Below are 57,671 nucleotides of genomic sequence, written 5' to 3' on the forward strand. Positions count from 1 at the left end.
CTGTCCGAGAATCGCGCTCATTTGGTCGGCTTGCACGCGCAAGCGCTGGTGGATGCGTTGGTGCCTTTGGCCGCCCGCGAATACTCCATCGCCTCGATTGCCGCCGACGGTGTTCTCGAACTGATCGTGCGTCAGGAACGGCATCCCGATGGCAACCTGGGCGTCGGTTCCGGTTGGCTGACCGAACATGTGCCGGTAGGAGCCACCATCAGCCTGCGCGTGCGGCGCAACAGTGGTTTCCATCTGCCGGCCGAGCCCGTGCCGATGATCCTGTTGGGCAACGGCACCGGGCTGGCAGGTCTGCGCAGCCTGCTCAAGGCGCGGATTGCCGATGGGCAGCAACGGCATTGGTTGCTGTTCGGTGAGCGCAATCGCGAGCACGACTACCTGTGCCGCGATGAGCTTGAAGAATGGTTGATTTCAGGGGATCTGGAGCGACTGGACCTGGCGTTCTCGCGGGATCAGGCCGAAAAAATTTACGTGCAGGATCGTTTGCGGGAGTCGGCCGATGAGTTGAAAAAATGGCTGGCCGACGGCGCCGTGATTTACATCTGCGGCAGCTTGCAGGGGATGGCTTCAGGGGTGGATCACGTGCTCAACCAAGTGCTCGGCATTGAAGCGGTCGACCGGCTGATCGAACAGGGCCGCTATCGCCGCGACGTCTACTGAATACACACATCCCCCTGTAGGAGCGAGCTTGCTCGCGATGGTGTGTCAGTCGACACAACGGTGCCTGACCCACCTTCGCGAGCAAGCTCGCTCCTACACCGGCGACAACTTCTGCTCAAACACCCCAACCCCATCCAGGTCCCGCAACACCACACTCATCTCCCCCGTCTGCCCGTCAATGTTCACCTCGCCAAAAAACTGAAACCCGGCAAACGGCGAGGTGTTCTGCGCTGGGGGTGCTTTCTCGAACACCACCTCAGGCCCAAAGGTTTTATCCAACGGATCAGGCCCAAAGCTCCCCGCATTCAGTGGCCCGGCGACAAACTCCCAGAACGGTTCGAAGTCCTGAAACGCAGCCCGGTCCGGATGGTAATGATGCGCCGCGCAGTAATGCACATCTGCTGTCAGGAACACGAAATTGCGCACCTGCTGCGCCCGCAGGAATCCCAGCAATTCAGCGATTTCCAGCTCACGCCCTTGCGCCGGCCCCGGATCGCCGTTGGCCACGGCTTCCCATCGCGCCACCCCGGGGCTGACTTCGCCATCCGGGACGCCGAGGCCGATGGGCATGTCGGCGGCGATGACTTTCCACTGAGCGCTGGAGGCTTGCAACGAAGCCTTCAGCCAGTCCAGTTGTTCACGACCGAGAAAGGGTTTTACATCGCCGAGATTGTCATCATTGGCGCCGCGATAACTGCGCATGTCGAGGACAAATACATCGAGCAGCGGCCCATAACCGATCTGGCGATAAATCCGCCCGCCCCCGTCGCCGCTTTGCAAACGCATCGGTGCATATTCGAGCCAGGCCTGACGCGCGCACCCCACCAGGCTGTGGATATCTTTGCTCTGGTAGCGCCCATCCAGCTGCTTGCCCGGCGACCAGTTGTTCACCACTTCGTGGTCGTCCCATTGCCAGATCTGCGGCACTTCGGCGTTGAAGCGACGGATGTTTTCGTCCATCAGGTTGTAGCGATAATTGCCGCGAAACTCGTCAACGGTTTCGGCGACTTTGCTCTTGGCTTCGGTGGTGATGTTGCGCCACACGCGACCGTTTTCGGTGGTCAGTTGCGCGGGCACCGGGCTATCGGCGTAGATGGTGTCGCCGCTGTGGATAAAGAAGTCCGGCAGGCGCAGGCGCATGGCTTCGTAGATGCGCATGCCACCGATGTCCGGGTTGATGCCGAAGCCCTGGCCGACGGTGTCGCCACTCCAGACAAAACGGATGTCACGGCGGGTGTGCGGCACACTGCGTAAGTGGCCAAACCAGGGCTCGCTGGCGGTACCGCTCTGGGCGTCTTCGAACCGTACGCGGTAGAAAATCGCCTGATCGGCGGGCAGGCCGGTGAGTTCAACCCGGGCGGTGAAATCCGTAGTGGCGTCGGCCAATGACGAGACAAAACGACGAGGGTTGCTGAACAGACTGCGGGTGTCCCACTCCACCACCATCCGCGCCGGACGGTCGCAGCGGCTCCAGACCATCGCCCGGTCACCCAGCACGTCGCCGGACTGCACGCCATCGGTGAGTTGCGGCCGATCCTTGACCGAAGCAATCACCGCCGGCGCCAGACCAGGCAACAACAGCCCGGCACCGACGACTTGCAAGACACGACGGCGACCGAGGTCGAATTCGCTCATGGTGCTCTCCCTGAAAAGGAAAACTAAAGCATGCCCGCATGACCCCGGCGTGACACACAAATCCACTCATGCCGCATGTCCCTGTGTAGGAGCGAGCTTGCTCGCGAAGGTGGGTCAGGCACCCTTGTGTCAACTGACACACCTTCGCGAGCAAGCTCGCTCCTACACAGGGGCAGGTGTCAGGCGCTGACGGGCTCCATGGCCAACTCAACGACCTCAGGTCGCTTGAGCACGGCATACGCCACCGCCGTCAACAAACTCCCCGCCACAATCGCCAGCAGGTACAGCAACGCATGGTTGATCGCATTCGGGATCGCCAACACAAACAATCCGCCGTGCGGTGCCATCAGCTTGCAGCCGAAATACATCGACAACGCGCCAGTCAACGCGCCACCGGCAATGCTCGCCGGAATCACCCGCAACGGGTCCTTGGCGGCGAACGGAATCGCACCTTCAGAGATGAAGCACAAGCCCAGCACCAACGCCGCTTTACCGGCCTCGCGTTCGGTCTGGGCGAACTTGCGCCGGGCGATGAACGTGGCGATGCCCAGGCCAATCGGTGGCACCATACCGGCGGCCATCGTCGCGGCCATCGGTGCATAACTCTGTGAAGCCAATAGTCCTACGGAGAACGCATACGCCGCTTTGTTGATCGGCCCGCCAAGGTCGACACACATCATGCCGCCCAGCAACACACCGAGCAGAATCGCGTTGGTAGTGCCCATGCTGTCGAGGAAGTGTGTGAGCCCTTCGAGCATCCCGGCCACGGGTTTGCCAACCACGTAGATCATCACCAGACCGGTGAACAGACTCGCCAGCAACGGGATGATCAAAATCGGCTTCAGCGCCTCGAGGCTTTGCGGCAATCGCGCATAACGATTGATCGCCTGGGCGGCATAACCGGCGATGAAACCGGCAACGATCCCGCCGATGAAACCGGCGCCCAAGGTGCTCGCCAGCAGTCCACCGATCATCCCCGGGGCCAGGCCCGGACGGTCGGCGATTGAATAGGCGATGTAGCCCGCCAGCAACGGCACCATCAGTTTGAACGCGGTCTCGCCGCCGATCTGCATCAACGCTGCCGCCAACGTGCCCGGTTCCTTGAACGCGGTGATGCCGAACACGAACGACAACGCGATCATCAAACCGCCCGCCACCACCATCGGCAGCATAAACGATACGCCAGTCAGCAAGTGTTTGTAGACACCGGTCTTCTCTTGCTTGGCCGGGCCTTTGGCGCCGGTCGAAGCACTTTCCTGCTGACCTTCGGCCAGCGCTTTGTTCAGCGTCGCTTCGGCTTGTTTCAAGGCGATGCCAGTGCCGCAACGATAGATTTTCTTGCCGGCAAAACGCTCAGTGGCGACTTCAATGTCACAGGCCAGCAGCACCACGTCCGCATCGGCAATCGCTGCCGCGCTCAATGGGTTGCGCGCACCTACAGAACCCTGGGTCTCCACTTGCAGGTCGTAACCCAAACGCTTGGCCGCTTGCTGCAAGGCTTCGGCGGCCATGAAAGTGTGGGCAACGCCGGTCGGACAGGCCGTAATCGCAACCAGGCGTGGCACGTTTTGAACCGGCGCAACCGGCTCGACGACGGCGTCTGGCGCAACGTAAACCTGAGCCTCTTCAGCCCCACGCCGCAGCACCGCCTCAACATCCTGCAAGGCCTGCGCAGGCGTGCTGCGAAAAACCCGTTTACCGACGAATCGCGACATATCCACAGGCACGCTGGTCACCAGCAACACCCACTCGGCCGCCTCGATCGTGGCCGCCGACAATTGACGTTCCGGGTGCACGGCATCGATGACTTCGACGCTGGTGCTCCAGCCCTGACGCTGGGCCGCCGCATCGAGCAAACGGGCGCACAGCACACTGGTGACCATGCCGTTCGGGCACGCCGTAACAATGGCTAACTTCATGACGTACCCTCTTATTTTTCTGTCAGGCGGCGCACGCGCACACCCTGTTCTAACCGTGCCAACTGAGTGGCGTCGCCCATGCCGAAACCAATCTGCGTGACCGCCATCGCGGCAATCGCCGTGGCGGTGCGCAAGGTCTGTTCGGGCGTGTCGGCACTGAGTAAACCGTGGAGCATGCCGGCCAACAATGAGTCGCCCGCGCCCACCGTGCTAGCAACGCTGACCTTGGGCGGTGTGGCATGCAGGGCCGAGCCAACACTGAACCAGTTCACGCCCTCGGCGCCGTGAGAAATCACCACATGCTCGATGCCTTGAGCGTGCAAGCGGCTAGCGGCATCTGCCTGTGCCGCGACCGAAATCACTTCGCAGCCGAGCGCATCGGCCAGTTCTTCAGTATTGGGTTTTATCAGCCACGGACCGGCCTTGAGCGCTACGCGTAACGCTTCACCACTGGTGTCCAGCGCAACGTTCAACCCGAGGTTTTTCAAACGCAGAATCAACGCCTGCAACCACTCAGGGCTGACGCCTTGAGGCAGGCTGCCGGCCACGACAACCGCGTCATGCCCCGGCGCAATCCGGTCGAGCCGATCAAGCAGTGCCTGCTGCGCCGCCTCACTGACCCTCGGTCCCGGGCCGTTGATATCGGTAATGCGCCCATCGCTTTCCGCCAGTTTGATGTTGCTGCGGGTTTCGCCGGGGACGCGGATAAACGCGTCGACAAAACCACGCTTGGCAAACAAGGTTTCGAACGCTTGAAGATTGTCTTCCCCAAGGAATCCGCTGACCGTCAGCTGATGCCCGAGGTCCGCCAGCACCTGCGCCACGTTCACGCCTTTTCCGGCGGCGTGGGTGTGCATCTCGTCACTGCGGTTGACCTGTCCGGCTTCAAGGCGCGGCAACTGCACGGTCAGGTCAAGCGCCGGGTTGAGGGTCAGGGTTAGGATCTTGGCCATTACAGGGCCTCCACTAATGCGCGCACTTCATTCGCGCTGCCAACGGCCAGCGCCTGTTGGGCCAGGGTTTGGGTCTGAGTCAGGCTGAGTTCGCGAATGCGCGCCTTGACCTCGGCGATGCTGCGGCCTGACACACTGAGTTCATCCACGCCCAGCCCGACCAGCACCGGCACCGCCAGCGGATCGGCAGCCAGTTCGCCGCACACACCGACCCATTTGCCATTGGCATGGGCCGCGCGCACGGTGATGTCGATCAGTTGCAGCACCGCCGGGTGCAAGCCGTCAGCCTGGGCCGATAAGGTGGGATGACCACGGTCGATGGCCAGGGTGTATTGCGTCAAGTCGTTGGTGCCGACGCTGAAGAAGTCGACTTCCTTGGCCAGCACCGGCGCCAGCAAGGCCGCCGACGGGACTTCGATCATGATTCCCAGTTGCAGGTCTGCGACCGGGATTTCCAGGCGCAGACGTTCGGTCATGTCCCGCGCCTGCCGCCATTCGTCGACGCTGCCGACCATGGGGAACATGATCCGCAGCGGACGGTTGTCGGCGGCGCGGAGCAAGGCGCGTAACTGTGCTTCCATGATCTGCGGACGCTGCAGGGTCAAGCGAATACCGCGCACGCCCAGGAACGGGTTTTCCTCTTTGGCGATCGGCCAATACGGCAGCGGTTTGTCGCCGCCGACGTCGAGGGTACGCACCACCAGCGGCCGACCTGCCAGGCCATCGAGCACACGGCGGTACTCAACTTCTTGCATGGCCTCGTCCGGCGCTTGCGAATGGGCCATGAAAATCAATTCGGTGCGCAGCAGGCCAATGCCCTCGGCGCCCTGCTCCACGGCACTGGTCACGCCGGCGCTTTCGCCGATGTTGGCGAACACTTCGACCGCATGGCCGTCGGTGGTCAGCGCCGGTTGATGGCGTTGTTCCGCCGCCGCTTTCAGGCGTTGCTCGCGGGTGTCGCGCTCTTCGATGGCGCGCTGCAAGGTCGCAGCGTCGGCGTCCACGTGAAGGCGACCGCGCTGGCCGTCGAGCAGCAACGGCGTGCCTGGCGCCAGCAACAACACGGCCGCCCCCGCACCGACCAGCGCTGGAATTCCGAGGGCCCGAGCGACGATGGCGCTGTGGGCCGTGGCACCGCCCCGGGCGGTGAGAATGCCGGCGACGCGAGCCGGGTCGAGACGCGCCACGTCGGACGGGCCGACTTCCTCCATCACCAGAATGTACGGTTGATCGGGTTCGCTCAGTGTTTCGACGCCACTGAGTTGCGCCAACACCCGACGGCCGACGTCGCGCAGGTCGGCGGCACGCTCGGCAAGCAAGGCGTCCTGCAGCGATTCCTGTTGCTTGGCCGCCGCCTCGATTACCGCCATCCATGCCGCTTCGGCGCTTTCGCCTTGCTTGAGGCGAGTGTCGACTTCATCGGTCAGTTCCGGGTCGTCGAGCATTTCCAGATGGGTGATGAAAATCTCGCGAATGGCTTTGGCTTTGCTGCGCTCGATCAGGCCTTCGATGTCGCGACGCACCTCCGACACAGCGTGTTTGAGGCGTTCGCGCTCGACAGTGGCGGACTCACCGCGCAGTGGGTAATCGATGGTTTGCAGCACGTGAATATGCGCCGGGCCGATGGCGATTCCGGGCGCGGCGGCGATGGCCTGAACCAGGCTGCCGGACGCAGGCGCGAGCAGCACTTCGGCCACATCGGCGAAGACTTCGCGCTGTTGACTCACGGCCGGTAATGGCTCGACCTCTTCACCCAGGCCTTCTTCGATGGCGGCCAACAAGGCCGGCAAGGCATCGGCGGCGATGCTCGGTTCGGCGATGAATTCCAGCACCTGACCGCGACGGGCGCCGAGGCTGAGCAGTTTGCTCAAACTTTTCACCGACACCGCGCTGTCCTGACCATCGACAATGCGGACGCGAATTTCACCTTCAAAACTTTTCGCCAGTTGCGCGAGGATTTTCGCCGGGCGCGCGTGTAAACCGTGGGCATTGGCCAGAGCGATTCGGGCATTCGGCCAATCGGCCGGCAACTCACCACCGAGCACTTCAAGCACTTTTCGGCTGCTGGTGGCACGCCCCAGTTCATGGCCGCGTCCTTCAATCAACAACGCGCAAAGGCGTTCGAGCAACGCCTGATGCGCCTCACCGAGGCTGGCCAGACAGAATAGCCCGCTCAACGGCTGGCCGAGGTAACGCATCGGCTTGTCCGGGGTGACGAACGCCAGGCCCGGACGCTTCACGGTTTGCTCGCTGTGCAGCCACCACAGACCATCGCCCAGGGGTAGCGCTTCAACCTGTTGCAACACGGCGGAGAAACCGTTGCTCACACAATCGGCCTGACGCAGCAAACGGGCGCCGCGCCAGACCAATTCTTCGAAGTCATCGGCAGAAACGCCGAGGCCGATCATCTGCGCATCCAGCGCCAGCTCCTGCGGCGCACCTTGCAGCAACTTCAACAAGGCTTCGGCGGAGCTGGCACGACGCAGGGCCTGGCCCAGATCGGTCTCGCCGAGGGCACGGGTCAGCAGTTGCAACAAGCGTAGGTGTTCATCGGATTTGGCCGCGATACCAATCGCCAGGTACACGATCTGTCCGTCGCCCCAGTCCACGCCTTCAGGGAATTGCATCAGCCGCACGCCAGTGGAAAACACCTGATCGCGGGTTTCCGGGGTTCCGTGAGGGATGGCAATACCTTGACCGAGAAAGGTCGAGCCCTGGGTTTCACGTGCCTGCAACCCGGCGAGATAACCTTCGGCAACCAGACCGTCGGCGACCAGGTGCTGGGCGAGCAAGTGCAATGCTGCGGACTTATCCACAGCCGACTGGCCCATGGATATTTGCTCTATGGTGAGCTCGAGCATGCTTTCTCCTTTTTGGCGCCGTGGGGCACCAGGTATTGTTTGAATGATTAAAGCTTAGGCCCATCGTCATCACTTTTGGCGGTTTCGCGGCAGAACCGGCCAAAGGCGTCTAAAACATAGAAAATACGCTTGCTGAAACGTTTAATCTAGATTGTTTGGCACGTTACTCGATAATGCCTCATCCTTGAAGCCCAACTTGTCGGATGCTCTGCGGACGATGGTCACCTGCATGAATCAGGTACGATTGGCAAAAATGTCGGGGCAAGCTCGAAAAAACAAGGAAATCCCGAGTTGAAACTCAGTGATATCGCACAGTTGGCCGGTGTGTCCGTAACCACCGCCAGTTATGTCATTAATGGCAAGGCCGAACAGCAACGCATCAGCAGCGCGACCGTCGAGCGCGTGCGTGCCGTCGTCGAACAACATGGCTTTACGCCCAATCCTCAAGCGGCCGGCCTGCGCAGTCGGCACACCCGCACCTTGGGTTTCATTCTGCCGGACCTGGAAAACCCCAGTTACGCGCGGATCGCCAAATTGCTGGAGCAAGGCGCCCGGGCTCGTGGTTATCAATTGCTGATTGCCAGTTCCGACGATGCGCCGGACAGCGAACGGCAATTGCTGCAACTGTTCCGCGCCCGGCGCTGCGACGCGTTGATTGTTGCCAGTTGCTTGCCGGCGGGCGATGAAAGCTATCGCCAGTTGCAGGCCAAGGGCATTCCGATCATCGCCATCGACCGGGTCATGGAGCCTGAGCATTTCTGCTCCGTCATCAGCGACGACCGCGAAGCCAGCCTGCAATTGACCCGCAGTCTACTGGACCCGCAGCCCAAACAGATCGCGCTGATCGGTGCGCGCCCCGAACTGAGCATCAGCCAGGAACGGGCAGCCGGTTTCAAGGAAGCGCTGACAGCGTTCAAAGGCGAAGTGCTGATCGAACACGGCGAGTCGTTCAGCCGTGAGTGCGGTAAACAGTTGATGGAAGAACTCCTGCAACGCCTGGGTCATTTACCGGATGCGCTGGTGACCACGTCCTACGTTCTACTTCAGGGCGTGTTCGATGCCTTGCACGACTTCCCGCTCAAAACCCGCCCGCTGCGCCTCGGCACATTCGGTGACACGCAATTGCTGGACTTCCTGCCGCTGCCTGTCAACGCCATGGCCCAGCAACACCAGTTGATCGCCGACAAAGCGCTGGCCTTGGCGCTCGCCGCCATCGAGCAGTCCGATTACCAACCCGGTGTGCAGGCCATCCCGCGGACCTTCAAGCAGCGTATTCGCCAGGACTGAACCGTGGAGCTGATTGACAGCCACACTCATCTGGATTTTCCGGACTTCGACGAGGATCGTCAGGCGCTGCTCGCCGAGAGCCGCGCCCTCGGCGTGAGGCGGATGGTGGTGTTGGGGGTTTATCAGGCCAATTGGCAGCGGGTCTGGGATCTGGTGCAAAGCGATCCCGACCTGTATGCAGCGTTCGGTTTGCACCCGGTGTATCTGGATCAACATCAGCCCGAAGATTTACCCGAACTCGGCGATTGGCTGGCTCGGCTAGCCGGCCATCGGCAGGTGTGTGCGGTGGGCGAGATCGGCCTGGATTACTTCATCGAAACCCTGGACCGCGAACGTCAGCAGACGCTGTTCGAGGCGCAGTTGCAACTGGCGGCGGACTTCAATCTGCCGGCACTCATTCATGTGCGACGCAGTCATGCGGCCGTGATAGCCACGCTTAAACGGTTTCGGTTGAAACGCGCAGGGATCATCCATGCCTTCGCCGGCAGTAAGGAAGAGGCCCGCGAGTACATCAAGCTCGGCTTCAAACTCGGCCTCGGCGGCGCCGCGACCTGGCCTCAGGCTCTGCGCATGCACCGCGTCCTCGCCGAGCTGCCGCTTGAATCGGTGGTCCTGGAAACCGACGCACCGGACATGGCGCCCGCCATGTTCCCCGGTCAACGCAACAGCCCGGCCCACTTGCCGGCGATCTGCTCGGCGCTGGCGGGGATCATGGCGATCACCGCCGAGCAATTGGCCGCCGCCAGCACCGCCAATGCCTGTGAGCTGTTCAACTGGTAATCAATTGACGTGGGCCTTGGCGGCTTCAAGTGTCAGCGTGATGTGCTGTCGATGCCGGGCAAATCGAATCACGATGAAGTAGACGAAGATCGCCAACAGCGAAAAATTCAGCTGCTCCAGGACGCTGAGCAAACGCATCCACTCCAACACCAACGCCACCAGCAACGCGGTGCAGACCATGATCTGCGTGCTCACCCGCAGCAATGCCAGCGAGTCATTGGACTTGAAGCGCTTGATCTGTTTCGGATCACGCAGTTGCAAGGCTTTCTGGCAGTGGGAACAGGCGAACGCTTCATTGATTGCAATGGCGTTGAGCTGCCAGGGTTTGAGCAGCAGTGTGCGGTGGCAATGGGCGCAGAGGCCCTGGATTCCATTCGTTGCAGCCGACATAACCAAGCCTCCTCCGGGCGGGTCAGAGAGATAGATCCTCAATCATTGAAGACCATAAACCAGAGAACGGGGAAAAACAGGATATTCAAACCCTGTAGGAGCGAGCTTGCTCGCGATGGACGTGAACGATGACGCGTGCTGTCTGGAAAAATGCGTCGCCTTCGAATTCATCGCGAGCAAGCTCGCTCCTACACTTATTTACACGCGGAATGCGCTGATCAGTTGCTTGAGTTCCACCACCTGAGCCGACAACGCACGGCTGGCGCCCTCGGTCTGATGCGCGCCTTCGGCCGTGCGCTCGCCTGCGCGATTGATCTCGACGATGTTCTGGTCGATGTCATGAGCCACGGCGGTTTGCTGCTCCACCGCAGCGGCGATCTGCTGGTTCTGATCGACAATCATGCCGACGGCACCGAGGATGTTTTCCAGCGCCTGCTGGACTTTTTCCGACTGTCCGACAGTGCCGCTGGCCACCTGATGGCTGATACCCATCGCCTTCACCGCTGCACCGACACCGCCATGGAGCTTGGCGATCATCTGCTCGATTTCTTCGGTGGATTGCTGGGTCCGCTTGGCCAGGGTCCGGACCTCGTCCGCCACCACGGCAAAACCACGCCCTTGCTCGCCCGCTCGCGCCGCCTCGATGGCCGCGTTGAGGGCCAATAGGTTGGTCTGTTCGGCGATGCTCTTGATCACCTCCAGCACACGGCTGATGGACTGACTGTCGCTCGCCAACTGATTGATCACCAACACCGACTGATCGATTTCACTGGCAAGCGCAGCGATGCTGCCCTGCTGTGACTGCACCAGCCCGCGACCGTTAATGGTCTCGTCATTAACACTGTGGGCGCTGCTGACCGCCGCGGCGGCACTGCGCGCCACCTCGAGGGAGGTCGCCGACATTTGGTTCATGGCCGTCGCCACCTGCTCGATCTGGGAGCGCTGCCCCGCCACGGCTTGGTTGCTCTGCGCAGAAACGTTTTGCACCTGCCCGGCCTGGCGCTCGACCTCGCTGACGGTCTGCCCCACTCGCTCGATCAGGTCATGGATTTTCTTCACGGTGCCATTGAACACTTCACCCAGCTCGCCCAGTTCATCGCGGCTATCGGCGTTGAAGGTCACCGTCATGTCACCGGCGGCCACCTTGTCCATCATTGCGCCAAGACGCTTCAGGGTGGTGCGGGTCGAGGCGTAGAAACCGCCATAGAGGTAAAAGATCAACACAAACACCACCGAGAGCGCCACGGCCTGCAAAATCATGTGCGTGCGATTCTGCTCCAGCCGCTGCTGCAACTGAGTGCCGAGAAACTTCAGTGTGGCTTCATTGAGTTGGTAGGTCCGGTCCATCAGGCCTGTGACCTGATCGTAAAAACCCTGCCACGGCGCATCGAGCGTGTCAGCCATCACCACCTGTTCTTCGAACAGTTCACTGGCCTTCTTCAGCGATGCCTTGCTGTTATCGGCCTGGGCGGCCAGGGTCTCCCGTGCAGCTTTGCTTGACCCCAAAGCATCCTGCAGTTTCAGCCCATATTCGCCCTGCAGCTTTTCGATCTGTGCCAACAATTCATCGAATCGAGTACTCGATGCCGAGTTGAGAAAGCCCTGCCCCAACGAAAAAGAACCCATCGCCCGGCCTTCGCCCAGTATTTGGGTAACCCGTGGGGTGACATTGGTGATGAGTTCGCTCAGCTGACGCATGTCGCTCTGAGTGTCACGGCTCAGGCCGGCCTGACTGGCGATGATCTGGCTGAAAACCTGCGCGTTACCGAGCAACTTGCCAATCATCCCGCTTTTACTTTGCAGGGAGCTTTCCGCTTGCTGCGCCTTGAAGGCGACGATCATCTCATCGCGCTTGGCATCGAAAACAGCGATCTGTTCCGGGTCCGTGGTCATCGCCGTCAGCCCCTGCAAACGGCTCAGCACACTTTGCCCCAAAGTGCTGATCTGCGACTCGATATTGCCAGCCTTGCCAGACTGCCCGAGCGTGGCGTTAATCTGCACCAGGTTGTTGAGGGTTTCCAGATCGCGCCGTAACGTCAGGCTGTTGCCCAGGAGGTCCAGGCTCTGCAATTCGATTTGGGTGCCCTGGAATTCGCGATAGGAATCGCGCACCAGATAGAAATTGGTCACCAGCATCGGCACAAGGAACAGCACGCTGATCAGGCTGAACTTCATACCAAAACTCAGGCGATTCATCAGCGCAACGGCGGGATAGAGCAAGCTCTTCACTGGAAGTCTCCCTTCGATTTCTTATTTTTATTGGCAGGCGCGGGTCGACAGCAGACAGCCACTATTCGGCGCTAGCTCTGTATAACTTAAATCGGCAGGAGGTTTTGTAACTTAAGGTAAACGGCAGAGCGAACGCGGTCTTGTAGCAGCTGGCGAAGCCTGCGTTCGGCTGCCTGTAGGAGCGAGCTTGCTCCGGGCGGCGTTCCGACGAAAGACCTGATAGCGACACGTTTATCCAACATGAACGCGTTATCGTTAACGTCTTTCACGAGCAAGCTCGCTCCTACAGGCGGACGCAGGCAGCGCCAGGGTCGGTGTGCCTAGGGCAGGACCGTCCACAACGCAAACCCGGCGTACCAGAGCACCGCGGCTCGCAGCAGCAGCTCCCAGATCCGGTCCAGGTTGTTGATGCCGTCGGGGCCGACCACCGGTGCAGGGATTTCACCAGCCACCATCCCGACCTTTTCGATCAATTGGGCAGCGCTGATGTTCCAGTTCAGCAGTTCGTGCAACATCACCCGGCCGACCGCGACAAAGTTGCCCACCAACGCAAAACTTGCCGCCAACAGGCGCACCGGCAGCCAGTCGAACGCGTGACGCAGTTGTGCGGCGCGCTCGACTACGGCGGGGTTCTGCCCGTGCTCTTCGGCCAGGGCGAGCAGTCGATAGCTCAATGCCGCGACCGGCCCCAACAGGAAGTACCAGAAAATCACCGCGAAAAAGCTTTGATAGGCCTCCCACAACAGATGCCCTTCGACCCGCTCCAGCAATTGCTCGCCATCGTCGGCGCAGATACCCACGTCGCGTTGCGCAACATGAGCGGCAGCTTGCAGGTCTTCCCGGCGCCAGGCATCGCGGAAGGGTCCCAGGCCGGCCAACAGATCACCGCGCCCCAAACTGTAAATCACCACCAGCAAGTGCAGAGGCAACACCAGCAGACCGTAGGCCACCGGATCCAGTACCACCAGCAACAGACCCAGCAGCGCCACCGGCAACAACACCAGTATCACCAGGACCAGCCCCGGGCTTTTCGCCAGACGCGGGCTGGACTCAAGCTTGTTCAACTCGCGTACCCAACCACCATCACGTTGTACCCGATGGCGCAGGGCCGAGAACTTCTCGATCCAGACGGCCAATAGCAACACCAGAAAACTCATTGTTGTTCCTCTTTTGCCAGGGCGGCACGATAGCGTGCCCAGTCGAACGCCGGCCCCGGATCTGTTTTGCGCCCAGGTGCAATATCACTATGCCCACAAATGCGTTGCGCGGTGATGGCCGGGAAAGTGTTTTGCAACTGCCGGGTCAAGGCGGTCAACGCTCGATACTGCGCGTCGGTGAACGGCAGATCATCCGTGCCTTCAAGCTCGATGCCCACGGAAAAATCGTTACAGGTTTCCCGCCCTTCGAAACGGGAGACGCCGGCGTGCCAGGCGCGCTCAAGGCACGAGACAAACTGAGTGACGGCGCCGTCCCGTTCGATCAAAAAGTGCGCAGACACCCGCAGGTCAGCAATCCCTTCAAAGTAAGGGTGCTCCATGACATCCAGGCGATTCTGGAAAAATTCCTGCACCTTGCCGGTGGCGAACTGCGCCGGCGGCAGGCTGATGTTGTGGATCACCAGCAGGGAAACTTCGCCCGAGGGGCGCGCATTGAAGTTGGGCGAGGGACATACACTCACGCCCTGACACCAACCGCTCGCGGGGTCCAACTGCATACAGGTTCCTTCAATGACGACTGTGTTGCCCCCAGTATGCCGCGATAGACCCTCGGCGCGCGATCACTTGCCGTGATTGAGGCGCCGCAGGTGCGAGATCACTGACTCCAGGGCCCGATCGAACAACAATGTGTCGTCGAGCGCGCGCACCGCACCACGGCGGAATTCCAGAGCCAGCTCGGTACGGCTGCGCTCCAGCGCTTTCATCCCCGTGCGGTCGACGAAAATGTACTTGCCGGTGGCATCGATGATCGCCGCCAGTTTGCAGCGAAGGGTGTTGTCCTCGTCTTCCTTGAACTCGACCCAGCGGCCCAGACGCAGACGACGGACCTGAAGCAAACCCACATCGTCCTCCGGCAAACGGATCAAAGCTGTCTCGACCGGGCCTTCGTCGGCCGTTCGCAGAATGACTGCTTCCTGCACCTCGATCATCACCGGTTTGTCGCCCGCCTGTTCAAGTGCCCCCGGACGCTCGAACAACTGGACGTGCAAACTTTCCAGCTCACTGAAAAATTCACCGGTGGCGAACGGATCGAACGCCGAACCGTTCAGCCCGTCGCGCAATGACTTGAGTAAACCCGGCACCAGCGCCAACAAACGCAGGCTAGCACCGGGTTCGTCATGACGCTGCACACTCCAGATCAGTTGCTCCATGGTTTGCACATTGGCGTGCCACTCGGCTGAGTCATCACCGTGTTTGAGGCAGGTCAGCAGCAGCACGTTGCTCCAGGCGTCCTGGACAAAGACCACGACGCGCTGCGGCAAGACTTTGCCCAGCAACGCCTGATTCAGCACCTGCTCGACGCGATGGCGGGCCACCTCGGTTCTGGCGCGCCCCTCTTCGGCGTCTCGGGTTCGCTGCTCCAGCAGCTCGCTGCGCCGGCGCTCGTCGCTGGTGAATGCGAGAAAATCCGCCAACACTTCGGAAAAGATCGCCGGGTCATCGACAAAGTCATTCAACAAGCGCTGCACCACTTGCTCGATGCGCAAATACAGGCTGTCGCGTTCATGGTCGTCGCACTCGCCCCAACCCATCGCGGCAGTGGCGATTTCATTGAGCAGACGGCGGGCCGGATGACTGCTGCGGCTGAAGAAGCTCTTGTCGAGCACCGCTACCTTGAGCATCGGGATCTGCAATCGGCCGATCAATGCCTTGAGGGAGTCCGGCAGGTTGCGGTCGTCGAGGATGCGTTCGAAGAGCAGGGCGATCAGATTGATCACATCTTCGTCGGCCACCTCGACAACGCGCGACTTGCCGCTTTTGACGCTGATCCGGGTCAGCAATTGTTCGAGCTGGTTTCGCAGATCAAAATCGTCCCGGGTCTCTGGCGCCGGCACGTATTGCTGCAAGTGCGAGAGCAGCCGCAACAGATCGCGGGTAGAAATCGGCTGGGCCTGGGCACTGACGTCGAGCGTCGGTGCGACGCTGCCGCGCACATGGCGCAGCAGTTCTTGCAAGGCCACAAAGACGGCCTGCACACCGTCGTCGATCTGCGTTCCGTTTGAGCGGGCACAGGCCTGCGCCGAGTCGGCACGAACACTGCCGTCCGCATGATCCGTGGCCCTGCGCGCGGGGGCGGGCTTGAGGTCGGGCAGCACGCCGGTGGCGATCAGCAGTTGATTAGCGTTGGCATAGAGCTGATCGGCGTCACTGAGGACATAACGCTCGAACAGCTTGAGGATGATCAACTTGACCTTGATCTCCATGCCCAGATTGCGCCCGGCCTGCAAGAAATACTCGCAGAGCATCGCCGGTCCCATGGGGTTGTGTTGATCAGCCAGGGGCTTGCCCAACAACGCGGTGAGTCGCGCAGTCAGTTGGTCAAGGGCGAAACCGTCGCGGTTCAGCACTTTGCTGACCATTCCGTGCACCGCCACGTTGCGCTCCAGGTCGTCATCAAGTGGTGACATCGAAGTGTCGACGGACAATGCCCGTGACAGGGTTGCTTGAGTGATGTCGAGGGGCGTGAGGCTGACAAACGCTTCGAGGAATTGCTCGAGAAAGACCCGTTCGATGCTTTTGCGCTTGAGGCGCAGATCGCGCATGGCCTCGAAGAAAAGATGCCGCTCAACACCATTACGAGCCCGATCAGCCATTTCAAACAGGGTGTCGTCGGCGTTGTCGAACAGATCCTGCAAACCCTGCCTGAGCTGTTGCACAGCCTTGTCGCGAACCTGAAGCAGAATCATAGGCAGGCGGGCGAGCGGCGAGGGAATCGCCTGATCGGTAGTGGCCCTGTGCAAAGGCACTACATTCCCGTCGTTGTGCATCCTGCCTCCTGAAGCGGTGAGTGGGTTCGTAAAGCGAAGACCGTCAAAGCTATGACGTCAAACGCAAGGCGGATTATCTTGCAAAAGGTGTCACTTGTACCAGCAGACTCTGCCCCCCTCCTTGAAATAGACGCCTGGCAATGACCGATGCGCAGTGCCGATTTCTCCAGGGAATCGACCAAATGCAGATTTCAGAGCGATCTGAACCGTGCTGATGCCTTGGGTTGCCCCGTGTCATGGCCCTATAATCGAGCCACTTTGTTTGTGGAGTCCGTTATGCCGAATCTACGTCTCGCCGATTTGACCGCCGAAATCGAAGCCAACGTACGCCGTGCGTTGCTCGAAGACATCGGCAGCGGCGACATCACCGCGCAGCTGATCCCGGCCGAACGCCTGGCCAAAGCCACCATCATTACCCGGGACGACGCTGTCATCAGCGGCACCGCCTGGGTCGATGCAGTTTTCCGACAGCTGGACCCGCGTGTCGCGGTGCATTGGCAGGTGCGCGACGGTGAACGGGTGAAACCGAATCAGGTGCTGTTCAACCTCGAAGGCCCGGCACGTTCGCTATTGACCGGCGAACGATGTGCACTGAATTTCCTGCAATTGCTCTCTGGCGTGGCCACACGTGCGCAATACCTGGCGGATTTCGTTGGCGGGACGCAGGTGAAGCTGCTCGATACCCGCAAAACCCTCCCGGGCCTGCGCCTGGCCCAGAAGTACGCCGTGACCTGTGGCGGCTGCCACAATCACCGCATCGGCCTGTATGACGCGTTCCTGATCAAGGAAAACCATATCGCCGCCTCCGGGGGCATCCCTGAAGCCATCAAGGCCGCGCACAAGATTGCCCCGGGCAAACCGGTAGAGATCGAAGTAGAAAGCCTGGATGAGCTGAAAGAGGCCCTGGCCGCCGGCGCAGACATCATCATGCTCGACGAACTGAGCCTGGATGATATGCGTGAAGCCGTTCGTCTGAACGCGGGCAAGGCGAAGCTGGAAGCCAGCGGTGGCATCAACGAAAGCACGCTGCTGCCCATCGCCGACACCGGGGTGGATTACATTTCGATTGGTGCGATGACCAAGGACGTAAAGGCGGTCGACCTGTCGATGCGACTGAGCCTCTGATCACAATGTGCTGCACTGTAGGAGCGAGCTTGCTCGCGATGGTCGTTAACGATAACGCGTGTTTATTGGCTAAACGCGGCGCTCTTGAGTCCATCGCGAGCAAGCTCGCTCCTACAGTAATATCGGCATTAGCCCTATTGAGGCTGGCGTTTTTTCAGACCACCAGATTGTTCATCTCGCAGTACTCTTCCCACTCGACACCCAGAACCTCGGCCGCCTCCCGGTGCAGAACCAGGCGCGCAGCCTCGAACTCTTCCGGGGTCGAGGTGTACTTGAGCGTCAGCTCCCAAGGCTGCAAGCCTTGCGATTCAGCCTCATCCTCGAACGCCCACTGGATCTGGTCTTTCTGATCGTCGGCACTCAGGTCCTTGATCTCATCGGCTAGCTGGGGCGAATCCAGCAAATACTTCTTGAGCGCTTCTTCGTGTCTGGCTTCTTGGGTCAATTCTTTAACGGTCATGGCGTTCTCTTTGATCTGGGGAATGGAAGATGGATCTGGATCATCAAGGATCTCTCTGACGCAAAAAAACCGTTTAAAGCCCGGTTTGTCTGGCCTTCAGAACCATTCGGGATCGTCTGAAAACAAGGTGTCGCTGGTGCCCGAGACAGGAATTGAACCTGCGACCTTCGCGTTACGAGTGCGCTGCTCTACCAACTGAGCTACACGGGCGGTGGGCTAAACCTAGCACTGACCGTAGAGTCAGGCAACTTTGCACGCCGTAAAATAAAAAGATCGCAGCCTGCGGCAGCTCCTACATAAAGACCGCGTGTAGGAGCTGCCGCAGGCTGCGATCTTTTGATCTTTCTGCAGACAGCAAAACGCCCCGAACCAGTCGGGGCGTTTCGTTGTTCAGCAGTCAGGCGCGGGGGTGATTAAACGCCCGAAGCCTTGGCTGCTGCTACGTCTTTGATGGACAGCTTGATACGGCCGCGGTTGTCCACGTCCAGTACCAGAACTTCCACTTCCTGGCCTTCTTTCAGGATGTCGGTCACTTTCTCAACACGAGCGTCGCTCAGCATCGAGATGTGTACCAGACCGTCTTTGCCAGGCAGGATGTTGACGAATGCGCCGAAGTCGACGATACGCTCAACCTTACCGACATAGATTTTGCCGATTTCTGCTTCTGCGGTGATGCCCAGAACGCGCTGGCGTGCTGCTTCAGCCGCTTCCTTGGTTTCGCCGAAGATCTTGATCGAACCGTCGTCTTCGATGTCGATCGAAGCCTTGGTCTCTTCACAGATCGCACGAATGGTCGCGCCGCCTTTACCGATGACATCACGGATTTTGTCGGTGTCGATTTTCATCGCGATCATGGTCGGAGCATTTTCCGACAGTTCGGTACGGGACTGACCAATGATCTGGTTCATCTGACCGAGGATGTTCAGGCGCGCTTCCAGGGCTTGGCCCAGAGCGATTTCCATGATTTCTTCGGTGATGCCTTTGATCTTGATGTCCATCTGCAGCGCGGTAACACCTTTGGCGGTACCGGCTACTTTGAAGTCCATATCGCCCAAGTGATCTTCGTCACCCAGGATGTCGGTCAGGATGGCGAACTTCTCGCCTTCTTTAACCAGACCCATGGCGATACCGGCAACCGGTGCCTTCATCGGAACGCCAGCGTCCATCAGCGCCAGGGAAGCGCCGCAAACGGAAGCCATGGAGCTCGAACCGTTGGACTCGGTGATTTCCGACACAACACGAATGGTGTACGGGAACACGTCGGCAGCAGGCAGCATGGCTGCAATCGAACGACGGGCCAGACGGCCGTGACCGATTTCGCGACGACCAGCACCACCCATGCGACCACACTCACCTACCGAGAACGGAGGGAAGTTGTAGTGCAGCATGAACGGGTCTTTTTTCTCGCCTTCCAGGGTGTCCAGCAGTTGTGCGTCACGGGCGGTGCCCAGTGTTGCAACAACCAGAGCCTGGGTTTCGCCACGGGTGAACAGTGCCGAACCGTGGGTCTTAGGCAGAACACCGACTTCGATGTTCAAAGGACGTACGGTCTTGGTGTCGCGGCCGTCGATACGTGGCTTGCCGTTCACAATGTTTTCGCGAACGGTGCGGTATTCGATTTCGCCGAATGCTGCTTTGACTTCACTGGAAGAAGGCTGGCCTTCTTCGCCGGACAGCTTGGCAACAACCTGGTCTTTCAGCTCACCCAGGCGAGCGTAACGGTCGGCCTTGATGGTGATGGTGTAAGCCTGGGAGATCGCGTCGCCGAACTCGGCACGGATAGCGCCCAGCAGAGCGGTGGCTTCTGGCTGTGGAGCCCAGGCCCAAGTTGGCTTGGCAGCTTCGGCAGCCAGTTCTTTAACAGCGTTGATCACAACCTGGAACTCGTCGTGAGCAAACAGTACCGCGCCCAGCATCTGGTCTTCGGTCAGCTCTTTGGCTTCCGATTCAACCATCAACACGGCTTCCGAAGTACCGGCAACGACCATGTCCAGGCTCGAAGCTTTCTGTTGTTCGTAAGTCGGGTTCAGCAAGTAGCCGGTGCTTTCGTGGAACGCAACGCGGGCAGCGCCGATCGGGCCATCGAAAGGAATGCCGGAGATTGCCAGGGCGGCCGAGGTACCGATCATCGCAGCGATGTCCGGATCGGTCTTCTTGCTGGTGGAAACGACGGTGCAGACAACCTGCACTTCGTTCATGAAGCCTTCTGGGAACAGCGGACGGATCGGACGGTCAATCAGTCGGGAAGTCAGGGTTTCTTTCTCGGAAGGACGGCCTTCGCGCTTGAAGAAACCGCCAGGGATCTTACCGGCAGCGTAAGTTTTTTCCTGGTAGTGAACGGACAGAGGGAAGAACCCCTTGCCTGGATCGGCTTGTTTGGCACCGACTACGGTCACCAATACGCTGACGTCGTCGTCAACGGTGACCAATACTGCGCCGGAGGCCTGACGGGCGATACGGCCAGTCTCGAGGGTAACGGTCGACTGACCGAACTGGAATTTTTTGATTACCGGGTTCACGGTGTCCTACCTTCTTTTGTGGCTCTTGGGGAACTTGTCTTCTTGCGAAATTCTTGGGCAATGTCGGGAATCGGCCCAACGCCTGTCCAGGGTAAAACGACTATCCAGATAAAACTTGAGGCTGGGAGCCTGTCATGCGCCAGCGGGAAACCCACTGACGTACGACAGACAACCAACCTCTAGCGCAATCGCTTATTAGCGACGCAGACCCAGGCGAGCGATCAGAGCGCTGTAACGGCTCACGTCCTTGCCTTTCAGGTAGTCCAGCAGCTTACGACGCTGGTTTACCATGCGGATCAGACCACGACGGGAGTGGTGATCTTTACCGTTGGCCTTGAAGTGACCTTGCAGTTTGTTGATGTTGTGGGTCAGCAGTGCAACTTGCACTTCTGGCGAACCAGTGTCACCAACAGCTTGCTGGTAGTCAGCTACGATTTGAGCTTTTTCTTGAACGTCGAGAGCCATGAGGCAATCCTTTTATCAGGAAACTGTTTCAAAGAAACAGCTTCAACAGGCCAGGGACAAATCCCTGTATCTAAAAATGAGTAGTGACCGTGCCTGTTAACAGCCACCCTCGTCCGGTCATTCTGACCGAATCAGTCGACGCGGCGCGATGCGCCCGTCTTCGCTCACTTCACCGATACCGATGAAGCGACCGTTGTGATCCTGTACCCGTACCATGCCAAACTTCGGTGCATCCGGAGCCCGTACCGGTTGGCCGTTAAGCCAGTAGAACGAGCTGTGCTCCGAGAACTGCAACAGTGGCCAATCCAGCAGGCCGCTGTCGGATGGCATCAAGAAGCGGTCGACTGCTTCGTTGCCACCTTCGGCATGTACCGCTTCCAGCTCTTCAAGCGTGACAGTCTGCGCCAGTGTGAAAGGCCCGGCCTGGGTACGTCGCAATTCTGCGACGTAAGCGCCACAACCGAGTTGCTCACCAATATCCTCCACCAGGGTGCGGATATAGGTGCCTTTGCTGCAATCCACCGCAAGCCGCGCAGTATCACCTTCAAAGGCCAGCAATTCCAAGCGCGCAATAGTAACAGAACGCGGTTCACGCTCCACTACTTCGCCTGCACGGGCCAGCTTGTACAGCGGTTGGCCATCACGCTTGAGTGCCGAGTACATCGGCGGTATCTGACTGATTTGCCCACGAAAATTCGGCAACACAGCCTCAACATCGGCGCGACCAACGGTCACCGGGCGCTCCTGCAAAACCTCACCTTCGGCATCAGCCGTGGTGGTGGTCTTGCCCAGTTGCGCCAGGGTTTCATAAGCCTTGTCGGAATCGAGCAGGTACTGCGAGAACTTGGTGGCTTCACCGAAGCACAACGGCAGCACGCCGGTGGCCAGCGGATCGAGACTGCCGGTATGCCCGGCCTTCTCGGCGTTCAGCAACCAGCGGACCTTCTGCAACGCTGCGTTGGAGGTGAACCCCAGCGGTTTGTCGAGCAGGATGATACCGCTGACATTACGACGGATACGTTTGACCTGAGCCACCGATTACTCCTTGGTGTCTTCGGCTTCAGCCGCCACCGGGTGCTGATTGTCTTCAGCCACCGCACGCTCGATCAGGGCCGACAGGTGCGCACCACGCACGACGCTTTCGTCGTAGTGGAAGTGCAACTGTGGAACGCTGCGCAACTTCATCTCACGGGCCAACTGCATGCGCAGGAAACCGGCGGCGGAGTTGAGCACCTTGATGCTTTGCGCGATGTCTTCGGCGTTGTCCTGCCCCATCACGGTGATGAAAATCTTCGCGTGACCGACGTCACGGCTGACTTCAACAGCGGTAATGGTGACCAGGCCGACGCGCGGGTCTTTGACTTCACGACGGATCAGCTGTGCCAGCTCACGCTGCATCTGATCGCCGATACGTTGGGTACGGCTGTATTCTTTTGCCATGTCTTGTTACCTGTTACTGCCTCACGGTGAAACCCGTGGGGTCTGAAAGCGGCAAACGCCCGGCCTGACAAAAGCCAGACCGGGCGTTGCGTTTAGAGTCCGACTGATGCGCCGCGCACATGCGTGCGGCTGGCCATCACGGCTCTTGAAGTGCGCGAGTTAGAGGCTGCGAGCAACCTGAACCTTCTCGAAGACTTCGATCTTGTCACCGACTTTGACGTCGTTGTAGCTCTTCACGCCGATACCGCATTCCATGCCGGCACGTACTTCGGAAGCGTCATCCTTGAAGCGGCGCAGGGATTCCAGCTCGCCTTCGAAGATAACGATGTCTTCACGCAGTACACGGATTGGACGGTTACGGTGAACAACACCTTCGATAACCATGCAACCGGCGATCGCGCCGAACTTCGGCGAACGGAACACGTCACGCACTTCAGCGGTACCCAGGATGTTCTCGCGAACATCGCTGCCCAGCATACCGGTGAGGGCTTTCTTGACGTCTTCGATGATGTCGTAGATCACGTTGTAGTAACGCATATCCAGGCCTTCCTGCTCGACGATCTTGCGAGCGCCAGCATCGGCACGCACGTTGAAGCCGAACAGTACAGCGTTGGAGGCCAGTGCCAGGTTGGCGTCGGACTCGGTGATACCACCGACACCGCCACCGACAACACGCACTTGCACTTCGTCGTTACCCAGGCCGTTCAAGGCACCGTTCAACGCTTCCAGCGAACCACGGACGTCCGATTTGAGGACGATGTTAAGCGTCTTCTTCTCTTCCTGACCCATGTTCTCGAAGATGTTTTCAAGCTTGCCAGCGTGAGCACGGGCCAGTTTGACTTCGCGGAACTTGCCTTGACGGAACAGAGCCACTTCACGGGCTTTCTTCTCGTCGGCAACCACGCTCATCTCGTCGCCAGCATCCGGAGTACCGTCCAGGCCGAGGATCTCGACAGGGATGGAAGGACCGGCTTCTTTAATTGGCTTGCCGTTCTCGTCGAGCATGGCGCGAACGCGGCCATAGTTCGAACCGACCAGCACCATGTCGCCTTGACGCAGGGTACCGTCTTGAACCAGAACGGTTGCAACCGGACCACGACCTTTGTCGAGACGCGATTCAACCACAACGCCACGGCCAGGAGCCGAAGGTGTCGCTTTCAGTTCGAGAACTTCGGCTTGCAGCAGGACAGCTTCGAGCAACTCGTCCACACCAGTACCGACTTTCGCCGAAACCGATACGAACGGGGTGTCGCCGCCCCACTCTTCCGAGGTCACGCCGTGAACCGACAGTTCGCTACGGATGCGATCGAGATCGGCGCCCGGCTTGTCGATTTTGTTCACTGCAACAACCAGCGGAACACCGGCAGCCTTGGCGTGCTGAACGGCTTCAATGGTCTGCGGCATGACGCCGTCGTCCGCTGCAACCACCAGGATCACGATGTCGGTCGCCTTGGCACCACGGGCACGCATGGCGGTAAACGCGGCGTGACCAGGGGTGTCGAGGAACGTAACCATACCGCGGTCAGTTTCAACGTGGTACGCACCGATGTGCTGGGTGATACCACCGGCTTCGCCAGCAGCTACCTTGGCACGACGGATGTAGTCGAGCAGCGAGGTTTTACCGTGGTCAACGTGGCCCATTACGGTCACGACTGGTGCACGGGAGAACGACTCACCTTCAAACTTCAGGGACTCGGCCAGGGAATCTTCCAGGGCGGTGTCGCTGACCAGGGTCACTTTGTGGCCCAGCTCTTCGGCAACCAGTTGAGCAGTTTCCTGATCCAGAACCTGGTTGATGGTCGCTGGGGTACCCAGTTTGAACATGAACTTGATGATTTCAGCAGCCTTGACCGACATCTGCTGGGCGAGATCGCCAACAGTGATGGTCTCGCCGATCTTCACTTCGCGCACTACAGGGCCGGTTGGGCTCTGGAAACCGTGAGCGTTGCGTTTCTTCAGCTTGGCCTTGCCGCGACCACCACGACGGAAGCCATCGCTTTCTTCGTCGGTAGTACGTGGCGCAACCCGTGGAGCAGGCGCTTTCTCTTTGACCGAAGCACGATGCGGAGCGTTTTTGCGCTCACCATCGCCACTGCCACGACGATTGTTATCGTCGGCACGTGGTTTGTCCGGACGGCGCTGTTCGTTCTGCTTGCGAGCATCGGCAGACGGTGCTGGTGCAGCGGCCATAACCGGCGCGCTTTCACGCACTGGTTCGGCAACCGCAGCAGGCGCTACGACAGCGTCGTTAGTCGCGGTTTGCGCAGCAGCAGGCTGACGACGCGCTTCTTCTTCGGCGCGACGCTTGGCTTCTTCTTCAGCCTTCTGACGAGCAGCATTTTCTACTGCGCGACGTTCGTCCAGTTCGCGTTTGCGCTCGGCTTCGATTTCTTCCGGGCTGCGCTGTACGAAAACTTTCTTTTTACGGACTTCAACGCTGATGCTTTTGCTGCCAGCAACACGCAGGGTGCTGGTGGTTTTACGCTGCAGCGTGATCTTGCGTGGTTCTTCCACTTTCGCCTTGTGGCTGCTTTTCAAGTGAGTCAGCAAAGATTGCTTCTCACTGTCAGTCACATGTTCTTCGGCGGCGGTGTGCGGCAGACCTGCCTCACGCATCTGCTGCAACAGGCGCTCTACCGGTGTTTTGACCTCATCGGCCAGTTGTTTCACCGTGACTTGCGTCATGCACTTCTCTCCTCAGGCCGCGCCTAATTACTCGAACCAGTGGGCTCGGGCGGCCATGATCAACTTGCCGGCACGATCATCGTCAATGCCGTCGATGTCGAGCAGGTCGTCAATAGACTGCTCGGCCAGGTCTTCGCGGGTAATTACGCCGCGCACCGCCAGTTCCATCGCCAAATCCTTGTCCATGCCCTCAAGCGAGAGCAGGTCTTCGGCCGGATGGGCGTCTGCCAGCTTTTCCTCAGTAGCGATGGCTTTGGTCAACAAACGATCCTTGGCACGAGCACGAAGCTCGTTGACGGTTTCTTCGTCAAAGCCGTCGATGTTGAGCATTTCTTCCAACGGTACGTAGGCAATCTCTTCCAGGCTGGTGAAGCCTTCATCTACCAGCACCTGTGCCAGGTCTTCGTCGACTTCCAGCTCGTCGATGAAGTTGCGCAGGATGTCGCCGGTTTCTGCTTGCTGCTTAGCCTGGATGTCCGATTCGGTCATCACGTTCAGGGTCCAACCCGTCAACTGGCTAGCCAGACGCACGTTCTGACCACCACGACCGATGGCCTGAGCCAGATTGTCTGCGCCAACGGCGATGTCCATTGCATGGGCATCTTCGTCAACGATAATTGCCGCCACTTCAGCCGGCGACATTGCATTGATCACAAACTGAGCCGGGTTGTCGTCCCACAGGACGATGTCCACACGCTCGCCGCCCAATTCGCCGGACACTGCCTGGACGCGCGAACCGCGCATACCGATGCAAGCGCCTTGCGGATCAATGCGTTTGTCCTTGGAACGGACCGCGATCTTGGCGCGCGAACCCGGGTCACGGGAGGCCGCCATTACTTCGATCAGGCCTTCAGCGATTTCCGGCACTTCGATGCGGAACAACTCGATCAGCATTTCCGGCGCGGTACGCGACAGGATCAGCTGCGGGCCGCGGTTCTCGGTGCGGATTTCCTTGAGCAGCGCACGCAGACGCACGCCAACCCGGAAGGTTTCGCGAGAAATGATGTCTTCACGAGCCAGCAACGCCTCGGCGTTGTTGCCCAGATCGACGATCACGTTGTCGCGGGTCACTTTCTTCACGGTGCCGGAGATGATTTCCCCCAGGCGCTCGCGATAGGCATCAACGACTTGAGCACGCTCGGCTTCGCGAACTTTCTGCACGATGACTTGCTTGGCAGTCTGTGCAGCGATGCGGCCGAACTCGATGGATTCGATCTTTTCTTCGACTACATCACCGACCTGGGCGCCAGGATGCGTTTCGGCAACCTTGCTCGGCCAGGTTTCGATGGCCGGATCGTCCAGGTCTGCTTCTTCGACGACCGTCCAGCGACGGAATGTCTCGTAAGCACCGGTGTGGCGATTGATTTCCACACGCAGATCGACTTCGTCCTCGAAACGTTTTTTGGTAGCAGTGGCCAGGGCCAGCTCCAGCGCTTCAAAAATTACGTTTGCCGGTACGCCCTTTTCATTGGATACCGACTCAACAACCAGCAGTACTTCTTTGCTCATCGTACGCCTCGCCTTTCGCAAGCCATTGGATCCGCGGGATCCGCGTCTCAGTCAAAACTGGGAATAATGTTGGCCTTGTCGATCATATCGATCGGCAACAGGAACTCATGGTCTTCAACCTGCACCACGACGTCCTGCTCTTCTACACCGCGCAGAAGGCCCTGAAAGTTGCGTCGTCCTTCAAAAGGCGAGCGCAGCTTGATCTTCACTTGTTCACCGGCAAATTTTGCAAACTGCTCAATAGTGAACAGTGGGCGTTCCATGCCAGGCGAGGAAACTTCAAGGGTGTATTCAACGGCGATTGGATCTTCAACATCCAGGACACCACTGATCTGACGACTGACGATGGCACAATCGTCCACCAGCACGCCGCCCTCTTTATCAATATAAACGCGCAACATTGAGTGGCGACCTTGAGCCGAAAACTCAATACCCCAGCATTCATAGCCTAGGGCCACGACCACCGGGGCCAGCAAGGCCTGCAACTCTTCTAGCTTGCTCGACACCTGAACCCCCTCGTGCATGTATGTGCATGCTGTGCAAAATAAAAAAATGGGCGAAACGCCCATCCTTGAAACGCCGTTGAATAGCGGCGTTGAAAGTGTCCAGCTAACAAAAAGCCCCTTAAAAGGGGCTCCTTAAACTGGTTGCGGGGGCCGGATTTGAACCGACGACCTTCGGGTTATGAGCCCGACGAGCTACCAGACTGCTCCACCCCGCGACAAAGCTGGGGCGGAAGTATACGACCGATCCCTAACAGGGTCAATGTAACCTTCCACCTACAAGAAAGCCCGCAACAGCGGGCTCTCCTGATAATTGGTACCGAGAAGGGGACTCGAACCCCTACACCCTATGGGCACAACCACCTCAAGGTTGCGTGTCTACCAATTCCACCACCTCGGCAATACTACGCTTGAAACCCTTCTTACTTTTGCTCTTGAGCTGGAGGTACGTCAGTCGCTGGAGAAGCCGACTTTTGCTCTTGAAGCACCGGTACATCATCAGAAGCCGGTTTTTGCTTTGGAACTTCCAACACTGCCGGGTTTGGCAAACCTACTTGAGTCAGCTGGTGAGCCTTCTCTTTAGCAAAGTAACCTAACCCTAAGCTGGTTATGAAGAAACCGGCGGCAAGTATAGCAGTAAACTTACTAAGAAAGGTAGAGGAACCTTGGCTTCCGAACACAGTATTTGAAGCACCTGCTCCGAAAGACGCGCCAGCATCCGCACCTTTACCCTGCTGCAGCAATACCAGAGCAACTACGCCCAACGCACCCAGCAGATGAAAAACGACTACGACTGTTTCCAGCATTTTTTCAGTTTCCCGCGGCGCGACAAATCGCACCGAACTCATCTGCATTCAGGGACGCCCCACCAATGAGCCCCCCATCGATATCCGGCATGCCGAACAGTTCGACCGCATTGGCCGCCTTCACGCTGCCGCCGTATAGAAGCCGCACACCTTGCGCGACCTCAGAATTCTCTGCCGCCAACTGAGCGCGAATGGCTGCATGCACATCCTGCGCCTGTTGCGGCGAAGCAGTCAGCCCGGTACCAATGGCCCAGACCGGCTCGTAAGCGATTACTGCCTTTGCAAACGCACCAACACCCAGCTCCTCTATGATACTGCCTAGCTGACGCGAGACAACCTCAAGAGTTTTTCCGGCTTCGCGCTGCTCAAGGGTTTCCCCTATGCACAACACCGGAATCAAGCCACATGCCTGTGCCGCTGCGAACTTGCGATTCAGCATACCGTCTCGCTCGCCCATAATCTGGCGGCGTTCGGAGTGCCCGACAAGCACAAGGGAACAGCCTGCATCCACCAACTGACTCGGCGCAACCTCACCGGTCAAGGCGCCTTGCATGGATTCCACCGCAGAATTCTGCGCGCCGACCAAAATCGACTTTCCTTTCAAACCATCAATCACTTGATTGATATGCAAGCAAGGCGGGAACACCGCAACATCAACACCGCTCGGCAAGGCCAAATGACTAAGGCCGTTGATCAGCTCAGCGACGCTGGCGCGGGTACCGTGCATCTTCCAGTTACCAGCTACCATAGGGCGACGCATGCTGTACCTCGTCGGTCAAAGTGGGCGCAGATGTTACCCAACACAATGGTGGCTGGCAAGCCGAAATCAGACAGAAACTTCAGTAACCAGATTTGCCAGCTCTTCGGCATAGCCGCGAACCTGTGTTTCGTCTTCGCCTTCAACCATTACGCGCACCAATGGCTCCGTCCCGGACTTGCGCAACAACACGCGTCCACGACCGGCCATCGCCTTGGTAACACGCTCGCTAGCCTCTTTAACCAATGGATGATCGAGCGGGCTCGCCCCCCCTCCAAAACGCACGTTGATCAACACCTGAGGGCATTTGCGCAGCGCCTGACGGGCTTGCGCCAGCCCTTCGGAGCGGGTCTTGAGCGCCATCAGCACTTGCAGCGCCGCGATGATCGCATCACCGGTAGTGGTGTGATGGAAGCAGACGATATGTCCCGAGTTCTCGCCACCGACCATCCAGTTGCGCTCAAGCAGATCAGCGATCACATAGCGGTCGCCCACATTGGCACGCACAAATGGAATCGATAGATCGGCAAGGGCCAGCTCAAGCCCCAGGTTACTCATGAGCGTACCCACCACGCCGCCCTGCAACTTATCGTGCTCGTGCAGATCGCGAGCAATGATGAACAACAGTTCGTCACCATCGACGACAGTGCCCGTGTGATCGACCATCAGAACCCGATCACCATCACCATCAAACGCGATCCCCAGATCGGCATGCTCAGCCAACACGGCAGCTTGCAACTGAGCCATGTGGGTCGAACCGCAATTTTCGTTGATGTTCAGACCGTTTGGTTGCGCGGACAGCACGACAACATCGGCGCCCAGCTCACGAAACACACTAGGCGCGACTTTGTAGACCGCGCCATGAGCGCAGTCGACCACGATCTTCAGGCCGGCGAAGTTGGTGCCTGTCGGCACACTGCTCTTGCAGAATTCAATGTAACGCCCCGAGGCGTCGTTGATTCGCGACACTTTGCCAATCTTGCTCGACTCAACCACGGTCATCGGGGTGTCGAGCAATTCCTCGATCATCAGCTCGATTTCATCTGGAAGCTTGGTGCCCTTCCCGGAGAAAAACTTGATGCCGTTGTCATCGTGCGGATTGTGCGAGGCGCTGATTACGATTCCGGCTTCCGCATGGAATGTACGCGTCAGGTAGGCGATGGCCGGCGTCGGCATCGGCCCCAGGAGCATTACGTCAGCGCCCGCCGACGTCAGCCCTGCCTCGAGCGCCGACTCGAACATGTATCCGGAAATCCGGGTGTCCTTGCCCACCAGTACTTTGCACGCGCCCATTTTGCGGAACGCCATGCCGGCGGCCCAGCCGAGCTTGAGCATGAAGTCAGGAGTAATCGGGTATTCACCAACCCGACCACGAATGCCGTCAGTACCAAAGTATTTCTTAGTCATAAGCGCTCCATCATTTTTATTCGGATGATTGTACTGCGGCGATCATCCTCACCACATCGACTGTTTCGGCTACATCGTGGACGCGCAATATACGCGCCCCCTTGAACGACGCCAGCGCTGCGAGCGCAAGACCGCCATACAGACGCTCTCCGACCGCGCGATTCAATGCCTGGCCGATCATGCTCTTTCGCGAAACCCCGACCAATAGAGGCCGCCCCAAGGCATGCAAGGCTTCCATATGCTTGAACAGGCTTAGATTGTGCTGCAGGGTTTTCGCGAAGCCGAAGCCAGGATCAAGGATGATCCGCTCGGCAGGAATCCCCACGGACGCACACTGAGCCATGCGACCGGCGAGAAACTCGCCCACTTCTTTCGTAACGTCCTGATACTGCGGATTGTCCTGCATGTCACCCGGCTCGCCGAGCATATGCATCAAGCAGACCGGCAGACCCGTGGCCGCGGCCGCATCCAGAGCACCATCGCGCTGCAGTGAACGAACATCATTGATCAACCCCGCCCCTAGTCGTGCGGTTTCACGCATGACAGCCGGCGTGGAAGTATCGACCGAAATGATCACATCCAGCTCGCGATGAATGCGCTCAACGATGGGGGCTACGCGCTCCAGCTCTTCCAGTGGCGAAACCGCCCTGGCACCCGGCCGGGTCGACTCACCACCGACATCAATCAGCGTCGCGCCGGCCAGCACCATTGCTTCGGCGTGGCGCAGGGCCGCATCGAGCTGGCTGTATTGGCCGCCATCAGAGAAGGAGTCAGGAGTGACATTAAGAATGCCCATGACATGCGTCTGGGCCAAATCAAGAACCCGGTTGCCGCAAGGCAACCGGGTCGAGGACTGAACAAAAGTCATTTCAAACCTTAGACGTCAGCAGCCGGGCCGCCGATAGGTGTCTCCGGACGCTCATCCTGCACCGCCGGAGGTGTTCCGGAAGTACCGGTGCTGTCTCCTGACCAGTCGCGAGGCTCGCGAGGTGTACGACCAGCCATGATGTCGTCGATCTGATCGGCATCGATCGTTTCGTACTTCATCAAGGCATCAGCCATTGCATCGAGCTTGTCACGGTTATCCGTGAGGATCTGCTTGGCCGTGCCGTAGCACTGATCAATGATGCTGCGCACCTCGGAGTCGATCAGCTTGGCTGTCTCGCCGGAGAAGCTTGCACCCTGACCGCCACCGCCGCGACCGAGGAACACTTCGCCCTCGTCTTCGGCGTACATCAACGGACCGAGTTTTTCCGACAGGCCCCATTTGGTCACCATGTTCCGCGCAATCTGGCTGGCACGCATGATGTCGTTGGACGCACCGGTGGTCACGCCATCGAAGCCCAGAGTCATTTCTTCAGCAATACGACCGCCGTACAACGAACAGATCTGGCTGATCAGCGCACGCTTGGACAGACTGTAGCGATCTTCTTCCGGAAGGAACATGGTCACACCCAACGCACGACCGCGCGGGATGATTGACACCTTGTAGACCGGATCATGCTCAGGCACCACGCGACCAACAATAGCGTGGCCTGCTTCGTGATAAGCAGTGTTCTGCTTCTCTTTCTCGGACATGACCATGGATTTGCGTTCGGCGCCCATCATGATCTTGTCTTTGGCCAACTCGAACTCTTTCATTTCGACGATACGCTTGCCGGTACGGGCAGCGAACAACGAAGCCTCGTTCACCAGGTTGGCCAGATCGGCACCAGAGAAACCAGGAGTACCACGAGCGATCACCGCCGGAGCGACGTCGTCACCCATTGGCACTTTGCGCATGTGAACTTTGAGAATTTGCTCGCGACCACGAATATCCGGCAGACCGACGACAACCTGACGGTCGAAACGGCCCGGACGCAGTAATGCCGGGTCCAGTACGTCTGGACGGTTGGTTGCGGCGATGACGATGATGCCGTCATTCATTTCGAAGCCGTCCATCTCTACCAGCAACTGGTTGAGAGTCTGTTCGCGCTCGTCGTGACCGCCACCCATGCCGGCACCCCGATGACGACCGACAGCGTCAATTTCATCGATGAAAATGATGCATGGCGCGTGTTTCTTGGCCTGTTCAAACATGTCACGAACACGGCTCGCACCGACACCGACGAACATTTCGACGAAATCGGAACCGGAAATGGTGAAGAACGGTACTTTGGCTTCGCCGGCAATCGCTTTGGCCAGCAAGGTTTTACCGGTACCTGGAGGACCCACCATCAGCACGCCGCGAGGAATACGACCGCCCAGGCGCTGGAACTTGCCCGGATCGCGCAGAAACTCGACCAACTCACCGACTTCTTCCTTGGCTTCGTCGCAACCGGCAACGTCACCCAGGGTAGTTTTGACCTGATCTTCGGAAAGCAGGCGTGCCTTGCTCTTGCCGAAGCTCATCGGCCCGCCCTTGCCCCCGGCACCGCCCTGCATCTGCCGCATGAAAAACATGAAAACGGCGATGATCACCAGGATCGGGAAGCTTGCGACCAGGAGTTGAGTCCAGATGCTTTGCTGTTCAGGCTGCTTGCCTTCGACTACGACGTGGTTATCCACGAGATCGCCGATCAGACCGTTATCCTGGATTGCAGGACGAATGGTCTTGAAGCTGTCGCCATCGTTGCGTTTGCCGGTAATCACGTAGCCGTCAACCGCTACGCGCTCGACCTTGCCATCCTTAACTTGCTGGATGAAGTCGGAATAGTTGAGGGTCTGCGGCTCGTTAGGGCTGGAGAAGTTGTTCATCACCGTCACCAGGACAGCCGCGATGATCAACCACAGGATCAGATTCTTTGCCATATCGTTCAATTAACTACCCTCTGAAGCAAGCTCCGCTAATGGCGCGCGCTTCGCATGATATTCACCGGCCTAACTTACTACATTACCTACGGCTCTGGCAGGCGCCGTCTGTAACCCTTTGTGAAACACTTTCTACACAATATTCGCTAAAGCTCACGGGGCGAAATACGAAAAACCTATCACCCCGGTCGAAAAACCTCTTATTCCTCACTGCGCCCGCGGAAACCACGACCCAGCAAGTACTGCTCACGGGAGCGATCGCGCGACGATTTCGGCTTGCGCGTCGTGACCTTCTCGAACTGCTTGCGCACGCTCTTGTGGTATTCGTCGAAACCTTCACCTTGGAAGATCTTGATCAAAAAGTCACCACCGGGCTTCAGCACCCGAGTCGCAAGATCCAGCGCCAACTCGCAAAGGAACATCGATCTCGGCATATCAACAGAAGCCAGTCCACTCATATTGGGGGCCATATCGGAAATCACAAGGTCCACTTCCTTATTTCCGACCGCCTCAAGGATTTGTGCCAGCACAGCGTCCTCGGTGAAGTCGCCCTGAATGAAGGTCACATCAGGGATGCTGTCCATTTCCAGGATGTCGGAAGCAATCAGCGTCCCTTGCCCGCCAATCAGACGACTGGTCACCTGGGACCAGCCACCCGGCGCGGCGCCGAGGTCGATCACGCTCATGCCTGGGCGGATCAGGCGATCTCTTTCCTGGATCTCCAGCAGCTTGTAGCTGGCGCGGGAGCGATACCCGTCCTTTTGCGCCATTTTGACGAATGGATCGTTGAAATGTTCTTGCAGCCACTTAAGGCTTGTCTTGGAACGGGCCACGGGCCACCTCGAAAATAAAACGGGTCGTGATTAACTGGGCGGTCCCGGACTCGCTCGGGTAAACTGGCCGCCGCTTTTTACAAGATCAGACGCAGGGGTCAGATTATGCCGCTCACTCAAGAGCAGAAGAAACAGTACAAATCCATTGGCCACCATCTGAAACCAGTTTTGATTGTGGCTGACAACGGTTTGACTGAAGGTGTGTTAGCCGAACTTGAACGCGCGCTGGCGGATCACGAGCTGATTAAAATCAAACTCAATATCCTCGATCGCGAATCGCGCCTGGCGTCCATTGCAGAACTCTGCAAGGTCGGCAAAGCGGATCTGGTTCAGGTCATCGGCAAGATGGCACTGATTTACCGCAAGAACTTCAGCGTCAACAAGCAGCTGTCGAACGTCCATCGATTCAAGTGATGGCAAGGGTCAAGGGTGTGCTTCGCGCACCCTGCCGCTCCATCCCGGCACCGGCTGCAACACCAGTACCAGCCCGGAAAAGCCCAGAACAAGATAGCTGAACGCTTCCCAGCGCACTGCATCCGGCCAACCGAAGCGCACGACGAAATACATCGCGCACGCGTACAGCGCCATCATCAGCAGTTGCCCGCGAATATCCCGCCATAGACTGGCAAGGCCCTCGGCCTGAACCAGCACCAAAGCCTGAAAAATCACACACGCCGTGGCGAATCCCACCATCAGCGCATCCAGCATGCCTTCGATTTCGTCGATCAGCAGCGGCGCCAGACCAATTTTTCCCAGCGCCGGCAGCAGACCTATATGCAACAGCCACAGGCCACCAACCCACAGCATCTGGGTCAGCTGCCAAAGCATGGCGCCCGCACGTAGCGGGCGCCTTCTTTCAGATGTGGCGGACTTCGACAATCTCGTACTCGATAACGCCACCAGGCGTTTTGACCGCTACCACATCGCCCTCTTCCTTGGCGATCAGTGCGCGAGCCAGTGGCGAACCCACTGAAATCTTGCCCAGTTTGAAGTCAGCCTCGTCCTCACCCACGATGTGGTAAGTGACGGTTTCGTCGGTTTCGACGTTGGCGATTTCAACGGTGGTACCGAAAATTACTTTGCCGGTATGAGGAATGGTCGTGACATCAATGATCACCGCATTCTGCATGCGGCCTTCGATGTCACGGATCCGCGCCTCGACCATCCCCTGCTGCTCGCGAGCAGCGTGGTATTCAGCGTTTTCCTTCAAATCACCCAACTCGCGGGCCGTACCGATGTCCTGGCTGAGCTTCGGACGAACGACCTTGGTCAGGTGAGCGTGTTCTTCTTCCAGGGCCTTGGCACCCTGGACGGTCATTGGGTATTTGATCATGCCTTCAATCCTGCGTGTAGATCCTGCAAGCGGCGCACGGTCTTCTCGGGACCGAACTTCAGCGCTTCGCAGATGGCTTCGCCAGCAGCAATGGTGGTGGTGCAGTAGATCTTGTGCTGCAAGGCATTACGACGAATGGAGTACGAATCAGCGATCGACTGACGACCTTCGGTGGTGTTGATGATCAGCGTGACTTCGTCATTCTTGATCATGTCGACCACGTGCGGACGACCTTCGGTCACCTTGTTCACACGACGCACTTTCAGGCCGGCGGCCTCGATCATCTTGGCAGTGCCAGCAGTGGCAACGACTTCGAAGCCCAAGTTGATCAGATCACGAGCCACGCCTGCAACCAGCGGCTTGTCGTCGTCACGCACGCTGATGAACGCGGTACCGCCGGTCGGCAGCACTTCGCTGGCGCCCATCTGAGCCTTGGCGAACGCTTCGCCGAAGGTGTCGCCCACGCCCATGACTTCACCGGTGGACTTCATCTCCGGGCCCAGGATCGGGTCCACACCAGGGAACTTGGCGAACGGGAACACCGCCTCTTTCACACTGTAGAAGTTAGGAATGATTTCTTTGGTGAAGCCGATTTCCTTCAGGGTTTTACCGGCCATGACGCGAGCCGCGATCATTGCCAGGGAAACACCGATGCACTTGGACACGAACGGTACGGTACGGGACGCGCGCGGGTTGACTTCGATGACGTAGATGTCTTCGCCCTGCAGCGCCAACTGAACGTTCATCAGGCCGACAACGCCCAGCTCCAGGGCCATTTTCTTGACCTGTTCGCGCATTTCGTCCTGGATATGGCCAGGCAGCGAGTACGGCGGCAGGGAGCACGCGGAGTCACCGGAGTGAACACCGGCTTGCTCGATGTGCTGCATGATTGCGCCGATCACCACGTCGGTACCGTCGCAAACTGCATCCACGTCCATTTCGATGGCGCAGTTGAGGAAGTGGTCAAGCAGCACCGGGCTGTCGTTGGACACTTTCACCGCGTCGCGCAAGTAGCGCTTGAGCTCTTCTTCTTCGTAAACGATTTCCATCGCTCGGCCGCCCAGTACGTAGGACGGGCGAACCACCAGCGGGTAACCGATTTTGCTGGCAGCGCGAATCGCTTCGTCTTCGCTGCGCACAGTGGCGTTTGGCGGCTGACGCAGGTTCAGACGCTCAACCATCTGCTGGAAGCGCTCACGGTCTTCCGCACGGTCGATGGCGTCAGGGCTGGTGCCGATGATCGGCACGCCGGCTTCTTCCAGGGCACGTGCCAGTTTCAGCGGGGTTTGGCCGCCGTACTGGACGATCACGCCTTTCGGCTTCTCGACGCGGACGATTTCCAGCACGTCTTCCAGGGTTACCGGCTCGAAGTACAGGCGATCGGAGGTGTCGTAGTCGGTGGATACGGTTTCCGGGTTGCAGTTGACCATGATGGTCTCGTACCCGTCTTCGCGCAGTGCCAGTGCCGCGTGTACGCAGCAGTAGTCGAACTCGATGCCTTGGCCGATACGGTTAGGACCGCCGCCCAGGATCATGATCTTGTCGCGACCCGACGGCGCGGCTTCGCACTCTTCCTCGTACGTCGAGTAGAGGTAAGCGGTGTCAGTGGCGAACTCGGCCGCGCAGGTGTCAACGCGCTTGTAGACCGGGAACACTTCGAGCTTGTGACGGTGGCGACGCAGGCTCTTCTCGGTGACGCCCAGCAATTTGGCCAGACGCATGTCGGAGAAGCCTTTGCGCTTGAGCTTGAACATCATGTCGCGGTCGATGCTGGCCAGACCCAGGGTCTTGACCTTCTCTTCTTCCTTGATCAGATCTTCGATCTGCACCAGGAACCACGGGTCGATCATGTTCATGCCGAAGATATCTTCGACCGACAGACCGGCGCGGAAGGCGTCAGCCACGTACCAGATGCGCTCGGCGCCCGGCACGGTCAGTTCGCGCTTGAGCACGCTCATGCTTTCCGGGTTGCTCAGGTCAAGCTTCTCGTCCAGACCGCAAACGCCCACTTCCAGACCGCGCAGCGCTTTCTGCAAGGACTCCTGGAAAGTGCGGCCGATGGCCATGACTTCACCGACCGACTTCATTTGAGTGGTCAGGCGTGCGTCGGCTTTCGGGAATTTCTCGAAGGCGAAGCGCGGCAGCTTGGTGACGACGTAGTCGATGGACGGCTCGAAAGACGCAGGAGTAGCGCCGCCGGTGATTTCGTTCTGCAGCTCGTCCAGGGTGTAGCCGATCGCCAGCTTGGCAGCGATACGCGCGATCGGGAAACCAGTGGCTTTCGAGGCCAGTGCCGAAGAGCGGGATACACGCGGGTTCATCTCGATCACGACCATACGGCCGGTGTCCGGGCAGATGCCGAACTGAACGTTGGAGCCGCCGGTTTCAACGCCGATCTCACGCAGTACCGCCAGGGAGGCGTTACGCATGATCTGGTATTCCTTGTCCGTCAGGGTTTGTGCCGGAGCCACGGTGATCGAGTCACCGGTGTGCACGCCCATTGGATCAAAGTTTTCGATCGAGCAAACGATGATGCAGTTGTCCTTCTTATCGCGGACAACCTCCATCTCGTATTCTTTCCAGCCGATCAGGGATTCGTCGATCAGCAGCTCTTTGGTCGGCGACAAGTCGAGACCGCGGGCGCAGATTTCTTCGAACTCTTCACGGTTGTAAGCGATACCGCCACCGGTGCCGCCCATGGTGAAGGACGGACGGATGATGCACGGGAAGCCGAGCTTTTCGAGGACCGCGTTGGCCTCTTCCATGCTGTGGGCGATACCGGAGCGCGGGCAATCCAGGCCGATGGATTTCATCGCCTTGTCGAAGCGCGAACGGTCTTCAGCCTTGTCGATGGTGTCAGCGTTGGCGCCGATCATCTCTACGCCGAACTTTTCCAGAACGCCTTCGCGCTCCAGGTCCAGTGCGCAGTTCAGAGCAGTCTGGCCACCCATGGTTGGCAGCAGCGCGTCCGGACGCTCTTTCTCGATGATCTTGGCAACGGTCTGCCACTTGATCGGCTCGATGTAGGTCGCGTCGGCCATGTCCGGATCGGTCATGATGGTGGCCGGGTTGGAGTTCACCAGGATGACGCGGTAACCCTCTTCGCGCAGGGCTTTGCACGCCTGGGCGCCGGAGTAGTCGAATTCGCAGGCCTGGCCGATTACGATCGGGCCAGCGCCGAGAATCAGGATGCTTTTAATGTCTGTACGTTTTGGCATGGGTTTGTCACTCAAATCCGCAGGTCAGTCGGCAAGCCGTCTTGTTCAATCTTTGAAGCCTTGAGGGGGCCACCGGTTGCGGGACCGCCCTCAAGCTTTGCTGCATCAAGGCGAGCGATTAGCGTCGCTTGGCCATTTCGTTGATGAAGCGATCGAACAGTGGTGCTACGTCGTTCGGGCCAGGGCTGGCTTCAGGGTGACCCTGGAAGCTGAAGGCGCTCTTGTCGGTACGCTCGATGCCTTGCAGGGTGCCGTCGAACAGCGATTTGTGGATCGCACGAACGTTGGCTGGCAGGGTCGTTTCGTCCACCGCAAAACCGTGGTTCTGGCTGGTGATCATCACAACGCCGGTGTCCAGGTCCTGGACCGGGTGGTTGGCGCCGTGGTGGCCGTGCCCCATTTTCAGGGTCTTGGCGCCAGAGGCCAGGGCCAACAGCTGGTGACCGAGGCAGATGCCGAATACCGGAATTTCGGTCTCCAGCACGTCCTTGATCGCCTGGATCGCGTAGTCGCAAGGCTCCGGATCACCAGGGCCGTTGGACAGAAACACGCCGTCCGGCTTCAGGGCCAGCGCTTCAGCGGCTGGCGTTTGAGCCGGCACCACGGTCACGCGGCAACCGCGCTCAACCAGCATGCGCAGGATGTTCAACTTGACGCCGTAGTCGTAGGCAACTACGTGGTACGGCAGTTCGGACGCGTCGATGGTTGCGTGGCTGTCGGTTTTCAGATCCCAGACAGTCGAGCGCCACTCGTACTTTTCTTTGGTGCTGACGACTTTCGCCAGGTCCATGCCTTTCAGGCCAGGGAAACCCTGGGCGGCGGCGATGGCGGCTTCTTCGGAAATGTTGTCGCCGGCCATGATGCAGCCGTTCTGTGCGCCTTTTTCACGCAGGATGCGTGTCAGGCGGCGAGTGTCGATACCGGCGATTGCCACGACGTTGTTGGCTTTCAGGTAGTCGGACAGAGACATCGTGTTACGCCAGTTGCTCGCAACCAGCGGCAGGTCACGGATGACCAGGCCAGCGGACCAGACACGGTCGGACTCGGCGTCTTCCGGCGTGGTGCCGGTGTTGCCGATGTGCGGGTAAGTCAGGGTAACGATCTGTTGGGCGTAGGAAGGATCGGTAAGGATTTCCTGATAGCCGGTCATGGCGGTGTTGAACACCACCTCACCAACGGTTTGACCGTCGGCTCCAATGGCTTCGCCGCGAAAAATGCTGCCATCAGCAAGGGCGAGTATGGCTGGCTTAGTCAAGAAGACCTCCCGTAAATAAAGCCTGAAAGGGCGATCGCAGGTTGTAAAAAAGCGGAGTGACGTATGGACACGTCACCCCGCTTCTTCACCGAATAATTCTGCGCGCTTTTAGTGGACACACTAAAGCTGTAGCTTACAGAAAAAGGCATTTTTGGTCTACCGCCAATGAGCCTTAAAGGCTGGGGAATGCGACAGGACGTCGCTTGACGGAGTAAAACCGGGCTCAAACGCTGCGTTTGAACCCGATTTCGGGCGCATATTAACGCAGGTCGAGCACGTCTTGCATGTCATAAAGGCCTGACTCACGACCATCGAGCCACAACGCCGCGCGCACCGCACCCTTGGCGAAGGTCATGCGACTGGACGCCTTGTGCGTGATTTCCAGACGCTCACCCTCACAAGCGAACAGCACGGTGTGATCGCCGACTACATCACCACCGCGAACAGTGGCAAAGCCAATCGTTTCACGCTCGCGCACACCGGTGTGCCCTTCACGACCATACACCGCGACCTTTTGCAGATCACGATCCAAAGCGCTGGCGATCACTTCGCCCATACGCAGCGCCGTCCCTGAAGGTGCATCAATCTTGTGCCGGTGGTGAGCCTCGATAATTTCGATATCCGCGTCATCGCCGAGCACACGAGCCGCCATATCCAGCAGCTTCAACGACAGGTTCACGCCAACACTGAAATTGGCCGCGAACACGATAGGAATGTCCTTACCTGCCTCGACCAGCAACTGCTTCTGCGCAGCGTCCAACCCAGTCGTACCGATCACCATGGCCTTGCCTTCCTTACGACAGAACGCCAGGTTTTTCAGCATGACTTCCGGGAGCGTGAAGTCGATCAACACATCGAATTCTTCAGCCACCGATTCCACATGACCGGACAGCGGCACGCCAATACGCCCGAGCGAAGCCAATTCACCCGCATCCACGCCAATCAGCGTGCTGCCAGGGCGCACAATGGCCGCCGTCAGGCCAGTCAGCGGCGCGCGTTGCTGCACCGCTTCGACCAGAATCTTGCCCATGCGCCCGGCAGCGCCCATCACAGCTATACGTCGCATGTAGACTCCTTACAAATCGCCGAAGAAGCGCTTCACGCCTTCGAACCAACCAGTGGTTTTCGGCGAATGACTGTTGTCGTCCGCCAACGAGCTGCGGAACTCTTCCAGCAATTCACGCTGACGACGACCCAGATTGACCGGAGTTTCGACCGCCACACGGCACATCAGGTCACCGGCACCACCGCCACGCACTGGCGCAACGCCTTTGCCGCGGACACGGAACTGCTTGCCGGTCTGCGTCCCTTCCGGGATTTTCAACTTGACGCGACCATCAAGGGTCGGGATTTCCAGCTCGCCACCCAATGCAGCATCTACAAAACTGATGGGCACTTCGCAGAACAGGTGCTTGCCATCGCGCTGGAAGATCGCGTGCTCGCGCACATTGATCACCACGTACAAGTCGCCAGTCGGGCCGCCCTGCGCACCCGCCTCGCCTTCGCCAGACAGGCGAATGCGATCGCCGGTGTCGACACCGGCCGGCACTTTTACCGACAGGGTTTTGTATTCTTCGACACGCCCTTCGCCATTGCAGGAGTTGCACGGATCGGAAATGATTTTGCCTTGCCCATGGCAACGCGGACAGGTTTGCTGCACCGAGAAAAAGCCTTGCTGCATGCGGACCTGACCGATACCGCCGCAAGTCGGGCAGGTGATCGGCGAAGAGCCTTTCTTGGCACCCGAGCCATCGCACGGCTTGCAGTTGACCAGTGTCGGAACACGGATATTCACGGTCGTGCCGCGCACCGCTTCTTCCAGATTCAGCTCCAGGGTGTAACGCAGGTCGCTGCCGCGCTGCGCGCCGCCACGGGAACCGCCGCGACCACCACCAAAGAAGTCACTGAAGACATCACCAAAAATGTCGGAGAAGTTCTGACCACCAAACCCGGCACCGCCGCCACCCATGCTTGGGTCGACACCGGCATGACCATACTGGTCGTAGGCCGCGCGCTTGCTGGAGTCGGACAGCACTTCGTAGGCTTCATTAGCCTCTTTGAACATATCTTCCGACGCTTTGTCGTCGGGATTACGGTCCGGGTGGTGCTTCATCGCCAGGCGACGGTAGGCCTTTTTCAGGTCTGCTTCGCTTGAGCCACGCTCAACACCCAATACTTCGTAATAGTCACGCTTTGCCATAAGTCTTTGCACTCTTAAGGACGTTCGGCAAACCTCTCCTGAGCCTCGCCAAACTCGTTGAGCCCCAATACAGGCCCGGACCCAACTCACGTCAATTCAACGATCCTGGTCTTTGATTCGATGCGGTACTTTCGGCTCGAAAAGCAGGAGCATTCCCGGCCATACCTTCAGCACCCGAACGCTGTCGCATGCTGTAAAAATTCACTAACTCCAGACACGCCAACGCGGGAGCAAGCTCCCGCGCGGCGACATCCTACCAGTCACCGCCTTAAGGCAGTCAACCGGGCGACCAACAACTTACTTGTGGTCTTTGACTTCTTCGAACTCAGCATCGACAACGTCGTCTGCTTTTTCAGCTTTTTCGTCGTGCGGTGCTGCGCCTTCAGCTGGCTGAGCCTGTTCGGCATACATCTTCTGCGCCACTGGAGCGGAGACTTTCGACAGCTCTTCAACCTTGGCTTCGATTGCAGCCTTGTCGTCGCCTTTAACAGCGGCTTCCAACGCAACCACAGCCGCTTCGATTGCAGCCTTCTCTTCAGCAGTCACTTTATCGCCAGCGTCAGCGACCATTTTGCGAGTCGAGTGAACCAGCGCATCGCCCTGGTTACGAGCCGTTGCCAGCTCTTCGAACTTGCGGTCTTCGTCGGCGTTGGTTTCAGCATCGCGAATCATCTGCTGAATCTCTTCCTCGGACAGACCGGAGTTAGCCTTGATCACGATCGACTGAGTCTTGCCGGTGGCCTTGTCTTTGGCGCCTACGTGCAAGATGCCGTTGGCGTCGATGTCGAAGGTCACTTCAATTTGTGGCACACCGCGTGGAGCTGGCGGAATCTCGGCCAGGTCGAACTTGCCCAGGGACTTGTTCTGGGCAGCTTGCTTACGCTCGCCTTGCAGCACGTGAATGGTCACAGCGCCCTGGTTGTCGTCGGCCGTCGAGAACACTTGCGATTTCTTGGTAGGAATCGTGGTGTTTTTCTCGATCAGCGCGGTCATCACGCCACCCATGGTTTCGATACCCAAGGTCAGCGGGCTGACGTCGAGCAGCAGAACGTCTTTCACATCACCGGCCAATACTGCGCCCTGGATGGCAGCACCCATGGCAACGGCTTCGTCCGGGTTCACATCTTTACGCGCTTCTTTACCGAAGAATTCGGTCACCAGCTTCTGAACCAGTGGCATACGGGTCTGACCGCCGACCAGGATCACGTCGTTGATGGCGCCAATGTCGATGCCGGAGTCTTTCAGAGCGATGCGGCAAGGTTCGATGGTGCGTTGAACCAGGTCTTCTACCAGCGCTTCGAGCTTGGCGCGGGAGATTTTCACGTTCAAGTGCTTAGGACCGGTGGCGTCTGCAGTGATGTACGGCAGGTTCACGTCGGTCGACAGAGCAGAGGACAGCTCGATCTTGGCTTTTTCAGCGGCTTCTTTCAGGCGCTGCATGGCCAGCGGGTCACCTTTAAGGTTCATGCCGCTTTCTTTCTTGAATTCGTCAACGAGGTAGTCGATCAGACGAATGTCAAAGTCTTCACCGCCCAGGAACGTGTCACCGTTGGTGGCCAATACTTCGAACTGATGCTCGCCATCGACTTCAGCAATTTCGATCACGGAAACGTCGAAAGTACCGCCGCCCAAGTCGTAAACGATCACGGTGTGATCGCCTTTCGCCTTGTCCATACCGTAAGCCAGAGCGGCTGCGGTTGGCTCGTTGATGATACGTTTTACGTCCAGACCCGCGATACGGCCGGCGTCTTTGGTCGCCTGACGCTGGCTGTCGTTGAAGTAAGCCGGAACGGTGATGACCGCTTCGGTCACTGGTTCGCCGAGGTAGTCTTCGGCGGTTTTCTTCATTTTCTTCAGAATTTCAGCCGAGATTTGTGGCGGCGACATTTTCTGGCCGTTCACTTCAACCCAAGCGTCGCCATTGTCAGCTTTGGCGATTTTGTAAGGCACCATCTTGATGTCTTTCTGAACGACTTCTTCGTCGAACTTACGACCGATCAGACGCTTCACCGCGTACAGGGTGTTGTGCGGATTGGTCACAGCCTGACGCTTGGCCGACTGACCCACGAGGATCTCGCCATCGTTGGCATACGCGATGATCGACGGCGTAGTACGCGCGCCTTCAGCGTTTTCAATAACTTTGGCTACGCCGTTTTCAAGCACGGAGACGCAGGAGTTGGTAGTCCCCAGGTCGATACCGATAATTTTGCCCATGTTCACTCTCCCGAAACTTTGGATTTGGTTGCCGCAGCAGTGGTGGCTAACTGCGGTAGCACTTAAACGCTTGACTTCTAAATGGGGGCCTTGCGGCTAATTTCAAGCCTGCTCGTCAATCGAAGGCGAAACTGGCGCAGGCGCCTTGCTGACCACGACCATGGCCGGGCGCAGCAGGCGACCATTGAGCTGATAGCCCTTCTGGAACACCTTGAGCACGCTGTTCGGCTCGACGTCGGCGCTTTCCTGCATGGCCATTGCCTGATGGTGAACGGCGTTGAACGGTTCGCCATGCGGGTCGATCGCTTCCAGCTGATAACGCTTCAGGGTGTCCTGGAACATTTTCAGGGTCAGCTCGATGCCTTCGCGCATTGGGCGAATGCTTTCGTCGTCCGGGCTGGACAACTCCAGGCCTCGCTCCAGGCTGTCGACGATCGGCAGCAAGTCGCTGGCGAATTTTTCCAGCGCGAATTTGTGAGCCTTTTCGACATCCTGCTCGGCGCGACGGCGGACGTTCTGCAGATCGGCGGCTACACGCAAAGCCTGATCCTGTGCGCCTGCCAGTTGCTCTTCGAGCACTTGTACACGAGCCGCCAGGTCTTCACCCGAAGCCGCAGGGCCCTGGTTGGCGTCTTGATTTTGCGTATCCACTGTCTGTTCGTCAGCCATAGATTTCTCCTTTCAATATCGTCCGCGATCTCAACTCGCGCTTCTGCCCAGCTATATGGGGCCGCAAAAATGAGCTTCAAGGGGTGCTTGATGATTAACCCTACAAAAACAACTGTATTGTCATTCCATGCCGTACTAAGTATTTCGTCGGACCAAGCACATCGAGCTAAAGGAGGGCATTGTCAGCCCGAAACAAAACACTGTATAAATAACCAGACCTAAAGCCTGGGAGCGGCCTTTATGCTGGTGCACCTGTCCGTACACAACTACGCCATCGTTGAACATCTCGATCTCGAACTCGATCGCGGGATGAGCGTGATCACTGGGGAAACCGGCGCCGGCAAGTCGATCATGCTCGACGCCCTGGGCCTGACCCTGGGTGATCGCGCCGACAGCGGCGTGGTCCGCCCCGGCGCCGACAAGGCCGACATCCTGGCAACCTTCGACCTGATCGACATTCCGGAAGCCAGCGCATGGCTGGCCGAACGTGATCTGGAGAGCGACGGCCCCTGCATCCTGCGCCGGGTCATCACCGCAGAAGGGCGCTCGCGTGGCTATATCAACGGCACGCCCTGCCCGCTCGGCGATCTCAAGGCTCTGGGCGAATTGCTGATTGATATCCACAGCCAGCATGAGCACCAGTCCCTGCTCAAGACCGACACCCACCGCCGCTTGCTCGACGAATACGCCGGCGCTACCGACCTTGCCCGCCAGGTTCAGTTGGCCGCCCAACGCTGGCGCCAGACCCGCCAGGAGCTGGAACGCCTCTCCAACTCCGGCGACGAGCAACGCGCTCGCCACCAGTTGCTCAGTTATCAACTGGAAGAGCTGGAAAACCTCGGCCTCGGCGAAAACGAGCTGGACCAACTAGAACAGGAACACAAGAACCTCACTAACGCCGAAACCCTGCTGGGCATCTGCCGGCAAGTGGTCGAACAATGCAGCGAAAGTGATTCCGGCAATGTCCTGAACGCCCTGACCGCCAGCCTCAACCGCTTGTCGAGCGTCAACAATTCGATCGGCGCTCTGGGTGAGGCCAGCAGCCTGTTGACCAGCGCGCAGATTCAGGTCGAAGAAGCCGTGGGCGAACTGAATCGCTTCCTTGATAACTTCGACGCCGACCCGGCACGCCTTCAGTACCTGGAAGAACGCCTTGACGCGATCTACACCATGGCGCGCAAACACCGTATCCAGCCAACCGAAGTTGCCGAGATGCAGCAAAAACTGCTGGATGAAATCGAAACCCTGAACGCCAACGATGAATCCATCGAACGGCTGAGCGACGAACTGGCCGCTTATGCCCGCCACTACCAGGAGAAAGCCAGGGACCTGAGTGACTTGCGCCATCAAGCCTCGAACAGCCTGGCCAGTGCCGTGGAGCAAGAAATCCAGCGTTTGGGCATGCCCGGCGGGCGCTTCACCATCGAACTGCGCCCTAACAGCAGCGATGAACTGCTGCCTAATGGGCTGGAACAGGTAGAACTATTGGTGAGCGCCAACCCCGGCCAGCCGCTAAAAGCCCTGGCGAAGGTTGCATCGGGTGGCGAACTGTCGCGGATCAGCCTCGCCATTCAGGTCATCACCGCGCAGACCTCCCGCGTACCCACGCTGGTGTTCGACGAAGTGGACGTAGGCATCGGCGGCCCGACCGCCGAGATCGTCGGCCAATTGTTGCGCCGACTCGGTGAGCGCGGGCAGGTTCTGACGGTGACTCACCTGCCGCAAGTGGCGGCGCAGGGCCATCAGCATCTGTTCGTGCACAAAGTGCGCGGCGAGGATGCGACTCACACGGCGGTCTCCAAGTTGAGCAAGAACGATCGTGTCGAAGAGGTGGCGCGGATGCTGGGGGGCATCGACCTGACCAAAGAATCCCTGGCTCACGCGAAGAAAATGGTCATCACCGCAAAAATTTAAGAACGGCGGAAAGCACGAAGGCGACCCTGGGGTCGCCTTCGCTCGTTTCGCGAACCTTTAATTCGCGCGACATGCTTACTTTTTCTTGCGTACGTACAGCACCAAATTGTGATCAACCATCTCGAAGCCATACTTGTCGACGATGGCTTTCTGCAGCCGCTCGATTTCTTCGTCGAAGAATTCGATGACTTCACTGGTCTCGACGTTGACCATGTGGTCGTGATGCTTGCCGTCGTCCAGCTCGAAGACCGCATGGCCTCCGTCGAAGTTGTGCCGCACCACAAGGCCAGCTGCCTCGAACTGGGTCAGAACACGGTAAACCGTGGCCAGACCGACGTCCTCACCAGCCTCCATCAGCGCTTTGTAGACATCTTCGGCGCTCATGTGGCGTTGCTCGGCGGAATCGAGCATTTGCAGAATTTTGACCCGTGGAAGGGTCACTTTGAGGCCGGCTTTGCGTAGTTCGCTATTTTCAACCATGGTCAGCTTTCTCGCGATGCTGCTTCGCAGCTTCTCTTAATGCGGGTATGATCGGCGTTTACGTTGTCCCAGCCAAGATAGTGGAAGTCGCCCACCGATGCAAAACACCAAGCTCTTGCTAACCAGTTTCACCTTTGTGGGACTGCTCGCACTCGCCGGTTGTTCATTCCCCGGGGTTTACAAAATCGACATCCAGCAGGGCAATGTCGTCACGCAGGACATGATAGACCAGTTACGCCCGGGAATGACCCGCAAGCAAGTACGGTTTATCATGGGTAACCCTCTGCTGACCGACACGTTCCATGCCGATCGCTGGGATTACCTGTACAGCCTGCAACCAGGTGGCGGTGAACGCCAACAGGAACGCATGAGCGTTATCTTCAACGCAAATGACCAGCTTGTCAGCCTCTCTGGTGATTTCATGCCAGGCGTGAGCCGTGACGAAGCCATTCTCGGCAAGGACAACGGCACGAAAGTCGCTGCACCAGCAGAAAACGTCGAGAAGCCGAAGCCGGAAAAACCGGTCAAGCCAGGTTCGTTGCTGGACCAGATCCAGAAGGACGTCGACGGTGTAGAAACCGTTCCGATCCCGAGTCCAGAACCTCTGGAAACCTCGCCGCAATAATTTGCGACGCAATAAAAAACCCGGCATGCCGGGCTTTTTATTGCCTGACGTTTAGTTCGTTATTGATTTCGAGCCTTGGCCTCGGCAGCCTTGATGGCGCGCAACCGGCGAACTTCTTTCGGATCAGCCAGCAATGGCCGGTAAATCTCGATGCGATCCCCCGCCTGAACCAGACGTTTGTCTGGATCAACGATCACTTTGCCGAAGATGCCTACCGGACAACCAGCCAGATCCAGCTCTGGAAACTCCTCGGCCACTCCCGATTTGAGCAAAGCCGTCCGCACTGTCGTACCTGTAGGCACCGTCACACAGAGAAGCACCTGACGATCAACGGCGGCATACACCACCTCAACCTCGATCACGACCTCAACCATGCATCTGCTTGGCGCGCTGGCAGAATGCATCGACCAGCGTATTAGCCGCCTGATTGAACAACGGCCCCAGGGTCGCGCGAACAATTGGCCCGGCGTAATCGAACGACAGGTCCAGACTGATCTTGCAGGCCTTATCGGTTAACGCCTTGAACACCCAGATGCCATGCAACTGAGTGAACGGGCCCTCCTCGAGATTCATCTCGATCGATTGCCCGGGCACCAAAATGTTACGCGTCACAAAGTGCTGACTGAGGCCACCCTTGGCCACACCCACGCTGGCGCGCATGTGCTCGGGCGAGCTTTCCAGCACTTCGGCGGCAGAGCACCACGGTAGAAACTCCGGATAACGCGCCACGTCGTTGACCAGGTCATACAGCGCTTGTGCCGGGTACGGCAGCAAGGCCGAACGTTGAATATGTGTCGTCATGTCAGCGTCACTTCCACAGCTGGGCGGCAAACACTACGAGAATGCCGATGGGCGCCACATAGCGCATCAAAAACAAGGACAGGGTGAATAGCACCGGGTTACGGGTCGACAACTCGTCGCGCACCGCTTCACGGCCCATCACCCAGCCTGCAAACACCACGAAACACAAGCCACCGAGCGGCAACATGATCCGCGAAGTAAAGAAATCAATGACCCCAAAGAAGCCCAGACCACCGGCAGCGCCCCACTGGTAGAGATGGAACATCCCACCTTCGTTCACGAAAAATTTGGCTTCCTTCCAGATATTGAAGGAAAACACCGTGCCCAGACCGACAAACCAGCAGGTGAACGCCAGCCAGAAGGTCACCCAGGCGCGGCGGACATTCGTCCGTTCAACCAGGTAAGCCACCATCGGTTCGAGCAAGGAAATCGCTGAACTCCAGGCCGCAATCGCTACCAATACGAAGAACACTACGCCCATCAGCTGGCCGAACACTACGTTACCAAAGGCAAATGGCAGGCTGACAAACATCAGGCCTGGGCCTTCGCTCGGGTTCAGGCCGGCGGCGAACACAATCGGAAACAATGCCAGGCCGGCCACCAGGGAAACGAAGGTATCGAGCAACGCCACGCCAACGATGGTGCCGGAGATCGATGAATGCTTTGGCATGTAGGCGCCGTAGATCATGATCGAGCCGACCCCGACGCTCAGGGAGAAAAACGCGTGCCCCATCGCGGGCAGCAAACCGTCGAGTACTTTTTCCGGGTGGAAGTCGAACATGAAATGCACGCCCTCCATGAAATGGCCGGTGGTCATGCTGTAGCCCAGCAGAACAATCACCATCACAAACAGCAGAGGCATCATGATCCGCAAGCTGCGCTCCAGGCCGGCGACTACGCCCTTGGCAATCACGGCGGCGGACAGCAGCATAAATATTGTGTGCCAAAGTGTCAGGCGCCATGGATCGGCGATCACATTGCCGAAGTACGCGCCGACCTGATCGGCCGTCACACCCTGGAAGTCACCCCGCCCCATGTCGATGATGTAATCCAGCGACCAGCCGCCGACCACACTATAGAAAGACAGAATCAGCAACGCCGTGATCATCCCGGCAAATGCGCCCCAGGACCACTTCGCCGAATGCCCAGCCTCCAGCGCCAGCACCTTCAAGGCGTTGGCCGGGCTCTGGCGGGCACGGCGGCCGATCAGGGTTTCCGCGAGCATGACGGGCACACCGATCAGCGCGATACAGACCAGGAACATCAGCACAAACGCGCCGCCGCCATAGACGCCGACCATGTACGGGAACTTCCATATGCTACCCAGCCCCACGGCCGAACCGGTCGCGGCGAGTATGAAGACCCAGCGGCTAGCCCAACTGCCGTGGACTGAAACCTTGTCTGTCGACATCGTTAACACGCCCAAGCATTCAAAAAAGAGGCCGCATTGTCCGGGATTCAATCAACCTGCTCAAGCACGTAGCATCACCGTAGCCGACTCGCTTGCAACTCCCTATAATGCCGCCCCTATGGCTAAACAGAAGAAACACCCAACAGGGACCATCGCGCAAAATAAAAAGGCGCGACACGATTACTTCATCGAACATCGGTTCGAGGCTGGTCTGGTCCTGGCCGGCTGGGAAGTAAAAAGTCTGCGGGCAAGCAAGCTACAACTGGTTGACAGTTATGTACTGCTCAAGGATGGCGAAGCCTGGCTGCTCGGCAGCCACATTACGCCCCTGATGACCGCCAGCACCCACGTCATCGCTGACCCGACCCGCACCCGAAAGTTGCTGCTCAACCGGCGCGAGCTGGAAAAGCTGGCCGCTGCCGTGCAGCAAAAAGGTTACGCCTGCGTGTGCCTGTCCTGGTATTGGAGCAAGCACATGGTCAAGTGCGAGATCGCTCTGGGCAAGGGCAAGAAGGAATACGACAAGCGTGATACCGAACGCGAACGTGACGCCGGTCGCGAATTGCAGCGTGCGGTTCGGAACAAGGGCAAGGAAGATTAATCTTTCGGCCTGAGTTTTGTGGCGCTAACGAAAAGATCGCAGCCTTCGGCAGCTCCTACGGATGTGTGTGTGCACCCGATAAAACGGGTTAAAACACGATCACTGTAGGAGCTGCCGCAGGCTGCGATCTTTTGCGTTTAAATGCGATCACATCCCCTTGCGTCGCTCCGCCCGAGCCATGCGCTGTACTTCTTGCCGCACCTCTTCCAGCACTTCCTGCACATACAAGATGTGTCGGCTGGAGACTTCCCGCGCCTGCTCCGCCCTGCCTTCGATAATTGCCACGTACAACTCTCGGTGCTGAGCAATCAACATGTCACGGGTTTCGGTGCGCTGCTTGTACATGCCGCCAATGTTGGTCACCACGTTGCGCTTGAGCAGGTCGAACAGCCCGCGAATGGTGTGCAATAACACCGCGTTGTGACTGGCCTCGGCGATTGCCAGGTGAAATTTCGCATCCGCCGCGCCCTCTTCCGTACGACTCACTTCATCATGACGTGTGTAGCAGTCCTGCAATTCGTTGAAGGCCGTGGTCAGCCGCTCGCGATCAACATCCGTCGCACGCAATGCCGCGTAGTAGGCGCAGGACGCTTCCAGGGTATGGCGAAACTCCAACAGATCGCGCTGAGCCTCGGGATTGCTTTCCAGCAGGTGCAACAGCGGATCGCTAAAGGTCGACCCCAGCGACTCCACCACATAATTCCCGCCGCCCTGACGACTGACCAACAGCCCTTTGGCCGCCAATTTCTGAATCGCTTCACGCAACGAAGGACGTGACACGCCAAACTGCTCAGCCAGCGCGCGTTCGGCCGGCAAGCGCTCGCCAGCCTTCAGTGTGCCTTCGAGGATCATCCCCTCAAGCCGCTCGACAATATCGTCAGACAAACGGCGCTGACGAATCTGATCAAACCCCATAACTCATTTCTCCACGGTCCCGACGGCTCGCCGGGGCCTCTATTCTGGCCTATAGGCGCTGCGCCAGCACCTATCAGACGGTAGTTGATCGAACGGCCCCGATGATCTGCACACCCACGTATTCGACAAAAGTTTTAGGGCGGCAAATTGACACACCACCTACAAGGCTTTTACCCTAGCCAACAGCGATTGTAAATTGGTATTACCAATTAACCAAGAACGCTGACAGTGCCTGACCAACAACAATTAGGGGCCACCCCATATGCAAACCTGGCAACAGCTCTATACCCCGCTCGGCAGTCTCGGCGTGTCCGCGCTCGCGGCCGTTATCCCTATCGTATTTTTCTTCCTGGCGTTGGCCGTGTTCCGCCTCAAAGGTCATGTGGCCGGCAGCATCACGCTCGCCCTGTCCATTGCAGTGGCGATCTTCGCTTTCCAGATGCCGGTCGATATGGCTTTCGCCGCCGCCGGGTATGGCTTCGCCTACGGTCTGTGGCCGATTGCCTGGATCATTGTGGCAGCCGTGTTCCTCTACAAATTGACGGTCAAGAGCGGCCAGTTCGAAGTGATCCGCAGCTCCGTACTGTCGATCACCGACGACCAGCGCCTGCAAGTGCTGCTGATCGGCTTCTGCTTCGGTGCGTTTCTTGAAGGTGCAGCCGGTTTCGGTGCGCCGGTAGCGATTACCGCCGCACTGCTTGTAGGACTGGGCTTTAACCCGTTGTACGCCGCAGGCCTTTGCCTGATCGCCAACACCGCACCGGTAGCCTTCGGCGCCCTGGGGATTCCGATCATTGTTGCCGGGCAAGTCACCGGCATCGATGCGTTCAAGATTGGCGCCATGACCGGTCGCCAACTGCCGTTGTTGTCGCTATTCGTGCCGTTCTGGCTGGTGTTCATGATGGACGGCATGCGTGGCGTGCGTGAAACCTGGCCAGCCGCATTGGTGGCCGGCTTGAGCTTTGCCATCACCCAATACTTCACCTCGAACTTCATTGGCCCGGAACTGCCGGACATCACCTCGGCGCTCGTCAGCCTGATTTCCCTGACACTGTTCCTCAAAGTCTGGCAGCCAAAACGCGCCGCTGGTCAACACATCGCCGGCGCCGTCTCGGCTTCCGTGGTGACCGCCAGCGTCGGCGGTTTCGGCCAAAAGCGCACAACAGTGGCTTCGCCCTACAGTCTCCTGGAAATTTTCAAAGCCTGGTCGCCGTTCCTGATCCTCACCGTATTGGTCACCATTTGGACCCTGAAACCGTTCAAGGCAATGTTTGCCGCTGGCGGCTCGATGTACAGCTGGGTGTTCAACTTCGCGATCCCGCACCTGGATCAAATGGTGATCAAGGTCGCACCGATCGTGACCGCTCCGACCGCTATTCCGGCGGTGTTCAAACTTGATCCGATTTCCGCGACCGGCACGGCTATTTTCTTCTCCGCACTGATCTCGATGCTGGTGCTGAAAATCAATGTAAAAATTGGTCTGACCACTTTGCGAGAGACTTTCTACGAACTACGCTGGCCCATTCTGTCCATCGGCATGGTGTTGGCTTTCGCCTTCGTCACCAATTATTCGGGCATGTCATCCACCATGGCATTGGTATTGGCCGGCACTGGCGCGGCGTTCCCGTTCTTCTCGCCATTCCTCGGCTGGTTGGGCGTGTTCCTGACCGGTTCCGATACGTCGTCCAACGCGTTGTTCAGTTCGTTGCAAGCGACCACCGCGCACCAGATCGGCGTGAACGATGTGTTGCTGGTCGCGGCGAACACCAGCGGAGGCGTGACCGGCAAGATGATCTCGCCCCAATCGATCGCCGTGGCCTGCGCCGCGACCGGACTGGTGGGCAAGGAGTCGGACCTGTTCCGCTTCACCCTCAAGCACAGCCTGTTTTTTGCAACGATTGTCGGCCTGATCACCCTGGCTCAGGCCTATTGGTTCACCGGCATGCTGGTGCACTAAAAGCGACAGGCACCACGGAAAAAACCGACGCCGGACCACGACTCCGGCGTCAGCTATTCACCACCCGGTCTGTAAGGCTGCTGAAAGCTTCCCTCTCTATATTCAGCAGCCTCAACAGACGGATAACCGGCCGAGAGACACGCCTGATGAGCGAGCTTTTTTACAACGCCGTGCCGAATGCGACCCGTGTCGCCCCGCCACTGCCCGAGCCTCGGCAATACCCCCGCGAAAAACCGTCACGGGTCTATCTGTACGGAACCTGCGTGGTGGATTTGTTCTACCCGGAAGCCGGGATGGACGCGATTCACTTGCTGGAGCGCGAAGGCATCCGTGTCGAGTACCCGCAAGGGCAAAGTTGCTGCGGACAACCGGCCTACACCTCGGGTTACACCGAGCAAGCCCGAACCGTCGCGCGCTCGCAATTGGCGCTGTTTGCCGGGGACTATCCGGTGGTGGTGCCGTCGGGATCGTGTGCCGGAATGTTGCGCGAACACTACGCCGACTTGTTCAAGGATGAGCCGCAAACGTTGAAACAGGTCCAGGCACTTGCTGCCCGGACTTATGAACTGGCCGAGTTTCTGTTGTTTGTCTGCAAGGTGCAGCTCAAGGACAGCGGCGCACCCGTGAAAGTGGCGCTGCACACGTCGTGTTCGGCGCGCCGCGAGATGAACACCCACCTGCACGGCCGTGAGTTGTTGGCGCAGCTGAGCAACGTGGAGCGAGTGGACCACAGCCACGAAAGTGAATGCTGTGGCTTCGGTGGGACTTTCAGCGTCCGTATGCCAGACATTTCCGGCGCGATGGTGGCTGACAAGACCCGGTCGTTGAAGGAATCCGGCGCGCACAAGGTACTCAGTGCCGACTGCGGTTGCCTGATGAACATCAACGGCTCGCTGGAAAAACAGAAGGAAGCGTTACGCGGCCAGCACCTGGCCAGTTTCCTTTGGCAGCGAACCGGAGGTGCTCAATGAGCATGCCGGAGCTGATTCCGACCGTTGCCGTGTCGGAAGATTTTCGCACCCGCGCTCACGAGGCGTTGGGTGACAAGCAACTGCGAAACAACTTTCGCACTGCGATGGATTCACTGATGACAAAACGGGCAGCGTCCTTCAGCGATGCCCATGAAAGAGAACATTTGCGAGCACTGGGCAATGCTGTCCGAGCCCGTGCGTTATCCAAGTTGCCCGACCTGCTCGAGCAGCTTGAACAGAACCTGACCCGCAACGGTGTGACAGTGCACTGGGCGGAAACGGTGGACGAGGCCAATGGCATCGTCCTCTCGATCATCCGCGCTCACGAGGGGCGGCAAGTGATCAAGGGCAAATCGATGGTCAGCGAAGAAATGGAGATGAATCACTTCCTCGCTGATCAAGGCATTGAATGCCTGGAATCGGACATGGGCGAGTACATCGTCCAGCTCGACCACGAGAAGCCTTCACACATTATTATGCCGGCGATCCACAAGAATGCCGGTCAGGTCGCGTCCTTGTTCCACGACAAACTTGGCGTGGAATACACCAAGGACGTTGACCAACTCATTCAGATCGGTCGCAAAGTCTTGCGGCAGAAATTCTTCGAGGCGGACATCGGCGTCTCCGGCGTCAACTTCGCCGTGGCCGAAACCGGCACCCTGCTGCTGGTGGAAAACGAAGGCAACGGCCGCATGACCACCACCGTGCCACCCGTGCACATCGCCGTCACCGGCATCGAAAAAGTCGTGGAAAACCTGCGGGACGTGGTGCCGCTGCTGTCGCTGCTGACTCGCTCAGCCCTCGGCCAGCCCATCACCACCTACGTCAACATGATTTCCGGCCCGCGCAAGGCGCATGAGCTCGACGGTCCTCAGGAAGTGCACCTGGTATTGCTCGACAACGGTCGCAGCCAGGCCTTCGCCGACAGCGAATTGCGCCAGACCCTGAACTGCATCCGCTGTGGCGCCTGTATGAATCATTGCCCGGTCTACACCCGAATCGGCGGCCACGCCTATGGGGAGGTTTACCCTGGGCCTATCGGAAAAATCATCACCCCACACATGGTTGGCCTGGCGAAGGTCCCGGATCATCCGAGCGCGTCTTCATTGTGCGGAGCCTGCGGTGAAGTGTGTCCGGTGAAAATTCCGATCCCTTCCTTGCTGCGTCGCCTACGGGAAGAGAACGTCAAAGCCCCGGACAGCCCTCATCAAGTCATGCGCGGCCAGGGCAGTAAGTACTCGCGCAAAGAACGTTTTATCTGGAACGCCTGGGCGAAACTCAACAGCTCACCGACGCTGTATCGGCTGTTCGGTTTCTTCGCCACCCGCCTGCGCGCACTTGCGCCGAGTAATGTCGGCCCGTGGACGCAAAACCACAGTGCACCGAAACCCGCTGCCCGCTCACTGCATGACATGGCCCGCGAGCATCTGGCCAAACAGGGAGATCGTTGATGAGCGCCAAGCAAAACATCCTCGCTAAATTGCGCAAAAGCCTGACGGGCACCACGCCGGTGCCCGACGAGTTCGACGTCGAACTGGTGACACAGCCTTACACCTACACGCCGGAACAACGCATCCCGCAACTACGCAAGCTGATGGAAGCGGTGCACACCGAAATCCATCTGACATCCGGTGAAGGTTGGCCCGAGTTGCTGGCGCAATTGCTGCGGGACCGCCAATTACCGAGCCTGTTGATCGCACCGACTACGCCTCATGGTCAACGTATCACTCAGCACTGGGCGAAAAATCCTGGCCTGCCTGCGCTCCAGGCTTACGACCGTCCGGTTGAAGCGTGGAAAGCCGAACTGTTTAACGACACCCCGGCCAGTCTGACGACTACCCTCGGTGCAATCGCTGCGACGGGCAGCCTGATTTTGTGGCCGACGCGGGAAGAACCGCGCTTGATGAGCCTGGTGCCACCAGTGCACTTCGCTCTGCTCAAGGCCAGCGAAATCCGTGACAACTTCTATCAGGTACAGCAAGAATTTGAATGGGCCCAAGGCATGCCGACCAATGCCTTGCTGGTGTCCGGCCCGTCGAAAACCGCAGACATCGAACAAGTCCTGGCTTACGGTGCCCATGGTCCGAAAGACCTGGTGGTATTGATCCTGGAGGACCAATGACTTTACCTGCGACGTTCCTGCGTGATGCACAGAAGCTGATTCCCCCGGAGCGACGTTTCGACGATCCGCTGTCGACGTTGGCGTTCGGCACCGACGCCAGTTTCTATCGGCTGATTCCGAAACTGGTGATTCGCGTCGAGTCCGAAGATGAAGTGGTGGCGCTGCTCGAACTGGCGCAGCGGGATCAGGTGCCGGTAACCTTCCGTGCCGCCGGCACCAGCCTGTCCGGCCAGGCCATCAGCGACTCGGTACTGATCGTGCTTGGGGATAACTGGAACGGTCGCGAGATCCGTGGCCAGGGCACACAAATTCGCCTGCAACCGGGCGTGATCGGCGCGCAGGCCAACGCGTGGCTGGCGCCATTCGGACGCAAGATCGGTCCCGACCCGGCCTCGATCAATGCCTGCAAAATCGGTGGTATCGTCGCCAACAACGCCAGCGGCATGTGCTGCGGCACGGCACAAAACACCTATCACACGCTGGCCGGTATCCGCCTGGTGCTGGCCGACGGTAGCCGTCTCGACACTGAAGACGCCACCAGTGTCGCTGCGTTTCGCGAGAGCCACGCTGAGTTGCTGGAACGTCTGGCGACGTTGGGCCGCGAGACCCGCGCCAATGCCGACCTGGCTGCGCGAATCCGCCACAAGTATCGCCTGAAAAATACCACCGGCCTGTCACTCAACGCCCTGGTGGATTTCGACGAGCCTATGGATATCTTGAGCCACTTGCTGGTGGGTTCCGAAGGCACCCTCGGCTTCATCAGTGCGGTGACGTACGACACGGTGATCGACCACCCGAACAAGGCGTCGGCACTGATTGTGTTCCCGGACGTGGAAACCTGCTGCAACGCAGTCACCGTACTGAAACGCCAACCGGTTTCCGCCGTGGAACTGCTGGACCGTCGCAGCCTGCGTTCGGTGCAGGAAAAACCCGGCATGCCGGCTTTCGTACAACACCTGTCGAACAATGCCTGCGCCC

Annotated in this window: 49 protein-coding genes and 3 tRNA genes (2 of these 52 running past the window's edge); 13 read left to right on the forward strand and 39 right to left on the reverse strand. The window is 58.7% G+C overall.

Annotation, left to right across the window (positions count from 1 at the left end):
* On the forward strand, positions 1-669 hold the 3' end of the coding sequence (locus tag JFU37_RS08715; protein ID WP_201114917.1) for a PepSY domain-containing protein. It extends 1,860 nt beyond the left edge of the window; 669 of the gene's 2,529 nt are visible here — the last part of the coding sequence; its start codon lies beyond the left edge, outside the window; its stop codon occupies positions 667-669.
* A 93-nt stretch (positions 670-762) separates the two neighbouring features.
* On the opposite strand, the gene JFU37_RS08720 is transcribed toward JFU37_RS08715, so the two are convergent.
* The 4 genes from JFU37_RS08720 to ptsP form a co-directional block, all read right to left on the reverse strand.
* Entirely contained in the window at positions 763-2,304 is a 1,542-nt protein-coding gene (locus JFU37_RS08720) for an alkaline phosphatase D family protein (RefSeq protein ID WP_201114918.1), read from the reverse strand.
* Positions 2,305-2,483: 179 nt separating this feature from the next.
* Entirely contained in the window at positions 2,484-4,223 is a 1,740-nt protein-coding gene (locus tag JFU37_RS08725; protein WP_201114919.1) for a PTS fructose-like transporter subunit IIB, read from the reverse strand.
* A gap of 11 nt (positions 4,224-4,234) precedes the next feature.
* Complete coding sequence (pfkB, locus tag JFU37_RS08730) at positions 4,235-5,176, reverse strand: 1-phosphofructokinase (RefSeq protein ID WP_201114920.1); 942 nt, start codon at positions 5,174-5,176, stop codon at positions 4,235-4,237.
* Positions 5,176-8,037, reverse strand: coding sequence for a phosphoenolpyruvate--protein phosphotransferase (ptsP, locus tag JFU37_RS08735; RefSeq protein ID WP_201114921.1), 2,862 nt, complete (start codon positions 8,035-8,037; stop codon positions 5,176-5,178). The genes pfkB and ptsP overlap by 1 nt, the downstream gene beginning before the upstream one ends.
* A gap of 291 nt (positions 8,038-8,328) precedes the next feature.
* Here ptsP and cra point away from each other — a divergent pair, with 291 nt between their 5' ends.
* On the forward strand, positions 8,329-9,324 hold the full coding sequence (gene cra, locus JFU37_RS08740; RefSeq protein WP_201114922.1) for a catabolite repressor/activator: 996 nt from the start codon (positions 8,329-8,331) through the stop codon (positions 9,322-9,324).
* 3 nt (positions 9,325-9,327) lie between these two features.
* Positions 9,328-10,104 (forward strand): TatD family hydrolase, encoded by a 777-nt coding sequence (locus JFU37_RS08745; RefSeq protein WP_201114923.1) that lies wholly within the window; start codon positions 9,328-9,330, stop codon positions 10,102-10,104.
* Here JFU37_RS08745 and JFU37_RS08750 read toward each other — a convergent pair whose 3' ends face one another.
* From JFU37_RS08750 to JFU37_RS08770, 5 genes are all read right to left on the reverse strand, one after another.
* Complete coding sequence (locus tag JFU37_RS08750; RefSeq protein WP_201114924.1) at positions 10,105-10,494, reverse strand: hypothetical protein; 390 nt, start codon at positions 10,492-10,494, stop codon at positions 10,105-10,107.
* 198 nt (positions 10,495-10,692) lie between these two features.
* The gene (locus JFU37_RS08755) at positions 10,693-12,723 is read right to left on the reverse strand and encodes a methyl-accepting chemotaxis protein (protein ID WP_201114925.1); all 2,031 of its coding nucleotides are present in this window, start codon (positions 12,721-12,723) and stop codon (positions 10,693-10,695) included.
* Between the two features lie 320 nt (positions 12,724-13,043).
* Positions 13,044-13,880: a regulatory signaling modulator protein AmpE gene (gene ampE / locus JFU37_RS08760; RefSeq protein WP_201114926.1), complete on the reverse strand. Its 837-nt coding sequence runs from the start codon at positions 13,878-13,880 to the stop codon at positions 13,044-13,046.
* Positions 13,877-14,437, reverse strand: a complete 561-nt coding sequence (gene ampD, locus JFU37_RS08765) for a 1,6-anhydro-N-acetylmuramyl-L-alanine amidase AmpD (protein WP_201114927.1) — start codon at positions 14,435-14,437, stop codon at positions 13,877-13,879. Before ampD ends, ampE begins: the two co-directional genes overlap by 4 nt.
* Before the next feature lie 63 nt (positions 14,438-14,500).
* Positions 14,501-16,708 (reverse strand): DUF1631 domain-containing protein, encoded by a 2,208-nt coding sequence (locus JFU37_RS08770; protein WP_201114928.1) that lies wholly within the window; start codon positions 16,706-16,708, stop codon positions 14,501-14,503.
* A gap of 276 nt (positions 16,709-16,984) precedes the next feature.
* Here JFU37_RS08770 and nadC point away from each other — a divergent pair, with 276 nt between their 5' ends.
* Positions 16,985-17,833 (forward strand): carboxylating nicotinate-nucleotide diphosphorylase, encoded by an 849-nt coding sequence (gene nadC, locus JFU37_RS08775; RefSeq protein WP_201114929.1) that lies wholly within the window; start codon positions 16,985-16,987, stop codon positions 17,831-17,833.
* 154 nt (positions 17,834-17,987) lie between these two features.
* Here the strand turns inward: nadC and JFU37_RS08780 are convergent, their stop codons facing one another.
* The 17 genes from JFU37_RS08780 to rlmE form a co-directional block, all read right to left on the reverse strand.
* Entirely contained in the window at positions 17,988-18,293 is a 306-nt protein-coding gene (locus JFU37_RS08780) for a DUF6388 family protein (protein ID WP_201114930.1), read from the reverse strand.
* A 134-nt stretch (positions 18,294-18,427) separates the two neighbouring features.
* Positions 18,428-18,503 (reverse strand) — tRNA-Thr (locus JFU37_RS08785).
* A gap of 203 nt (positions 18,504-18,706) precedes the next feature.
* The gene (pnp, locus tag JFU37_RS08790) at positions 18,707-20,812 is read right to left on the reverse strand and encodes a polyribonucleotide nucleotidyltransferase (protein WP_201114931.1); all 2,106 of its coding nucleotides are present in this window, start codon (positions 20,810-20,812) and stop codon (positions 18,707-18,709) included.
* 195 nt (positions 20,813-21,007) lie between these two features.
* Positions 21,008-21,277 (reverse strand): 30S ribosomal protein S15, encoded by a 270-nt coding sequence (gene rpsO, locus JFU37_RS08795; protein WP_003197723.1) that lies wholly within the window; start codon positions 21,275-21,277, stop codon positions 21,008-21,010.
* A 117-nt stretch (positions 21,278-21,394) separates the two neighbouring features.
* Positions 21,395-22,312, reverse strand: a complete 918-nt coding sequence (truB, locus tag JFU37_RS08800) for a tRNA pseudouridine(55) synthase TruB (RefSeq protein ID WP_201114932.1) — start codon at positions 22,310-22,312, stop codon at positions 21,395-21,397.
* Positions 22,313-22,315: 3 nt separating this feature from the next.
* Positions 22,316-22,717 (reverse strand): 30S ribosome-binding factor RbfA, encoded by a 402-nt coding sequence (gene rbfA, locus JFU37_RS08805; protein WP_008149016.1) that lies wholly within the window; start codon positions 22,715-22,717, stop codon positions 22,316-22,318.
* 159 nt (positions 22,718-22,876) lie between these two features.
* A complete protein-coding gene (gene infB / locus JFU37_RS08810) occupies positions 22,877-25,402 on the reverse strand; it encodes a translation initiation factor IF-2 (protein ID WP_201114933.1) in 2,526 nt (841 codons plus the stop codon).
* Positions 25,403-25,429: 27 nt separating this feature from the next.
* Positions 25,430-26,911 (reverse strand): transcription termination factor NusA, encoded by a 1,482-nt coding sequence (nusA, locus tag JFU37_RS08815; protein ID WP_008024459.1) that lies wholly within the window; start codon positions 26,909-26,911, stop codon positions 25,430-25,432.
* A gap of 47 nt (positions 26,912-26,958) precedes the next feature.
* The gene (gene rimP / locus JFU37_RS08820) at positions 26,959-27,417 is read right to left on the reverse strand and encodes a ribosome maturation factor RimP (RefSeq protein ID WP_010463487.1); all 459 of its coding nucleotides are present in this window, start codon (positions 27,415-27,417) and stop codon (positions 26,959-26,961) included.
* A gap of 138 nt (positions 27,418-27,555) precedes the next feature.
* A tRNA-Met gene (locus JFU37_RS08825) sits at positions 27,556-27,632 on the reverse strand.
* Positions 27,633-27,728: 96 nt separating this feature from the next.
* A tRNA-Leu gene (locus JFU37_RS08830) sits at positions 27,729-27,814 on the reverse strand.
* A gap of 22 nt (positions 27,815-27,836) precedes the next feature.
* On the reverse strand, positions 27,837-28,220 hold the full coding sequence (secG, locus tag JFU37_RS08835) for a preprotein translocase subunit SecG (protein ID WP_201114934.1): 384 nt from the start codon (positions 28,218-28,220) through the stop codon (positions 27,837-27,839).
* Positions 28,221-28,224: 4 nt separating this feature from the next.
* The gene (gene tpiA / locus JFU37_RS08840) at positions 28,225-28,980 is read right to left on the reverse strand and encodes a triose-phosphate isomerase (protein ID WP_201114935.1); all 756 of its coding nucleotides are present in this window, start codon (positions 28,978-28,980) and stop codon (positions 28,225-28,227) included.
* A 66-nt stretch (positions 28,981-29,046) separates the two neighbouring features.
* On the reverse strand, positions 29,047-30,384 hold the full coding sequence (gene glmM, locus JFU37_RS08845; protein WP_201114936.1) for a phosphoglucosamine mutase: 1,338 nt from the start codon (positions 30,382-30,384) through the stop codon (positions 29,047-29,049).
* Positions 30,385-30,400: 16 nt separating this feature from the next.
* Entirely contained in the window at positions 30,401-31,252 is an 852-nt protein-coding gene (gene folP, locus JFU37_RS08850) for a dihydropteroate synthase (RefSeq protein ID WP_201114937.1), read from the reverse strand.
* Between the two features lie 8 nt (positions 31,253-31,260).
* On the reverse strand, positions 31,261-33,174 hold the full coding sequence (ftsH, locus tag JFU37_RS08855) for an ATP-dependent zinc metalloprotease FtsH (RefSeq protein ID WP_201114938.1): 1,914 nt from the start codon (positions 33,172-33,174) through the stop codon (positions 31,261-31,263).
* Between the two features lie 200 nt (positions 33,175-33,374).
* A complete protein-coding gene (gene rlmE, locus JFU37_RS08860; RefSeq protein ID WP_201114939.1) occupies positions 33,375-34,007 on the reverse strand; it encodes a 23S rRNA (uridine(2552)-2'-O)-methyltransferase RlmE in 633 nt (210 codons plus the stop codon).
* Positions 34,008-34,112: 105 nt separating this feature from the next.
* Between rlmE and JFU37_RS08865 the strand changes: the two genes are divergently transcribed.
* Positions 34,113-34,421 (forward strand): YhbY family RNA-binding protein, encoded by a 309-nt coding sequence (locus tag JFU37_RS08865; RefSeq protein WP_007942889.1) that lies wholly within the window; start codon positions 34,113-34,115, stop codon positions 34,419-34,421.
* 9 nt (positions 34,422-34,430) lie between these two features.
* Here JFU37_RS08865 and JFU37_RS08870 read toward each other — a convergent pair whose 3' ends face one another.
* The 8 genes from JFU37_RS08870 to grpE form a co-directional block, all read right to left on the reverse strand.
* Entirely contained in the window at positions 34,431-34,835 is a 405-nt protein-coding gene (locus JFU37_RS08870; RefSeq protein WP_201114940.1) for an MFS transporter, read from the reverse strand.
* A gap of 28 nt (positions 34,836-34,863) precedes the next feature.
* Positions 34,864-35,340, reverse strand: a complete 477-nt coding sequence (greA, locus tag JFU37_RS08875) for a transcription elongation factor GreA (RefSeq protein WP_201114941.1) — start codon at positions 35,338-35,340, stop codon at positions 34,864-34,866.
* Positions 35,337-38,558, reverse strand: a complete 3,222-nt coding sequence (carB, locus tag JFU37_RS08880) for a carbamoyl-phosphate synthase large subunit (protein ID WP_201114942.1) — start codon at positions 38,556-38,558, stop codon at positions 35,337-35,339. The genes greA and carB overlap by 4 nt, the downstream gene beginning before the upstream one ends.
* A gap of 118 nt (positions 38,559-38,676) precedes the next feature.
* On the reverse strand, positions 38,677-39,813 hold the full coding sequence (gene carA / locus JFU37_RS08885) for a glutamine-hydrolyzing carbamoyl-phosphate synthase small subunit (protein WP_201114943.1): 1,137 nt from the start codon (positions 39,811-39,813) through the stop codon (positions 38,677-38,679).
* A 259-nt stretch (positions 39,814-40,072) separates the two neighbouring features.
* Complete coding sequence (gene dapB, locus JFU37_RS08890) at positions 40,073-40,879, reverse strand: 4-hydroxy-tetrahydrodipicolinate reductase (protein WP_201114944.1); 807 nt, start codon at positions 40,877-40,879, stop codon at positions 40,073-40,075.
* Positions 40,880-40,888: 9 nt separating this feature from the next.
* The gene (gene dnaJ, locus JFU37_RS08895; RefSeq protein WP_201114945.1) at positions 40,889-42,013 is read right to left on the reverse strand and encodes a molecular chaperone DnaJ; all 1,125 of its coding nucleotides are present in this window, start codon (positions 42,011-42,013) and stop codon (positions 40,889-40,891) included.
* 297 nt (positions 42,014-42,310) lie between these two features.
* Positions 42,311-44,227 carry a molecular chaperone DnaK gene (dnaK, locus tag JFU37_RS08900; RefSeq protein ID WP_201114946.1) on the reverse strand — a complete coding sequence of 639 codons (1,917 nt, stop codon included), beginning with the start codon at positions 44,225-44,227 and terminating at the stop codon, positions 42,311-42,313.
* A 102-nt stretch (positions 44,228-44,329) separates the two neighbouring features.
* The gene (gene grpE / locus JFU37_RS08905) at positions 44,330-44,896 is read right to left on the reverse strand and encodes a nucleotide exchange factor GrpE (protein ID WP_201114947.1); all 567 of its coding nucleotides are present in this window, start codon (positions 44,894-44,896) and stop codon (positions 44,330-44,332) included.
* A gap of 240 nt (positions 44,897-45,136) precedes the next feature.
* On the opposite strand from grpE, the gene recN reads away from it, so the two are divergent.
* Complete coding sequence (gene recN, locus JFU37_RS08910; RefSeq protein ID WP_201114948.1) at positions 45,137-46,810, forward strand: DNA repair protein RecN; 1,674 nt, start codon at positions 45,137-45,139, stop codon at positions 46,808-46,810.
* A 75-nt stretch (positions 46,811-46,885) separates the two neighbouring features.
* Here recN and fur read toward each other — a convergent pair whose 3' ends face one another.
* A complete protein-coding gene (gene fur / locus JFU37_RS08915) occupies positions 46,886-47,290 on the reverse strand; it encodes a ferric iron uptake transcriptional regulator (RefSeq protein ID WP_003197684.1) in 405 nt (134 codons plus the stop codon).
* A 97-nt stretch (positions 47,291-47,387) separates the two neighbouring features.
* Between fur and JFU37_RS08920 the strand changes: the two genes are divergently transcribed.
* The gene (locus JFU37_RS08920) at positions 47,388-47,915 is read left to right on the forward strand and encodes an outer membrane protein assembly factor BamE (protein WP_201114949.1); all 528 of its coding nucleotides are present in this window, start codon (positions 47,388-47,390) and stop codon (positions 47,913-47,915) included.
* A gap of 59 nt (positions 47,916-47,974) precedes the next feature.
* Here the strand turns inward: JFU37_RS08920 and JFU37_RS08925 are convergent, their stop codons facing one another.
* Genes JFU37_RS08925 through JFU37_RS08935 form a run of 3 tightly spaced genes read right to left on the reverse strand, consistent with a single transcriptional unit; the run spans position 47,975 to position 50,127 of the window.
* On the reverse strand, positions 47,975-48,289 hold the full coding sequence (locus JFU37_RS08925; protein ID WP_201114950.1) for an RnfH family protein: 315 nt from the start codon (positions 48,287-48,289) through the stop codon (positions 47,975-47,977).
* Positions 48,282-48,716 carry a type II toxin-antitoxin system RatA family toxin gene (locus JFU37_RS08930; RefSeq protein WP_201114951.1) on the reverse strand — a complete coding sequence of 145 codons (435 nt, stop codon included), beginning with the start codon at positions 48,714-48,716 and terminating at the stop codon, positions 48,282-48,284. The genes JFU37_RS08925 and JFU37_RS08930 overlap by 8 nt, the downstream gene beginning before the upstream one ends.
* A gap of 7 nt (positions 48,717-48,723) precedes the next feature.
* A complete protein-coding gene (locus tag JFU37_RS08935) occupies positions 48,724-50,127 on the reverse strand; it encodes a sodium-dependent transporter (protein WP_201114952.1) in 1,404 nt (467 codons plus the stop codon).
* Between the two features lie 118 nt (positions 50,128-50,245).
* Between JFU37_RS08935 and smpB the strand changes: the two genes are divergently transcribed.
* Positions 50,246-50,728 carry an SsrA-binding protein SmpB gene (gene smpB / locus JFU37_RS08940; protein ID WP_028623113.1) on the forward strand — a complete coding sequence of 161 codons (483 nt, stop codon included), beginning with the start codon at positions 50,246-50,248 and terminating at the stop codon, positions 50,726-50,728.
* Between the two features lie 147 nt (positions 50,729-50,875).
* Here the strand turns inward: smpB and JFU37_RS08945 are convergent, their stop codons facing one another.
* On the reverse strand, positions 50,876-51,643 hold the full coding sequence (locus JFU37_RS08945; protein WP_201114953.1) for a GntR family transcriptional regulator: 768 nt from the start codon (positions 51,641-51,643) through the stop codon (positions 50,876-50,878).
* Between the two features lie 262 nt (positions 51,644-51,905).
* Between JFU37_RS08945 and JFU37_RS08950 the strand changes: the two genes are divergently transcribed.
* The 5 genes from JFU37_RS08950 to JFU37_RS08970 all read left to right on the forward strand — a co-directional run.
* Positions 51,906-53,600, forward strand: a complete 1,695-nt coding sequence (locus JFU37_RS08950; RefSeq protein WP_201114954.1) for a lactate permease LctP family transporter — start codon at positions 51,906-51,908, stop codon at positions 53,598-53,600.
* Between the two features lie 146 nt (positions 53,601-53,746).
* Entirely contained in the window at positions 53,747-54,571 is an 825-nt protein-coding gene (locus JFU37_RS08955) for a (Fe-S)-binding protein (protein WP_201114955.1), read from the forward strand.
* The gene (locus JFU37_RS08960; protein ID WP_201114956.1) at positions 54,568-56,022 is read left to right on the forward strand and encodes a LutB/LldF family L-lactate oxidation iron-sulfur protein; all 1,455 of its coding nucleotides are present in this window, start codon (positions 54,568-54,570) and stop codon (positions 56,020-56,022) included. Before JFU37_RS08955 ends, JFU37_RS08960 begins: the two co-directional genes overlap by 4 nt.
* Positions 56,022-56,693: a LutC/YkgG family protein gene (locus JFU37_RS08965; RefSeq protein WP_201114957.1), complete on the forward strand. Its 672-nt coding sequence runs from the start codon at positions 56,022-56,024 to the stop codon at positions 56,691-56,693. Before JFU37_RS08960 ends, JFU37_RS08965 begins: the two co-directional genes overlap by 1 nt.
* A protein-coding gene (locus JFU37_RS08970; protein WP_201114958.1) for an FAD-binding and (Fe-S)-binding domain-containing protein crosses the window boundary here: on the forward strand, positions 56,690-57,671 show its 5' portion. Its footprint extends 1,829 nt past the window's final position; 982 of the gene's 2,811 nt are visible here — the first part of the coding sequence; its start codon is at positions 56,690-56,692; the stop codon falls past the right edge of the window. The genes JFU37_RS08965 and JFU37_RS08970 overlap by 4 nt, the downstream gene beginning before the upstream one ends.

This window comes from Pseudomonas sp. TH41, assembly GCF_016650695.1.
Classification (GTDB): Bacteria; Pseudomonadota; Gammaproteobacteria; order Pseudomonadales; family Pseudomonadaceae; genus Aquipseudomonas.

Coding starts and splice junctions, on each gene's coding strand:
- glmM (WP_201114936.1), bottom strand. CDS start 30,384: ATGACTAAGAAATACTTTGGTACTGACGGCATTCGTGGTCGGGTTGGT.
- JFU37_RS08960 (WP_201114956.1), top strand. CDS start 54,568: ATGAGCATGCCGGAGCTGATTCCGACCGTTGCCGTGTCGGAAGATTTT.
- infB (WP_201114933.1), bottom strand. CDS start 25,402: ATGACGCAAGTCACGGTGAAACAACTGGCCGATGAGGTCAAAACACCG.
- folP (WP_201114937.1), bottom strand. CDS start 31,252: ATGACTTTTGTTCAGTCCTCGACCCGGTTGCCTTGCGGCAACCGGGTT.
- JFU37_RS08930 (WP_201114951.1), bottom strand. CDS start 48,716: ATGACGACACATATTCAACGTTCGGCCTTGCTGCCGTACCCGGCACAA.
- JFU37_RS08750 (WP_201114924.1), bottom strand. CDS start 10,494: ATGTCGGCTGCAACGAATGGAATCCAGGGCCTCTGCGCCCATTGCCAC.
- secG (WP_201114934.1), bottom strand. CDS start 28,220: ATGCTGGAAACAGTCGTAGTCGTTTTTCATCTGCTGGGTGCGTTGGGC.
- dnaK (WP_201114946.1), bottom strand. CDS start 44,227: ATGGGCAAAATTATCGGTATCGACCTGGGGACTACCAACTCCTGCGTC.
- grpE (WP_201114947.1), bottom strand. CDS start 44,896: ATGGCTGACGAACAGACAGTGGATACGCAAAATCAAGACGCCAACCAG.
- JFU37_RS08865 (WP_007942889.1), top strand. CDS start 34,113: ATGCCGCTCACTCAAGAGCAGAAGAAACAGTACAAATCCATTGGCCAC.
- JFU37_RS08725 (WP_201114919.1), bottom strand. CDS start 4,223: ATGAAGTTAGCCATTGTTACGGCGTGCCCGAACGGCATGGTCACCAGT.
- recN (WP_201114948.1), top strand. CDS start 45,137: ATGCTGGTGCACCTGTCCGTACACAACTACGCCATCGTTGAACATCTC.
- ptsP (WP_201114921.1), bottom strand. CDS start 8,037: ATGCTCGAGCTCACCATAGAGCAAATATCCATGGGCCAGTCGGCTGTG.
- carB (WP_201114942.1), bottom strand. CDS start 38,558: ATGCCAAAACGTACAGACATTAAAAGCATCCTGATTCTCGGCGCTGGC.
- nadC (WP_201114929.1), top strand. CDS start 16,985: ATGCCGAATCTACGTCTCGCCGATTTGACCGCCGAAATCGAAGCCAAC.
- dapB (WP_201114944.1), bottom strand. CDS start 40,879: ATGCGACGTATAGCTGTGATGGGCGCTGCCGGGCGCATGGGCAAGATT.
- JFU37_RS08770 (WP_201114928.1), bottom strand. CDS start 16,708: ATGCACAACGACGGGAATGTAGTGCCTTTGCACAGGGCCACTACCGAT.
- smpB (WP_028623113.1), top strand. CDS start 50,246: ATGGCTAAACAGAAGAAACACCCAACAGGGACCATCGCGCAAAATAAA.
- rpsO (WP_003197723.1), bottom strand. CDS start 21,277: ATGGCTCTCGACGTTCAAGAAAAAGCTCAAATCGTAGCTGACTACCAG.
- greA (WP_201114941.1), bottom strand. CDS start 35,340: ATGATCAAATACCCAATGACCGTCCAGGGTGCCAAGGCCCTGGAAGAA.
- tpiA (WP_201114935.1), bottom strand. CDS start 28,980: ATGCGTCGCCCTATGGTAGCTGGTAACTGGAAGATGCACGGTACCCGC.
- JFU37_RS08955 (WP_201114955.1), top strand. CDS start 53,747: ATGAGCGAGCTTTTTTACAACGCCGTGCCGAATGCGACCCGTGTCGCC.
- JFU37_RS08920 (WP_201114949.1), top strand. CDS start 47,388: ATGCAAAACACCAAGCTCTTGCTAACCAGTTTCACCTTTGTGGGACTG.
- JFU37_RS08965 (WP_201114957.1), top strand. CDS start 56,022: ATGAGCGCCAAGCAAAACATCCTCGCTAAATTGCGCAAAAGCCTGACG.
- JFU37_RS08950 (WP_201114954.1), top strand. CDS start 51,906: ATGCAAACCTGGCAACAGCTCTATACCCCGCTCGGCAGTCTCGGCGTG.
- JFU37_RS08945 (WP_201114953.1), bottom strand. CDS start 51,643: ATGGGGTTTGATCAGATTCGTCAGCGCCGTTTGTCTGACGATATTGTC.
- rbfA (WP_008149016.1), bottom strand. CDS start 22,717: ATGGCAAAAGAATACAGCCGTACCCAACGTATCGGCGATCAGATGCAG.
- ftsH (WP_201114938.1), bottom strand. CDS start 33,174: ATGGCAAAGAATCTGATCCTGTGGTTGATCATCGCGGCTGTCCTGGTG.
- dnaJ (WP_201114945.1), bottom strand. CDS start 42,013: ATGGCAAAGCGTGACTATTACGAAGTATTGGGTGTTGAGCGTGGCTCA.
- fur (WP_003197684.1), bottom strand. CDS start 47,290: ATGGTTGAAAATAGCGAACTACGCAAAGCCGGCCTCAAAGTGACCCTT.
- nusA (WP_008024459.1), bottom strand. CDS start 26,911: ATGAGCAAAGAAGTACTGCTGGTTGTTGAGTCGGTATCCAATGAAAAG.
- JFU37_RS08925 (WP_201114950.1), bottom strand. CDS start 48,289: ATGGTTGAGGTCGTGATCGAGGTTGAGGTGGTGTATGCCGCCGTTGAT.
- JFU37_RS08935 (WP_201114952.1), bottom strand. CDS start 50,127: ATGTCGACAGACAAGGTTTCAGTCCACGGCAGTTGGGCTAGCCGCTGG.
- ampD (WP_201114927.1), bottom strand. CDS start 14,437: ATGCAGTTGGACCCCGCGAGCGGTTGGTGTCAGGGCGTGAGTGTATGT.
- JFU37_RS08720 (WP_201114918.1), bottom strand. CDS start 2,304: ATGAGCGAATTCGACCTCGGTCGCCGTCGTGTCTTGCAAGTCGTCGGT.
- pfkB (WP_201114920.1), bottom strand. CDS start 5,176: ATGGCCAAGATCCTAACCCTGACCCTCAACCCGGCGCTTGACCTGACC.
- ampE (WP_201114926.1), bottom strand. CDS start 13,880: ATGAGTTTTCTGGTGTTGCTATTGGCCGTCTGGATCGAGAAGTTCTCG.
- JFU37_RS08780 (WP_201114930.1), bottom strand. CDS start 18,293: ATGACCGTTAAAGAATTGACCCAAGAAGCCAGACACGAAGAAGCGCTC.
- JFU37_RS08870 (WP_201114940.1), bottom strand. CDS start 34,835: ATGCTTTGGCAGCTGACCCAGATGCTGTGGGTTGGTGGCCTGTGGCTG.